This window comes from Pedococcus soli, assembly GCF_054782575.1.
Map to the genome: position 1 here is coordinate 1 of NZ_BAAGSF010000004.1, position 56,067 is coordinate 56,067.

53 protein-coding genes and 4 tRNA genes (1 of these 57 only partly in view) are annotated in these 56,067 nt (G+C 71.8%); 16 read left to right on the forward strand and 41 right to left on the reverse strand.

Annotated features, from left to right (window positions below; genetic code table 11):
• The 12 genes from ACYVKF_RS05985 to ACYVKF_RS06040 form a co-directional block, all read right to left on the reverse strand.
• A partial coding sequence (locus ACYVKF_RS05985; protein ID WP_460965554.1) for an MlaD family protein occupies positions 1 to 479 on the reverse strand: 479 nt, incomplete at its 3' end.
• A gap of 3 nt (positions 480 to 482) precedes the next feature.
• Complete coding sequence (locus tag ACYVKF_RS05990; RefSeq protein WP_056915483.1) at positions 483 to 1,310, reverse strand: MlaE family ABC transporter permease; 828 nt, start codon at positions 1,308 to 1,310, stop codon at positions 483 to 485.
• Between the two features lie 13 nt (positions 1,311 to 1,323).
• Complete coding sequence (locus ACYVKF_RS05995; protein ID WP_056915484.1) at positions 1,324 to 2,094, reverse strand: MlaE family ABC transporter permease; 771 nt, start codon at positions 2,092 to 2,094, stop codon at positions 1,324 to 1,326.
• Entirely contained in the window at positions 2,094 to 3,143 is a 1,050-nt protein-coding gene (locus ACYVKF_RS06000) for an ABC transporter ATP-binding protein (protein WP_056915485.1), read from the reverse strand. The genes ACYVKF_RS05995 and ACYVKF_RS06000 overlap by 1 nt, the downstream gene beginning before the upstream one ends.
• A 249-nt stretch (positions 3,144 to 3,392) precedes the next feature.
• Positions 3,393 to 3,779 carry a 50S ribosomal protein L7/L12 gene (gene rplL / locus ACYVKF_RS06005; protein ID WP_056915486.1) on the reverse strand — a complete coding sequence of 129 codons (387 nt, stop codon included), beginning with the start codon at positions 3,777 to 3,779 and terminating at the stop codon, positions 3,393 to 3,395.
• 89 nt (positions 3,780 to 3,868) lie between these two features.
• The gene (gene rplJ, locus ACYVKF_RS06010) at positions 3,869 to 4,501 is read right to left on the reverse strand and encodes a 50S ribosomal protein L10 (protein WP_056920466.1); all 633 of its coding nucleotides are present in this window, start codon (positions 4,499 to 4,501) and stop codon (positions 3,869 to 3,871) included.
• A gap of 321 nt (positions 4,502 to 4,822) precedes the next feature.
• Positions 4,823 to 5,587: a hypothetical protein gene (locus tag ACYVKF_RS06015; RefSeq protein WP_460965558.1), complete on the reverse strand. Its 765-nt coding sequence runs from the start codon at positions 5,585 to 5,587 to the stop codon at positions 4,823 to 4,825.
• Between the two features lie 141 nt (positions 5,588 to 5,728).
• Positions 5,729 to 6,448, reverse strand: coding sequence for a 50S ribosomal protein L1 (rplA, locus tag ACYVKF_RS06020; protein ID WP_056915490.1), 720 nt, complete (start codon positions 6,446 to 6,448; stop codon positions 5,729 to 5,731).
• Between the two features lie 124 nt (positions 6,449 to 6,572).
• On the reverse strand, positions 6,573 to 7,010 hold the full coding sequence (rplK, locus tag ACYVKF_RS06025) for a 50S ribosomal protein L11 (protein WP_056915491.1): 438 nt from the start codon (positions 7,008 to 7,010) through the stop codon (positions 6,573 to 6,575).
• A 92-nt stretch (positions 7,011 to 7,102) separates the two neighbouring features.
• Positions 7,103 to 7,942, reverse strand: coding sequence for a transcription termination/antitermination protein NusG (nusG, locus tag ACYVKF_RS06030; RefSeq protein WP_460965561.1), 840 nt, complete (start codon positions 7,940 to 7,942; stop codon positions 7,103 to 7,105).
• A gap of 66 nt (positions 7,943 to 8,008) precedes the next feature.
• Positions 8,009 to 8,269: a preprotein translocase subunit SecE gene (gene secE / locus ACYVKF_RS06035; protein WP_162246885.1), complete on the reverse strand. Its 261-nt coding sequence runs from the start codon at positions 8,267 to 8,269 to the stop codon at positions 8,009 to 8,011.
• Between the two features lie 67 nt (positions 8,270 to 8,336).
• Positions 8,337 to 8,409: transfer RNA gene (locus tag ACYVKF_RS06040), tRNA-Trp, on the reverse strand.
• Between the two features lie 298 nt (positions 8,410 to 8,707).
• On the opposite strand from ACYVKF_RS06040, the gene ACYVKF_RS06045 reads away from it, so the two are divergent.
• The 3 genes from ACYVKF_RS06045 (at position 8,708) to ACYVKF_RS06055 (ending at position 11,726) form a co-directional block, all read left to right on the forward strand.
• Positions 8,708 to 10,018 carry an aminotransferase class I/II-fold pyridoxal phosphate-dependent enzyme gene (locus ACYVKF_RS06045; protein WP_460965563.1) on the forward strand — a complete coding sequence of 437 codons (1,311 nt, stop codon included), beginning with the start codon at positions 8,708 to 8,710 and terminating at the stop codon, positions 10,016 to 10,018.
• 99 nt (positions 10,019 to 10,117) lie between these two features.
• On the forward strand, positions 10,118 to 10,615 hold the full coding sequence (locus ACYVKF_RS06050) for a DUF5709 domain-containing protein (RefSeq protein WP_460965565.1): 498 nt from the start codon (positions 10,118 to 10,120) through the stop codon (positions 10,613 to 10,615).
• Between the two features lie 82 nt (positions 10,616 to 10,697).
• A complete protein-coding gene (locus ACYVKF_RS06055) occupies positions 10,698 to 11,726 on the forward strand; it encodes an adenosine deaminase (RefSeq protein ID WP_460965567.1) in 1,029 nt (342 codons plus the stop codon).
• Between the two features lie 70 nt (positions 11,727 to 11,796).
• On the opposite strand, the gene ACYVKF_RS06060 is transcribed toward ACYVKF_RS06055, so the two are convergent.
• The 17 genes from ACYVKF_RS06060 to ACYVKF_RS06140 all read right to left on the reverse strand — a co-directional run bounded on the left by ACYVKF_RS06060 (position 11,797) and on the right by ACYVKF_RS06140 (position 30,336).
• A complete protein-coding gene (locus tag ACYVKF_RS06060) occupies positions 11,797 to 12,873 on the reverse strand; it encodes a UDP-N-acetylmuramate dehydrogenase (protein ID WP_460965569.1) in 1,077 nt (358 codons plus the stop codon).
• A gap of 10 nt (positions 12,874 to 12,883) precedes the next feature.
• Positions 12,884 to 13,306, reverse strand: a complete 423-nt coding sequence (locus tag ACYVKF_RS06065) for a MaoC family dehydratase (protein WP_056920471.1) — start codon at positions 13,304 to 13,306, stop codon at positions 12,884 to 12,886.
• A 2-nt stretch (positions 13,307 to 13,308) separates the two neighbouring features.
• Positions 13,309 to 13,755, reverse strand: coding sequence for an FAS1-like dehydratase domain-containing protein (locus ACYVKF_RS06070; RefSeq protein ID WP_056915499.1), 447 nt, complete (start codon positions 13,753 to 13,755; stop codon positions 13,309 to 13,311).
• Between the two features lie 100 nt (positions 13,756 to 13,855).
• On the reverse strand, positions 13,856 to 14,026 hold the full coding sequence (gene rpmG / locus ACYVKF_RS06075; protein WP_056915500.1) for a 50S ribosomal protein L33: 171 nt from the start codon (positions 14,024 to 14,026) through the stop codon (positions 13,856 to 13,858).
• A gap of 121 nt (positions 14,027 to 14,147) precedes the next feature.
• A tRNA-Met gene (locus tag ACYVKF_RS06080) sits at positions 14,148 to 14,221 on the reverse strand.
• A gap of 33 nt (positions 14,222 to 14,254) precedes the next feature.
• A tRNA-Thr gene (locus ACYVKF_RS06085) sits at positions 14,255 to 14,327 on the reverse strand.
• Between the two features lie 113 nt (positions 14,328 to 14,440).
• Complete coding sequence (locus ACYVKF_RS06090) at positions 14,441 to 15,646, reverse strand: acyl-CoA dehydrogenase family protein (protein ID WP_056915501.1); 1,206 nt, start codon at positions 15,644 to 15,646, stop codon at positions 14,441 to 14,443.
• Between the two features lie 24 nt (positions 15,647 to 15,670).
• Positions 15,671 to 16,129, reverse strand: a complete 459-nt coding sequence (gene aroQ, locus ACYVKF_RS06095; protein WP_056915502.1) for a type II 3-dehydroquinate dehydratase — start codon at positions 16,127 to 16,129, stop codon at positions 15,671 to 15,673.
• A gap of 108 nt (positions 16,130 to 16,237) precedes the next feature.
• Positions 16,238 to 16,957 carry an SRPBCC family protein gene (locus ACYVKF_RS06100; RefSeq protein WP_460965572.1) on the reverse strand — a complete coding sequence of 240 codons (720 nt, stop codon included), beginning with the start codon at positions 16,955 to 16,957 and terminating at the stop codon, positions 16,238 to 16,240.
• A gap of 4 nt (positions 16,958 to 16,961) precedes the next feature.
• Positions 16,962 to 17,816 carry an FAD binding domain-containing protein gene (locus ACYVKF_RS06105; protein WP_056920474.1) on the reverse strand — a complete coding sequence of 285 codons (855 nt, stop codon included), beginning with the start codon at positions 17,814 to 17,816 and terminating at the stop codon, positions 16,962 to 16,964.
• On the reverse strand, positions 17,813 to 20,305 hold the full coding sequence (locus ACYVKF_RS06110) for a xanthine dehydrogenase family protein molybdopterin-binding subunit (RefSeq protein WP_056915505.1): 2,493 nt from the start codon (positions 20,303 to 20,305) through the stop codon (positions 17,813 to 17,815). Before ACYVKF_RS06110 ends, ACYVKF_RS06105 begins: the two co-directional genes overlap by 4 nt.
• Positions 20,302 to 20,784, reverse strand: coding sequence for a (2Fe-2S)-binding protein (locus ACYVKF_RS06115; protein WP_056915506.1), 483 nt, complete (start codon positions 20,782 to 20,784; stop codon positions 20,302 to 20,304). The genes ACYVKF_RS06110 and ACYVKF_RS06115 overlap by 4 nt, the downstream gene beginning before the upstream one ends.
• Before the next feature lie 88 nt (positions 20,785 to 20,872).
• On the reverse strand, positions 20,873 to 22,075 hold the full coding sequence (locus tag ACYVKF_RS06120; protein WP_056915507.1) for an XdhC family protein: 1,203 nt from the start codon (positions 22,073 to 22,075) through the stop codon (positions 20,873 to 20,875).
• Positions 22,068 to 23,189: a vWA domain-containing protein gene (locus ACYVKF_RS06125; RefSeq protein ID WP_460965575.1), complete on the reverse strand. Its 1,122-nt coding sequence runs from the start codon at positions 23,187 to 23,189 to the stop codon at positions 22,068 to 22,070. Before ACYVKF_RS06125 ends, ACYVKF_RS06120 begins: the two co-directional genes overlap by 8 nt.
• Positions 23,186 to 24,079, reverse strand: a complete 894-nt coding sequence (locus ACYVKF_RS06130; protein WP_460965577.1) for an AAA family ATPase — start codon at positions 24,077 to 24,079, stop codon at positions 23,186 to 23,188. Before ACYVKF_RS06130 ends, ACYVKF_RS06125 begins: the two co-directional genes overlap by 4 nt.
• A 132-nt stretch (positions 24,080 to 24,211) precedes the next feature.
• Entirely contained in the window at positions 24,212 to 24,820 is a 609-nt protein-coding gene (locus ACYVKF_RS06135) for a nucleotidyltransferase family protein (RefSeq protein ID WP_460965579.1), read from the reverse strand.
• A gap of 2 nt (positions 24,821 to 24,822) precedes the next feature.
• Positions 24,823 to 30,336 carry an ATP-binding protein gene (locus ACYVKF_RS06140; protein ID WP_460965581.1) on the reverse strand — a complete coding sequence of 1,838 codons (5,514 nt, stop codon included), beginning with the start codon at positions 30,334 to 30,336 and terminating at the stop codon, positions 24,823 to 24,825.
• A gap of 211 nt (positions 30,337 to 30,547) precedes the next feature.
• On the opposite strand from ACYVKF_RS06140, the gene ACYVKF_RS06145 reads away from it, so the two are divergent.
• From ACYVKF_RS06145 to ACYVKF_RS06190, 10 genes are all read left to right on the forward strand, one after another.
• Positions 30,548 to 31,960 carry a cryptochrome/photolyase family protein gene (locus tag ACYVKF_RS06145; protein WP_460965583.1) on the forward strand — a complete coding sequence of 471 codons (1,413 nt, stop codon included), beginning with the start codon at positions 30,548 to 30,550 and terminating at the stop codon, positions 31,958 to 31,960.
• Positions 31,957 to 32,679: a CPBP family intramembrane glutamic endopeptidase gene (locus ACYVKF_RS06150; RefSeq protein WP_056915512.1), complete on the forward strand. Its 723-nt coding sequence runs from the start codon at positions 31,957 to 31,959 to the stop codon at positions 32,677 to 32,679. Before ACYVKF_RS06145 ends, ACYVKF_RS06150 begins: the two co-directional genes overlap by 4 nt.
• A 3-nt stretch (positions 32,680 to 32,682) precedes the next feature.
• On the forward strand, positions 32,683 to 34,104 hold the full coding sequence (locus tag ACYVKF_RS06155) for a tryptophan-rich sensory protein (protein ID WP_460965585.1): 1,422 nt from the start codon (positions 32,683 to 32,685) through the stop codon (positions 34,102 to 34,104).
• Between the two features lie 218 nt (positions 34,105 to 34,322).
• Positions 34,323 to 35,285: a 1,2-phenylacetyl-CoA epoxidase subunit PaaA gene (gene paaA, locus ACYVKF_RS06160; RefSeq protein WP_460965587.1), complete on the forward strand. Its 963-nt coding sequence runs from the start codon at positions 34,323 to 34,325 to the stop codon at positions 35,283 to 35,285.
• Positions 35,282 to 35,575: a 1,2-phenylacetyl-CoA epoxidase subunit PaaB gene (gene paaB, locus ACYVKF_RS06165; protein ID WP_056915515.1), complete on the forward strand. Its 294-nt coding sequence runs from the start codon at positions 35,282 to 35,284 to the stop codon at positions 35,573 to 35,575. The genes paaA and paaB overlap by 4 nt, the downstream gene beginning before the upstream one ends.
• Positions 35,576 to 35,582: 7 nt before the next feature.
• Entirely contained in the window at positions 35,583 to 36,566 is a 984-nt protein-coding gene (paaC, locus tag ACYVKF_RS06170) for a 1,2-phenylacetyl-CoA epoxidase subunit PaaC (RefSeq protein WP_082580626.1), read from the forward strand.
• Entirely contained in the window at positions 36,563 to 37,066 is a 504-nt protein-coding gene (paaD, locus tag ACYVKF_RS06175) for a 1,2-phenylacetyl-CoA epoxidase subunit PaaD (RefSeq protein WP_369796264.1), read from the forward strand. Before paaC ends, paaD begins: the two co-directional genes overlap by 4 nt.
• 1 nt (position 37,067) lies before the next feature.
• Positions 37,068 to 38,168, forward strand: coding sequence for a 1,2-phenylacetyl-CoA epoxidase subunit PaaE (gene paaE / locus ACYVKF_RS06180; protein WP_460965590.1), 1,101 nt, complete (start codon positions 37,068 to 37,070; stop codon positions 38,166 to 38,168).
• Positions 38,169 to 38,234: 66 nt separating this feature from the next.
• Positions 38,235 to 39,413 carry a thiolase family protein gene (locus ACYVKF_RS06185; protein ID WP_460965592.1) on the forward strand — a complete coding sequence of 393 codons (1,179 nt, stop codon included), beginning with the start codon at positions 38,235 to 38,237 and terminating at the stop codon, positions 39,411 to 39,413.
• A 1-nt stretch (position 39,414) separates the two neighbouring features.
• The gene (locus ACYVKF_RS06190; protein WP_460965594.1) at positions 39,415 to 40,269 is read left to right on the forward strand and encodes a 3-hydroxyacyl-CoA dehydrogenase family protein; all 855 of its coding nucleotides are present in this window, start codon (positions 39,415 to 39,417) and stop codon (positions 40,267 to 40,269) included.
• Between the two features lie 141 nt (positions 40,270 to 40,410).
• Here the strand turns inward: ACYVKF_RS06190 and ACYVKF_RS06195 are convergent, their stop codons facing one another.
• Positions 40,411 to 41,034: a TetR/AcrR family transcriptional regulator gene (locus tag ACYVKF_RS06195; protein ID WP_460965596.1), complete on the reverse strand. Its 624-nt coding sequence runs from the start codon at positions 41,032 to 41,034 to the stop codon at positions 40,411 to 40,413.
• 52 nt (positions 41,035 to 41,086) lie between these two features.
• On the reverse strand, positions 41,087 to 42,337 hold the full coding sequence (locus ACYVKF_RS06200) for a D-arabinono-1,4-lactone oxidase (RefSeq protein ID WP_460965598.1): 1,251 nt from the start codon (positions 42,335 to 42,337) through the stop codon (positions 41,087 to 41,089).
• Positions 42,338 to 42,400: 63 nt separating this feature from the next.
• Here ACYVKF_RS06200 and ACYVKF_RS06205 point away from each other — a divergent pair, with 63 nt between their 5' ends.
• Positions 42,401 to 42,865 carry an SRPBCC family protein gene (locus ACYVKF_RS06205; protein ID WP_460965600.1) on the forward strand — a complete coding sequence of 155 codons (465 nt, stop codon included), beginning with the start codon at positions 42,401 to 42,403 and terminating at the stop codon, positions 42,863 to 42,865.
• A gap of 202 nt (positions 42,866 to 43,067) precedes the next feature.
• On the opposite strand, the gene ACYVKF_RS06210 is transcribed toward ACYVKF_RS06205, so the two are convergent.
• The 3 genes from ACYVKF_RS06210 to ACYVKF_RS06220 form a co-directional block, all read right to left on the reverse strand.
• On the reverse strand, positions 43,068 to 44,129 hold the full coding sequence (locus tag ACYVKF_RS06210; RefSeq protein WP_460965602.1) for an NAD(P)H-binding protein: 1,062 nt from the start codon (positions 44,127 to 44,129) through the stop codon (positions 43,068 to 43,070).
• 92 nt (positions 44,130 to 44,221) lie between these two features.
• Positions 44,222 to 45,310 carry a glycosyltransferase gene (locus ACYVKF_RS06215; RefSeq protein ID WP_460965604.1) on the reverse strand — a complete coding sequence of 363 codons (1,089 nt, stop codon included), beginning with the start codon at positions 45,308 to 45,310 and terminating at the stop codon, positions 44,222 to 44,224.
• Positions 45,311 to 45,594: 284 nt separating this feature from the next.
• Positions 45,595 to 46,179, reverse strand: coding sequence for a TetR/AcrR family transcriptional regulator (locus ACYVKF_RS06220; protein ID WP_460965606.1), 585 nt, complete (start codon positions 46,177 to 46,179; stop codon positions 45,595 to 45,597).
• 116 nt (positions 46,180 to 46,295) lie between these two features.
• Between ACYVKF_RS06220 and ACYVKF_RS06225 the strand changes: the two genes are divergently transcribed.
• Entirely contained in the window at positions 46,296 to 47,795 is a 1,500-nt protein-coding gene (locus ACYVKF_RS06225; RefSeq protein ID WP_056920486.1) for an MFS transporter, read from the forward strand.
• 123 nt (positions 47,796 to 47,918) lie between these two features.
• Here ACYVKF_RS06225 and ACYVKF_RS06230 read toward each other — a convergent pair.
• Positions 47,919 to 47,999 (reverse strand) — tRNA-Tyr (locus ACYVKF_RS06230).
• 91 nt (positions 48,000 to 48,090) lie between these two features.
• On the opposite strand from ACYVKF_RS06230, the gene ACYVKF_RS06235 reads away from it, so the two are divergent.
• A complete protein-coding gene (locus tag ACYVKF_RS06235) occupies positions 48,091 to 48,591 on the forward strand; it encodes a YajQ family cyclic di-GMP-binding protein (protein WP_056915524.1) in 501 nt (166 codons plus the stop codon).
• Positions 48,592 to 48,692: 101 nt separating this feature from the next.
• Here ACYVKF_RS06235 and ACYVKF_RS06240 read toward each other — a convergent pair whose 3' ends face one another.
• From ACYVKF_RS06240 to ACYVKF_RS06265, 6 genes are all read right to left on the reverse strand, one after another.
• A complete protein-coding gene (locus ACYVKF_RS06240) occupies positions 48,693 to 49,643 on the reverse strand; it encodes a serine/threonine-protein kinase (RefSeq protein ID WP_235529343.1) in 951 nt (316 codons plus the stop codon).
• Positions 49,644 to 49,827: 184 nt separating this feature from the next.
• Positions 49,828 to 52,302, reverse strand: a complete 2,475-nt coding sequence (gene pepN, locus ACYVKF_RS06245) for an aminopeptidase N (protein ID WP_460965609.1) — start codon at positions 52,300 to 52,302, stop codon at positions 49,828 to 49,830.
• 94 nt (positions 52,303 to 52,396) lie between these two features.
• Positions 52,397 to 52,600, reverse strand: coding sequence for a cold-shock protein (locus ACYVKF_RS06250; protein ID WP_056915526.1), 204 nt, complete (start codon positions 52,598 to 52,600; stop codon positions 52,397 to 52,399).
• Between the two features lie 246 nt (positions 52,601 to 52,846).
• Positions 52,847 to 53,722 (reverse strand): zinc metalloprotease HtpX, encoded by an 876-nt coding sequence (gene htpX, locus ACYVKF_RS06255; protein ID WP_056920488.1) that lies wholly within the window; start codon positions 53,720 to 53,722, stop codon positions 52,847 to 52,849.
• A gap of 39 nt (positions 53,723 to 53,761) precedes the next feature.
• On the reverse strand, positions 53,762 to 55,330 hold the full coding sequence (locus ACYVKF_RS06260) for a proton-conducting transporter transmembrane domain-containing protein (RefSeq protein ID WP_460965612.1): 1,569 nt from the start codon (positions 55,328 to 55,330) through the stop codon (positions 53,762 to 53,764).
• Positions 55,327 to 56,067, reverse strand: the 3' portion of a protein-coding gene (locus ACYVKF_RS06265; RefSeq protein ID WP_460965614.1) for a complex I subunit 4 family protein. It continues 732 nt past the right edge of the window; the window shows 741 of its 1,473 coding nt (coding positions 733-1,473); its start codon lies beyond the right edge, outside the window — the gene reads right to left on this strand; its stop codon occupies positions 55,327 to 55,329. The genes ACYVKF_RS06260 and ACYVKF_RS06265 overlap by 4 nt, the downstream gene beginning before the upstream one ends.

The following is a 56,067-nucleotide window of genomic DNA, read 5'->3' on the forward strand; positions in this document are numbered from 1 at the left end:
GCCCGCAACAACGGCAACAGGTCCGCGAACACCTTCTCCAGCTCGATCGCCACGCTCGACCGGTCCTGGCCGATGGTGTCGCCGTCGGCGATCGCGCGGCCCTTGCCGCCGGCGTCCGGCGACACGAGGTCGACGTACCGCTCACCGAACAGGGTCTTGGGCAGCAGGCGCGCCGAGACGTTCGCCGGGATCAACGTGGCCATCTCCGGCTTGAGGGCCAGCTCGAGGCTCGCGCCGTTGCCGGTGGTCCGGATCGAGCGCACCTCCCCGACGATGAGGCCGCGCAGCTTGACGTCGGAGGCGGCCTGCAGCTGCGAGCCGATCCGGTCGGTGAGCAGGGTGACGGTGACGACCGGCGTGAACCGCTTCTGGAAGGAGGCGATGCTCAGCCCCACGAGCAGGGCGACGACGGCGATGAACCCCACGCCGTAGGCGCGGTTGCCGAGCCGGGACATGACACCGGAGGAGGTGGTGGCCATGCGCTAACCCGCGATCCGTACGGTCGTGGTGGCGCCCCACACCGCCAGCGAGAAGAAGAAGTCGACGATGTTGATGGCCACGATCGAGGTGCGCACGGCCTTGCCCACGGCGACGCCCACACCGGCCGGACCACCAGAGGCGTTGTAGCCGTAGTAGCAGTGGATCAGGATGATGACGACGGCGAAGACCATGACCTTGAGGAAGGAGAAGAGCACGTCGATCGGCGGCAGGAACAGGTGGAAGTAGTGGTCGTAGGTGCCCTTGGACTGCCCGAAGTACTCGGTGACGATGAACCGGGTCGCGCCGTACGAGGACAACAGGCCCAGGACGTACAGCGGCACCACGGCGACGAAGCCGGCGATCATGCGGGTCGTCACGAGGAACGGCAGCGACGGCACCCCCATCACCTCGAGCGCGTCGACCTCCTCGGAGATCCGCATCGCGCCGAGCTGGGCCGTGAAGCCGCAGCCGACCGTCGCGGCGAGCGCCAGGCCGGCGACGAGCGGGGCGATCTCACGGGTGTTGAGGTAGGCCGAGACGAAGCCGGTGAAGGCGCCGGTCCCGAGCTGGTTGAGCGAGGAGTAGCCCTGCAGGCCGACCTGGCTGCCGGTGAAGAACGCGAGGAAGGCGATGACGCCGACGGTGCCGCCGATGACGGATAGCGCACCCGAGCCGAGGGAGACCTCGGCGAGGAGACGCAGGACCTCCTTCTTGTACCGGCGGATCGTGCGCGGGCTCCAGGCCAGCGAGCGGACGTAGAACCGCATCTGCTCGCCGAGGCTGTCGAGCGCCTGGCCGGGTCGACCGGCGAGCTCCTGGACCTTGCTCATCCCTGCACCTCCTTCAGATCTTCTGGGGGACGACTTGGAAGTAGATGGCGCTGGCCACGAAGTTCACGACGAACAGGAACATGAAGGTGATGACGACGCTCTGGTTCACCGCGTCGCCGACCCCCTTCGGTCCGCCGCCGGCCGTCAGGCCCTTGTACGACGCGACGACCGCGGCGATGAACCCGAAGATCAGGGCCTTGATCTCGCTGGTCCACAGGTCGGCGAGCTGCGCCAGGGCGGTGAACGACGCGATGTAGGCACCGGGGGTGCCGCCCTGGATGATGACGTTGAAGAAGTAGCCGCCCGCCACGCCGACGACCGAGACCAGGCCGTTCAGCAGGACCGCGACGAGCATCGCCGCGAGCACCCGGGGCACGACGAGGCGCTGGATCGGGCTGATGCCCAGCACCTCCATGGCGTCGATCTCCTCGCGGATCTTGCGGGAGCCGAGGTCGGCGCAGATCGCCGACCCCCCGGCGCCCGCGATGAGCAGCGCCGTGACGATGGGTGAGGCCTCACGGATCACGGCGAGGACCGAGGCCGCACCGGTGAAGGACTGGGCGCCGAGCTGCCGGGTCAGGGTGCCGAGCTGGAGGGCGATGACCGCGCCGAACGGGATCGAGACCAGCGCCGTCGGGACGATCGTCACCGAGGCGATGAACCAGCACTGCTGGATGAACTCCTTGGTCTGGAACGGTCGCTTCGGCAGGGACCGCACGACGTCGAGCACGAGGGCGAAGAGCGACCCGCTCTGCCGCAGCGCCCCGGTCACCGGGTTACCCATCAGACCGACTCCTCCGCGGGGGCGGGAGCGGGGGTCTCGGCCGGGGTCTCCGCCGGGGTCTCGGCCGCCGGTGCGGCGACCGAGCTCGTGCCCGAACGGACGCCGGGGACGCCGGCGTTGCCGGACTCGAACGACCCGGGCGGCGGGGTGATGCCGTTGTCGCGGCACCACTGCCCGGCCGGACGCTCGGCGTGGCGGGTGGTGCCGTTGCTCGTGCGCAGCTGCAACGGGATGGGCGGCAGCGGCGGCAGCTCCTGGCCGACCTCGGAGGCGAGCTCCTCGGCGTCCTTCTCCTCGGACATGCCGATCGGGCCGATGGTCTGCGCGTTGAGGAACTGGCGCACCACCGGCTCCTCGGAGCTCAGCAGCATCTCGCGCGGCCCGAACATGGCGAGGTGCTTGTGGTAGAGCAGGCCGATGTTGTCGGGGACGGTGCGCGCGGTGTTGATGTCGTGGGTGACGATGAGGAACGTCGCGTCGATCTGGGCGTTCAGGTCGATGAAGAGCTGGTTGATGTACGACGTGCGCACCGGGTCCAGGCCGGAGTCGGGCTCGTCGATGAGCAGGATCTCGGGATCGAGGACCAGCGCGCGGGCGAGGCCGGCGCGCTTGCGCATGCCGCCGGAGATCTCCCCCGGCAGCTTGGTCTCGGCGCCGGTGAGGCCGACGAGGTCCATCTTCTCCATGACGATGGTGCGCACCTCGGACTCGCTCTTGCGGGTGTGCTCGCGCAGCGGGAAGGCGACGTTGTCATAGAGGTTCATCGACCCGAACAGGGCGCCGTCCTGGAACAGGACGCCGAAGAGCTTCCGGATCTCGTAGAGGTCGTGCTCGCGCAGCCGGGTCAGGTCGCTGCCGGCGATCATGATCGACCCGGCATCCGGCTTGAGCAGCCCCACCAGGGTCTTGAGGAACACCGACTTGCCCGTGCCCGAGGGGCCGAGCATCACCGAGATCTCACCGGCCGGGAGGGTCAGCGTGACGTCGTTCCAGATCACCTGGGACCCGAAACGCTTGGTCAGGCCCTCGACCTTGATCTCAACGCCCACTGCTCACCTCGTCGTGGTTGGGGTACACCGCCGGGTGGCCACGATCGGCCGACCCGGTACGCATGGCTCAACGAGGCCGGGGCCTCGAAGTTACGCCCCGGTACGGACCCGGGAGCGGCCAGAGGCTACCCCACCACGGCGTCCCCGGAACCGCATTCCCGGGGACGCCGAAAGGCGGGCCCGACCGGAGTCGGACCCGCCTTCGGCGGTCGTGCTGTGCTTCCTCGCCGAGGCGGAGGAAGCGTCAGATCACTTGACGGAGACGGTGGCCCCGGCGCCCTCGAGGGCGTCCTTGGCCTTGTCCGCGGCAGCCTTGTCGACCTTCTCGAGAACGGGCTTGGGGGCGCCGTCCACGAGGTCCTTGGCCTCCTTCAGGCCGAGGGAGGTCAGCGCGCGGACCTCCTTGATGACCTGGATCTTCTTGTCGCCAGCGGCCTCGAGGATGACGTCGAACTCGTCCTGCTCCTCGGCAGCAGCGGTGTCGCCGCCAGCCGGGGCGCCGGCCGCAGCAACGGCCACGGGGGCAGCAGCGGTGACGTTGAAGGTGTCCTCGAACTGCTTCACGAACTCGGAGAGCTCGATGAGGGTCATTTCCTTGAAGGCCTCAAGGAGCTCGTCGGTGGAGAGCTTCGCCATGATGGGCGTCCTTTCGTGTGTTTCGGTATGCCGTGAGTGGCGGTTTGGTGTGTGAGCCGGACTCTGACCGGGGTCACCCCCGGACGGGGTCAGCTCGCGTCGCCACCCTCGGCGACGTCTGCAGCTGCCTCGGCCTCGGGGGCGTCGGCGGGGGTCTCCTCGGCCTCGGCCTCGGCAGCGGGAGCAGCGGCGTCAGCCACCGGTCCCTCGGCCTCGACCTTGGCACGCAGCGCGTCGACGACCCGAGCGGTCTGTGACAGCGGTGCAGCGAAGAGGTAGACAGCCTGGCTGAGCGACGCCTGGAGGGCACCGGCCAGCTTGGCCAGGAGAACCTCGCGGGACTCGAGGTCCGCGAGCTTCGTGATCTCCTCGGGGGTGAGGGCCTTGCCGTCGAGGACGCCGCCCTTGATCACGAGGAGGGGGTTCGCCTTGGCGAAGTCACGCAGGCCCTTTGCGGCCTCGACCGGGTCACCGTCAACGAAGGCGATGGCGGACGGGCCGACGAGCTGACCGTCGAATGCCGTGACTCCGGCATCCTTGGCAGCAAGTTCGGTGAGCGTGTTCTTCACGACGGCGAAGGTGGCGTTTCCGCGCAGCGAGTTGCGCAGGTCGGTGATCTGCTTCACCGAGAGCCCGCGGTACTCGGTCAGCACGGCCGCGCCGGAGGTGCGGAACTTGTCCGACAGCTCGGCGATGGCGGCAGCCTTGTCAGCCTTGGCCATGGGGCCTCCCTTCCGTGTGTTCGACCGTTCGGAGATGAGGGCCCGGCATGAGAAGAGCCCCGTGCACAGGCACGGGGCTCGCACGCTGACAGGCTCGAGGAGCCGGTCCTGCGGGTGAATCGTGGCCTGCGCTGGATGCCCACCTCGGTGGGACCTTCGGTCACGTGCTGCCTCTTGCGGTGGCACGCGACAACCAAGCGGTCTGTGGTCAGGGACCAGAGTAGGCGCTGCCCACCCCGGGGACCAAATCGCGCCACCGCCCCCGAGGGGAGACGGTGGCGCGACAGCGGTCGGGTGGTCACCCGACCCGGTGGGGAGGTGTCAGCTGGTCGGCAGCTGGAAGGTGCCCACCTGGTCGGCCGGGGGCACCGTGATCGTGACCGGCTTGCCCCAGTCCGAGAAGACGATGTTGATGGTCTGACCCTGGGAGTCGACGGTCATCTTGGTCGGGCGGTCCTGGCTGTCGAGGGTGTAGCGCGCCTTGACCGGTGCCACCGAGGGCGAGGCCGTGGCGGTGCTGCCGCCCAGGAGGGCCGTCGGGTCGATGGTGACGTCGTAGACCTTCTCGTCGGCCGAGCTGCTCACGACCGTGGCCTTGCTGCCCTTGAGGGCCGTCGCCAGCTGGCGCGGGTCACCCATGTCACCGGTGAGGCCGGCGAACATCTTGCTCATCGGGTCGGTGCCCTTGGGGTCGATCTTCACCCACGGCTTCGACGAGCCGGGCAGGCCCTTCATGTAGATGATGCCGCCGGTGGAGACGATCTGCAGGGTCTGGCCCTGGATCCCCATCTCCATCGACTGCTCCATCTTTCCGTCCTTCATGGTGAACGAACCCTTGGCGCTCCCCTGCGTGCCGAGGTCCATGGTCACCGTGCCGGAGCCGGCCTTGAGCATCGCGTCGGTCATGCGCGTCGCCAGGGCTGCACCGTCCACGGACTCGCCCGCCTTGGCGGCAGAGGCGGAGGAGCTGGCGCTGCTCGACGACGACGTGCTGGACGAGCCGGGCGAGTTGGAGTCGGAGCTGCCGCAGGCGCTCAGGCCCAGTGCCGCCGTCAGGGCGACGGCGGCGATCGAGGTGGTCTTCATGCGGGTCCCCCAGAAGATGTGGTGCGGATGTGCGACGCGCGCACTGACCTGTCCACCATAACCGCCCTGCTGCGTGCCGCCCTCATGGGCAGAGCCCGCCACCCCTCGCGGGGTGACGGGCTCTGCACGGTGCGGCGGGACTCAGGCGTTGGCCTCGTCCTCGACCAGCAGGTTGCGCGTGCGGTTGTAGTCCAGCGGGATGCCGGGGCCCATCGTCGTGGTCATGGTCGCCTTGAGGATGTAGCGGCCCTTGGACGCCGACGGCTTCAGACGCAGGATCTCCTCCAGCGCGGCACCGTAGTTCTCCACGAGCGACGTCTCGTCGAAGGAGGCCTTGCCGATGATGAAGTGGAGGTTCGCGTGCTTGTCGACGCGGAACTCGATCTTGCCGCCCTTGATGTCGGTGACGGCCTTGGCGGTGTCCATGGTGACGGTGCCGGTCTTCGGGTTGGGCATGAGACCACGCGGGCCCAGGACCTTTCCGAGGCGACCGACCTTGCCCATCATGTCCGGGGTGGCGACGACGGAGTCGAAGTCGAGCCAGCCGCCGGCCACCTTCTCGAGGAGCTCGTCGGAACCGACGAAGTCGGCGCCGGCCTCACGGGCGGCCTCGGCCTTGTCGCCGTTGGCGAACACCAGGACGCGGGCGGTCTTGCCCGTGCCGTGGGGGAGGTTCACGGTGCCGCGGACCATCTGGTCGGCCTTGCGCGGGTCGACGCCGAGGCGCATGGCGACCTCGACGGTCTCGTCGTACTTGGCCTTGGCGGCGGTCTTGGCGAGGCGGACGGCCTCGAGGGGGGCGTAGACCTTGGTGACGTCGATCTTCTCCGCGGCCTCGCGGTAAGCCTTGCTGCGCTTCATTTCTGCTCCTGTGTCGAACGGTTCAGGTGGTGCGGTGGAGTTGTGGTCGGTACGGACCAGCGCGGTCCTGCCACGGGTCTTCGGTGTGCCGCCTGCAGCGGCACACCGAAGGAGAACGGGGGTGTTACGAGAGGCTGGTCTCGACGCCCATCGAGCGCGCGGTGCCGGCGATGATCTTCATGGCCTGCTCGACGTCGTTGGCGTTGAGGTCTTCCATCTTCATCGTGGCGATCTCGCGGACCTGGTCGGCCGACAGCTTGGCGACCTTGGTCTTGTGCGGCTCACCCGAGCCCTTGGGGACGCCGGCAGCCTTCTTGATCAGCTCGGCGGCCGGAGGGGTCTTGGTGATGAAGGTGAAGGAACGGTCTTCGTAGACCGTGATCTCCACGGGGATGACGTTGCCGCGCTGGGACTCCGTCGCAGCGTTGTACGCCTTGACGAACTCCATGATGTTGACGCCGTGCTGACCGAGGGCCGGGCCGACGGGGGGTGCGGGCGTCGCGGCGCCGGCCTGGATCTGCAGCTTGATGAAGCCGGAGATCTTCTTCTTCTTGGGAGGCATGTGCTGGTGTTCCTTCTGTGGTGGTTGGGCCTACGCCGTGGGCGATGACCCGGTTGCAGTACCCCCGAGGACCGGGGGCAGGAGCCGAACCCTCAGATCTTGGCGACCTGGTTGAACGACAGCTCGACCGGGGTCTCCCGGCCGAAGATCGAGACCAGCACCTTGAGCTTCTGGGTGTCGGCGTTGATCTCGGAGATCGTGGCGGGAAGGGTCTCGAAGGGCCCCTCCATGACGGTGACGGACTCGCCGACCTCGAAGTCGACGACAGCGACCTCGCGGGGCTTGCCCCCACCCGCACCGCCGGCAGCGGCCGCAGCCTGCTGCTCGAGGTCGGCCGGGGCGAGCATCGTGTAGACCTCGTCGAGGCTGAGCGGCACCGGCTGGTGGGCGTTGCCGACGAAGCCGGTCACACCGGGCGTGTGGCGCACGGCGCCCCACGACTCGTCGGTGAGGTCCATGCGGACCAGCACGTACCCGGGCATCCGGACGCGCTTGACCAGCTTCTTCTGGCCGTTCTTGATCTCGGTGACCTCTTCCATCGGGACCTGGGCCTCGAAGATGAAGTCCTCCATGTTGAGGGAGGTCGTGCGGTTCTCGAGGTTCGCCTTGACGCGGTTCTCGTAACCCGCGTAGGAGTGCACGACGTACCAGTCGCCGAACTTGCTGGCGAGGGTGTCCTTGAACTCCTTGACCGGGTCGGCCGGCGGCGCGTCGACGTCGACCTCGTCGGTCGCCTCGTCGCCCACCTCGTCGGACACCTCGGTGTCGGTGCTGTCGTCGCTGTCGCTGAAGGCGGCCTCGGGGGTGGCTTCGGTGTCCACGGAGTCGTCGACAGGGTCCGTCCCGGGCTGCTCGAGCTCGGCGGCGTCGGTGCTCGCGGTGACCTCGTCGGTCTGCGGCTCCGCGTTGTCGGTGGTCCACTGGTCGGACACGCTGATGACCTACTTCCTTCTGGTGTTCACCGGGAGGAACCCCGGGTCAGTGCGGCACTGCGGCGACTAGCCGCCGAAGACCCACAGGACGAGCTTGGTGAAGCCGAAGTCCACGGAGGAGACGAGCGCCATCACGAACACGACGAACACGATCACGACGATCGTGTAGTTGACCAGCTCGCTGCGCGTCGGCCGGACGACCTTGCGCAGCTCGTCGAGGATCTGGCTGACGAAGAGCGAGATGGAGCGGAAGAGCCGGGAAACCGGGTTGCCGCCCTTTCCGCCCTTGCGGCTGGTGCGACCAGAGCCGCGGGTCTCCGCGCTCACGTCCGTCACGATGCCTCTTCTCGCTGATGTCTGCCGTGCTGCCGGGTCGGCCGCAGGTCCTGCAACGCAGGGCAGGAGGGACTCGAACCCCCAACCGCCGGTTTTGGAGACCGGTGCTCTACCAATTGAGCCACTGCCCTACGGAACGACCCACGGGGAGCGGGAGGTTCCGGTGGTCGTCACCGCCCACGCCGAACCTGCCCGAGGGCACGTCGGAAGCATGGTCGAAGTCAACCGAGGAGCAAGCATACGTGAGCCGTGACCCGGAATGCGAACTCGCTCCCGACCACCAGCCCGATCACCCCGCCGACCACGCCCGACCACGCTCGACCACGTCCCCGACGGGTGGGTCCCCGGCGGTGACGCGGCCCGGGTGGCGGCTGTGCGCCATACGGACGCCGCCTGCGCGGCATCACGCACCTCTGGGAGCATGGCAGCGTGACCGAGCAGACCGCCACCAGCCGCCCCACCCCCCTCGCCGAGCGCTCCGCCGCCGACCTCGCGTCGTTCGCGCGGGAGCAGCAGGAGGCGTATGCCGCGCTCAAGGAGCGAGGCCTCAAGCTCGACCTCACGCGCGGCAAGCCGGCCAGCGAGCAGCTCGACCTCTCCAACGCCCTGCTCACCCTGCCCGAGGGGTTCACCGACGCGAGCGGCACCGACACCCGCAACTACGGCGGCCTCGACGGGATCAAGGAGCTGCGCGAGATGTTCGCCGAGCTGCTGTGGGTCCGGCCCGAGCAGGTCGTGGCGGGCGGCAACTCCAGCCTGACGATGATGAAGGACACCCTCGTCGACCTGTTGCTGCACGGTGGCGTGGACTCGCCGCGACCGTGGGGCCAGGAGGACAAGGTCACCTTCATCTGCCCCGTCCCCGGGTACGACCGGCACTTCACCCTCCTCCAGTCGTTCGGCATCGAGATGGTGACCGTCCCGATGCATGACGACGGCCCGGACGCCGAGGCGGTCGCAGCCCTGGTGGCGGACGACCCGAGCATCAAGGGCATGTGGATCGTGCCGACCTACGCGAACCCGTCGGGCTCGGTCGTCACCCAGGAGGTGGCCGCGCGGCTCGCCTCGATGCAGACCGCTGCGCCGGACTTCAAGATCTTCTGGGACAACGCCTATGCGCTGCACCACCTCACCGCCGACGAAGCCAAGAGCGCCGACGTCCTCAGCCTCGCCGCCGCAGCCGGTCACCCGCACCGGCCGATCATGTTCGCCTCGACGTCCAAGATCACCTGGGCCGGTGCCGGGGTCGCGTTCCTGGCGGCGTCCGTCGAGAACGTGAAGTGGTACCTGGGCCACCTCGGCAAGGGGTCGATCGGCCCCGACAAGGTCAACCAGCTCCGCCACGCGCAGTTCTTCGGCTCGGCCCAGGGCGTGCGCGACCACATGGTCAAGCACCGGGAGATCATCGCGCCGAAGTTCGCCGAGGTGGAGCGCATCCTCACCGAGCGCCTCGACGGCCTGCAGGTCGCGACGTGGACGCGCCCGACCGGTGGGTACTTCGTCAGCCTCGACGTGCTCGACGGCACCGCCTCACGCGTGGTCCAGCTGGCCAAGGAGGCCGGCATCGCCCTGACGCCCGCGGGTTCCTCCTTCCCCCTCGGTGACGACCCCCGCGACCGCAACATCCGCCTCGCCCCGACCTTCCCGCCACTGGGCCAGGTCACCGAGGCGATGGAGGCCGTCGCCACGTGCGTCCTGCTCGCGGCCGCCGAGCAGGCGACCGCGGCGCACCCCGCCTGAGTCGGCGCACCGCCACACCGGCGGGCCGGCTCGGGCCGCAGGACGCCGAACGGGACCCTTGGCCTTGCGGCACCCCCTCCGCTGCCGCAGGGTGGTGACATGAGCGATCAGCCCGGCACCGAAAGCATCGAGGACGACCTCGGCAGCTACAGCGTGGACGACTCCGTCGACGCAGGCAGCGGCCAGGAGGGCCTCCTGGACTCCAGCGAGGGCGACAACGAACCCTGGTCCCCGCCCGACCAGCAGCCCCGCAACACCGAGTGGGGCACGACGGCCACCGAGCAGGGCCTCGAGGAGAGCATCGACCAGCGGATCATGCAGGAGGTGCCCGACCCCGACTCGGCCTACGGCGCCCCCGACAACGAGTCCGGGCTCGACGAGGAGCCGCGCGTCGGCGGTGACGACCCCGACAGCATCGACGCCGACCAGGACTTCCTGGGGGACGCCGAGGTGGGCGACGGCCCGGTGGGGACGCTGACCGACCCCGACGAGGGCGCCCGCGAGGACGTCGACGCCGAGCTGCTCGGGGACGAGAGCGGCGGCTCGGGCGACCTGAGCCCCGAGGAGCAGGCCATACACGTCGTCGACGGCGACTGACCAGGCCCAGCCACCGACGAGAGGCGTCGACCCCCGTGGGTCGGCGCCTCTCGTCGTCCCGGGCGGTGCCAGACTGCACGCCATGCCCCGCCCGGTCGAGTCCCTCCCGAAGGCGCACCTGCACCTGCACTTCACCGGTTCGATGCGCGTCGAGACGGTCCGCGACCTCGCCGTCAAGCACCGGCTGCACCTCCCCGACGCCCTGACGAGCGGGTGGCCGCCACAGCTGAGCGCGCGCGACGAGCGTGGCTGGTTCCGGTTCCAGCGCCTGTACGACGCGGCGCGCGCCTGCGTGCGCGACGAGTCCGACCTGCGGCGGATCGTCCGTGAGGCGGCCCGGGACGACGCGGCGGAGGGTTCACGCTGGCTGGAGATCCAGGTGGACCCGACGTCCTACGCACCCTTCGTCGGGGGGATCACCCCGGCCCTGGAGATCGTCCTCGACGAGGCCGCAGCGGCGTCGCGCGAGGAGGACACCGGGGTCGCGGTCGTCGTCGCGGCCAGCCGGATCCGGCACCCGCTCGACGCTCGCACGCTCGCCCGGCTGGCGACGCAGTACGCCGGTGACGGCCCGGGCACCGTGGTGGGGTTCGGGTTGAGCAACGACGAGCGCCGCGGGGTCACGGCCGAGTTCGCCCCGGCCTTCGCCCTCGCGCGCCGTGCCGGCCTGGCGCTCGTGCCGCACGCCGGCGAGCTCCTCGGACCGGCGGCCGTCGAGGCCACCCTCGACGCGATCGAGCCGGACCGGCTGGGCCACGGCGTGCGCTGCGTCGAGGAGCCCCGGGTGCTCGAGCGCGTCGCCGAGTCGGGGGTCGCCCTCGAGGTGTGCCCCCGCAGCAACGTGGCGCTGGGCGTCTACTCCTCCCCCGAGGAGGTGCCGCTGCGCGCGATCGTCGAGCACGGCATACCGGTCGCACTCGGGGCCGACGACCCGCTGCTGTTCGGGTCGCGGCTGGCCGCGCAGTACCAGACGGCCCGGGAGGTGCTGGGGTTCTCCGACGAGGAGCTGGCCGAGCTGGCCCGGGGCTCGCTGCGGGCCAGCCGTGCGCCCGCCGCGGTGAGGGACGCGGCCCTGGCCGACGTCGACGCCTGGCTGGCCGCTCCGGCCTGACACCGGACCGGGTCGGCCGCCAGGGGCGGCCGAGGTCGGCCGAGGTCGGCCGAGGTCGGCCGAGGTCGGCCTAGAGGCCGTGTCCGACGAGGACGGGCTCGTTGACCAGCACCACGCCGAAGGCCTCGTGGACGCCGTCACGCACCGCGCGGGCGAGGGCGGCGACCTGTGCGGCCGTGGCGCCGCCGCGGTTGGTCAGCGCCAGCGTGTGCTTGCCGGAGATCGCTGCCGAGCTGCCGGGCAGGCTGAACCCCTTGCCGAACCCGGCCTGCTCGATCAGCCACGCTGCGCTGGTCTTGATGTTGCCGTCGGGGTCGGCGAACCGCGGCGGTGTCGGCCCGTCGACGCCGAGGCGGGCGGCGGCGCGGGACTCGAGGTCGGCGAAGTGGGGACCCGACAGGATCGGGTTCGTGAAGAAGGACCCGCAGGACCAGGTGTCGTGGTCGTCGGCGTCCAGCACCATGCCGCGTCGGCGACGCTGGTGCAGCACCGCCTCACGGGCGTCGGCGAGCGGCACCCTGTCGCCGACGGCGACCTCGAGCTGGCGGGCCAGGTCGGCGTACCCGACGGGCTGGCTCAGCTCGCTCGGGACGAGCTGGAAGAGCACGTCGAGGACGACGAAGCGGCTCGTGGCCTTGAAGATCGAGTGCCGGTAGGTGAAGGCGCAGTCGAGCGAGGCGAAGGTACGGACCCGCTGCTCGTGCCGGTCCCAGACGCGCACCGAGGCGATCGTCTGGGCGACCTCCTGGCCGTAGGCGCCCACGTTCTGCACCGGCGTCGCCCCCGTGCCACCGGGGATGCCCGAGAGCGCCTCGATGCCGGACCACCCCTCGACGACCGCACGGGCGACGAGGTCGTCCCACGGCACACCGGCCGCGACCCGCACCATCACCCCGCCGCACAGGTCCGCCGACTCGACGTCGATGCCGTCGGAGGCGACCTTGACGACGGTGCCGGGGAAACCCGCGTCGGTGACGACGACGTTGCTGCCCCCGGAGATGACCAGCAGGGGCTCGTCGGCGTCGTCGACCTCCCGGACGGCGTCGACCACCTCGTCGGTGGTCGTCGCCGTCACCAGGCGAGCCGCCGGGCCCCCGACGCGCATCGTCGTCAGGTCGGCCAGGGGGACGTCGTGCTCTTCGCTCATGCCGGGGCGATCAGTCGAGCAGGACGACGGCCAGGCAGCGTCCGAGGACCTTGTCCCCACCGCTCGTCACGGTCAGCTCGACGGTCGCGCGGCGGGTGGCCTCATCGACGGACTTGACCACGCCCGCGACCTCGACGGCGCCGCCGCCCTGGGGCACGACGACCGGCTTGGTGAAGCGGGTGCCGAACTCGACGACGCGTCCGCCGTCGCCGGCCCACTCCTCGACGACCGAGCCCGCGGCACCCATCGTCCACATGCCGTGGGCGATGACGTCGGGCAGGCCGACGGAGGTGGCGAACTCCTCGTCCTGGTGAATGGGGTTCTGGTCGCCGGAGGCGTTCGCGTAGGCCACGAGGCTGTCGCGACCCACGGGGATGGTGCGGGCCTCGATGGTGTCGCCGACAGAGGTGTCGGCCAGGGTGCGCACGCCCATGCTCACTCCCCTCCCCGGATGACGATGGTGGACGTCGACGTGCACAGTGCCGCGCCGTCGGTGGTCGTGAGCTCGGTGCGGGTGGTGACCATCGAGTGGCCGCCCGCCGCGCGGACCGAGTCGACGGTGAGGGTGCCGAGCACCTCGTCACCGGCGGTGATGGGGCGGTGGTGCACGAACCGCTGCTCGCCGTGGACGACGCGGCTGTAGTCGATCCCGGCCTCCGGGTCCTGGACGAACACGGCGTCGCACTGCTGCGCGATGGTCACGGCGAAGGTCGGCGGGGCGATGACGTCGGCGTACCCGGCGGCCCGCGCGGCCTCGCTCGAGGTGTGCACGGGGTCGGTCGAACCCACCGCGGAGGCGAAGGCCGCGAGGCCCTCTGCCGTCACGGCATACGGGCCACTGGGCGGGTAGGTGCGCCCCACGAAGTCTGCGTTCACGGCCATGGCACCCACCCTATGGTGCGGCGCGGGGTGCCGGTCGGACGGGGACACGACAAAGCCGCCCGGGGACTGTAGTCCGGGGCGGCTGTCGAAACGCGTCAGGTCAGCGGGTCTCGCGGTGGACCGTGTGCTTCTTGTCGCGGGGGCAGAACTTCTTCATCTCGAGACGGTCGGGGTTGTTCCGACGGTTCTTCTTGGTGATGTAGTTGCGCTCCTTGCAATCCACGCACGCCAAGGTGATCTTGGGGCGGACGTCTGCGCTCTTGCTAGCCACGGGGCAACCTGCTCTCGGAACTGACGGTGGTGAAGTCTGGACGCCGCGCGCGACATCCAACGACATCGGGCAGCGACACATCAGGCTACGCGAATTCAGGCTGATCCTGAAATCGCGGTTGTAGCGGGAGCGGGGCTCGATCCCGCGACCTCACGATTATGAGTCGTGCGCTCTAACCAGCTGAGCTACCCCGCCATGGGGTGCAGCACCTCGCGATGCCTCTCCCAGAGCCCCCTGTCGGAATCGAACCGACGACCTTTTCCTTACCATGGAAACGCTCTGCCGACTGAGCTAAGGGGGCCTGCACACCGGGGCTCTGGGAGCCGCGCGGAAGTGCGACGGTGAGACTACACGCTCCGGTGCCCGGACCGAAAATCGAGGGTCCGGAGGGCGTATGGCGTGTGGTTCGGGCCCCTACCGGAAGGCCTGTTCGCCCGTCATCGCCTGCCCCACCACGAGGGTGTGCATCTCCACCGTGCCCTCGTAGGTGAGCACCGACTCGAGGTTGTTCATGTGCCGGATCACGGGGTACTCGAGGCTGATCCCGTTGGCCCCGAGGATGGTTCGCGAGGTGCGGCAGATGTCGAGCGCCTCGCGGATGTTGTTGAGCTTGCCGAGGCTGACCTGCTCCGGACGCAGGGTGCCCGCGTCCTTGCGCCGACCGAGGTGCAGCGCGAGGAGCTGGCCCTTGACAAGCTCGAGCGCCATGTCGGCGAGCTTCTGCTGGGTGAGCTGGAACGCGGCGAGGGGCCGCCCGAACTGCTCGCGCTCCATCGAGTAGCGCCGGGCGGTGTCGAGGCTGGACCTGGCCGCCCCGAGGGAGCCCCACACGATGCCGTAGCGCGCCTCGGAGAGGCACGACAGCGGGCCCTTGAGCCCACGGGCCTCGGGGAAGACCGCGTCCGCGGGGAGCCGGACCCCGTCGAGGACCAGCTCGCTGGTGACCGACGCCCGCAGGCTCATCTTGTGCTTGATCTGCGGCGCCGAGAAGCCGGGGCTGTCGGTGGGGACGACGAAGCCCCGGATGGTGCTGGCGCCGTCGCCCTGCTCGTCGACCTGCGCCCACACGACGGCGACGTCGGCGACCGAGCCGTTGGTGATCCACATCTTGGAGCCGTCGAGCACCCAGTCGTCGCCGTCGCGGCGGGCGCGCGTGCGCATCGACGCGGGGTCGCTGCCGTGGTCGGGTTCGGTGAGGCCGAAGCAGCCGATCGCCTCGCCCGTCGCCATGGCGGGCAGCCACTGCTGCTTCTGCTCCTCGCTCCCCCACCGGTGGATGGCGAACATCGCCAGGGAGCCCTGCACGGAGACCAGGCTGCGGACACCGGAGTCGGTCGCCTCGAGCTCGAGGCAGGCCAGCCCGTAGTCGACGGCGCTCATGCCGGCGCAGCCGTACCCCTCGAGGTGCATGCCCAGCAGCCCGAGGGCCCCGAGCTCCTTGGTCAGGCCGCGGAGGTCGTCGACCTCACCCCGCTCGAACCAGTCCGCGACGTACGGCTCGACGCGCTGGTCGAGGAAGGTGCGGACCGTGCTGCGCACGGCCTTCTCCTCGTCGCTGAGCAGGTCGTCGATCCCGGCGAGGTCCATCGGGTCGAGCGGGCGGCGGGTCGAGGAGGCCATGGCCCCATCCTGCCCCTCCGAGCCTCAGTCGCGCGCCTGCACGAGCTCGGCGATCCGCGTGACGGCGAACGCGTAGCCGCTCGGGCCGCACCCCACGATGACGCCGGACGCGATGGCCGACAGGTACGAGTGGTGCCTGAACTCCTCGCGCGCGTGCACGTTCGACAGGTGCACCTCGATGACCGGTCCGCTCACCGTCGCGAGCGCGTCGCGCAGCGCGATAGAGGTGTGCGTCAGCGCGCCGGCGTTGACCACGAACCCGGCGGCGCTCGCCCGCGTCTCCTGGATCGCGTCGACGAGCACGCCCTCGTGGTTGCTCTGCCGGAAGTCCACGGCGAGACCGGCCGCCCCCGCGACCTCACGGCACAGGGCCTCGATGTCGGCCAGGGTGTCGTGGCCGTAGACCTCGGGCTCACGTTCGCCGAGCAGGTTGAGGTTCGGTCCGTTGAGGACGACGACGGTGGGCTCGTTCGTGCCGGTCATACCGCTCATGCGGCCCAGCGTAGGTGAGCAGGCGCCATACCCACGGGGGCCACGCGCAGGGGCCCCACCCGAGCGGGTGGAGCCCCTGCGGTCGTGCGTATGGCGCGGTCAGCCCTTGCGGCGCCGCCGCAGGACCAGCCCGATCCCGGCCAGCAGGGCGACGAGTCCGGCCGCGATCTGCTTCGCGTAGGACTTGAGCACCACGGGGAGCACGGCCGTGCCCAGGTCGAGCGCCTCCGCCTCCCGCGCCGGCGTGGGGGTCCGGGCGGCTGCTGCGGCCGTCGGCACCGGCGTCGGGCTCCCGGCGCCGGGAGCCGCGGTCGCCACCCCACCGTCGGCCGGCGCCGCAGCACCCGCGGACGGGCCCACCTCGGGCTCGGCCGGCGCGCCGACCTTGCCCTCGATGCACGCGACGAACTGGCCGAGCAGCTTGTCGGACACGTCCTGCATGACCCCACGGCCGAACTGCGCCGGCTTCCCGGTGACGTTGAGGTCGGTCTGGACGTCGGCCCTGGTGTTGCCGTCGCCTGCGTCGGTCAGCTGGATCGTCACGGTCGCACCGGCGGTGCCGTTGCCCCGCTTGTCCTTGCCCTTGGCCTCGATGACGGCGCGGTGGGCCGCGTCGTCACGCTCGATGAACGAGCCGGAACCGGAGTAGACCAGTGCGATCGGTCCGAGCTTGACCTTGACCGTGCCGGAGAACCCGGCGTCGGTCACCTCGGTGACGGTGGCGCCCGGGAAGCAGCTCCCGACCTCCTGCAGGTCCATGAACGTGGACCACGTCTCGTCGACCGACGCGGGCACCGTGAAGGTGTGGCTCAGCTCCACGGGCTCACCCGCCTGCCGCGGCGAGGACCGCGCGCCGGGTGAGGACGGTGGCCAGGTGCTTGCGGTAGTCCGCGTCGCCGTTGAGGTCCGACGGCGGGTTGGTGCCGTCGGCGGCTGCCGCGCAGGCCTCCCGGACCGCGTCGTCGGTCGCCGCCCTGCCGACCAGGGCCTGCTCCACCGCGGTCGCCCGCAGCGGGGTCGAGCCCATGTTCGTCAGCCCGATCCTGGCCTCGGCGATGGTGCCGCCCTCGACGCGGACGGTCGCCGCGACGGCGACGATCGACCACTGGTGGGCGACCCGGACGAACTTCTCGTACCGGCTCCCCCAGCCCGTGTGCTTCGGGATGCGGATCGAGGTGAGCAGCTCGCCCTCGCCGACGGCCGTCTCGAAGAGGTCGACGAAGAAGTCGGCGGCCGCGACCGTGCGGTCACCACCGGGTCCGGTGATGACGAACTCGGTGTCGAGCGCGAGCGCGGGTGCGCCCACGTCGCCCGCGGGGTCGGCGTGGACCAGGGCCCCGCCCACCGTGCCGCGGTGCCGGATCTGGGGATCGGCCACCTCGGTGATGGCATCGGTGAGCACCCCCGCGTGCTGGCGGACGAGGTCGCTCGCCAGCACGTCGGCATACGTGGTCATCGCACCGATCACGACGTGGTCGCCCTCGTCGCGGATGCCTCGCAGCTCCTCGATCCGACCGAGGTCGATGATCTTCTCGGGGGCGTTGAGCCGCATCCGCAGGATGGGGAGCAGGCTCTGCCCACCGCCCATCACCTTGGCGTCGTCACCCGCCTCGGCGAGCGCGCTGAGCGCGTCCGCCACGGACGTGGGCGCGAGGTAGTCGAACTGTGCGGGGATCACTGGCCCGCTCCTTCCGCGGAGGCGCTGCTACTGGGGTCCGGCGGGGCCTGGTTGGGAGCACCCTCGTCGAAGTGCGGCTGGGCACTCCCCGTCGTCGGGTCGGCCTGGGTGCTGCCGGCGGACTGGATCGCCCGCCAGACCCGCTCGGGGGTGCACGGCATCTGGATGTCGTTGATCCCCAACGGGCGGACGGCGTCGACGATGGAGTTGACGACCGCCGGCGTGGACGCGATGCACCCCGCCTCGCCGACGCCCTTGGCGCCGAGGTCGTTCGACGTGGACGGCGAGACCGTGTTGTCGGTGACGAACGAGATCGTGTCGGCCGACGTGGGCAGCGTGTAGTCGACGAACGAGCCGGACACGAGCGTGCCCTGGTCGTCGTAGACCGCCTCCTCCCACAGCGCCTGGGCGATGCCCTGGACGATGCCACCGTGCATCTGCCCCTCGACGATGAGGGGGTTGATGATGTTGCCGATGTCGTCCACGCAGACGTAGCTGCGGATCTTCACCGCGCCCGTCTCCGTGTCGACCTCGGTGGCGCACAGGTGCGTGCCGTGGGGGAAGGAGAAGTTCGACGGGTCGAACGTCGCCTCGGCGTCGAGCGTGGGCTCGGTGCCCTCGGGGAGGTCGTGGCCGGTGAACGCGGCCCACACCACCTCGGCCATCGCCTTGCCGTTGTCGGTGCCCTTGACCTTGAAGGTGCCGGCGCTGAACTCGATGTCGTCGACCGACGCCTCGAGCATGTGCGCGGCGATCGGCTTGGCCTTCTCGATCACCCGGTCGGCCGCCATGACGAGCGCCTGGCCCCCGACGACGAGCGAGCGGGAGCCGTACGTGTCCAGACCACGCGGCGCCACCTGGGTGTCACCGTGCAGCACCTCGATGTCGTCGAACGGGATCCCGAGCCGGTCGGCGACGATCTGGCTCCACGCCGTCTCGTGGCCCTGGCCGTGGGCGCTGGACCCGGTGACGACCTCGACCTTGCCGGTGGGCAGCATCCTGACCTCGGCGTGCTCCCAGCCACCTGCGGCGTAGGAGAGGCTGCCGAGCACGCGGGAGGGGGCGAGGCCGCACATCTCGGTGAAGGTCGAGATGCCGATGCCGAGCTGCACCCGGTCCTTGCTGTCACGACGCTGCTGCTGCTCGCGCCGCAGGCCGTCGTAGTCGAACAGCTCCTTCGCGCGGGCCGTGGCCGCCTCGTAGTTGCCGGAGTCGTACTCGAGGCCGCACACCGAGGTGAACGGGAACTCCTCGTGCTTGATCCAGTTCTTCTCGCGGATCTCCATCGGGTCGACCCCGACCTCGGCCGCCAGCTCGTCCATCAGCCGCTCGATGGCGAACGTCGCCTCGGGCCGGCCTGCGCCGCGGTAGGCGTCGGTCCACGTCTTGTTGGTGAAGACGTTGGTGCAGTTGAACTGGTAGGCGGGGAACTTGTAGATCGCGTTGAACATGAACGCACCCAGGATCGGCACACCGCTGGTGACGAGGCCGAGGTAGGCACCCATGTCGGCGAGCAGGTCGACCTTGAGTCCGGTGACCGTGCCGTCCTTGGTGGCCGCCAGGGTGAGGCGCTGCCACTGGTCGCGGCCGTGGTGGGCCGACAGGAGCGACTCGCTGCGGGTCTCGGTGTACTTGCACGGCTTGCCGGTCTTGCGCGCCGCGAGGGTCACGATGACCTCCTCCGGCGTGTACTGCAGCTTGCCGCCGAAGCCCCCACCCACGTCGGGCGCGATGACCCGGACCTTGCTCTCGGGGATGCCGAGCGTCGCGGCGGTGAAGATGCGGACGAAGTGCGGCACCTGCGTCGAGGACCAGATCGTCAGCTGCTCACCCGTGGGGTCGCAGACGAACGACCGCGGCTCCATGAACGCCGGGATGAGGCGCTGCTGGCGGTACTCGCGCTCGATGAGGATTCCACCGTCGCGGGCCGTGGCGATCGCGTCGTCCACAGCCGTGCCCGTGCCGGCGTCGGCCGAGTCGAACTGCCAGAACGCGCTCTTGTTGGTGCCCAGGTCGGGGTGGGCGAGGACCGCGTCCTCGGCCGACTCCTTGAGGTCGAGCGCAGCCGGCAGCTCGTCGTAGTCGACGTCGACGAGCTCGGCGGCGTCGCGGGCTGCCCGGGCCGAGCGCGCCACGATGACGGCGACGATCTCGCCGGCGAACGCCACCCGGTCGACGGCGATGGACGGGTGCGGCGGCGCCTTCTGGTCGGCCGTGATCGGCCAGGCGTTGGGCAGCGAGCCCTGGATGTCCTTGACGTCCTCACCCGTGAGCACGAGCGAGACGCCCGGTGCCGCCTTCGCGGCAGAGGTGTCGATCGCGGTGATCTTCGCGTGCGCGAACGGGCTGCGCACCATGGCGAGGTGCTGCATCCCGGGGAGCTGGATGTTGTCGGTCCACTTGGTGCGTCCCGTGATGAGGCGCTGGTCCTCCTTGCGCTTGCGCGCGGACCCGATCTCGGTCTTCGGGCGGTCGTCGACAGCGGTCATGACTGGGCACCTTCCTTGGCGCCGGAGCCCGCGGCCTCCTGCACCGCCTTGACGATGTTGTGGTAGCCGGTGCAGCGACAGAGGTTGCCCTCGAGCCCGACGCGGATCTGCTCCTCGGAGGGGTCGGGGTTCTCGTTGAGGACGTCGATGGCCTGCATGATCATGCCGGGGGTGCAGTAGCCGCACTGGAGGGCGTGACAGTTGTGGAACGCCTTCTGCATCGGGTGCAGCTCGCCGTCCTGCGCCAGCCCCTCGATGGTCGTGACCTCGTGCCCGTCGGCCTGGACCGCCAGCACGTTGCAGGACTTCACACTGCGCCCGTCGAGGTGCACGGTGCACGCCCCGCAGTTGCTCGTGTCGCAGCCGATGACGGTGCCGGTCTTGCCCAGGCTCTCCCTCAGGTAGTGGACCAGCAACGTGCGCGGCTCCACCTCGTCCTCGTAGCCGACTCCGTCGACCGTGACGTTGATGCGGGTCATCCAACACTCCTTTGTGTTCGAGCTGCACCTGCCGGTGCCTCTTCGGATCCTTGCTGCATTGCCCTGCTCTGACAACCGTCCAACCCGGCTACGTCCCGGCCCCACCCCCTGCGTGGGTGGGGGTGGCCCCAGCGGCCTCGTGCGGCTCGTGCGGGCCCGCTCCGTGGTGGTGGATCGGGCCGTCCCGGTGGGCCAGGCGGTCGCCGCGGCCACCCCACTGGAGGGCGACGATCTCGGCCGCGATGCTCACCGCCGTCTCCTCCGGCGTGCGGGCGCCGAGGTCCAGCCCGATGGGGCTGGAGAGGCGCTCCAGCTCGGCCTCGCTGAGTCCGGCCTCGCGCAGCCGCGCCATCCGGTCCTCGTGCGTGCGGCGCGAGCCCATGGCCCCGATGAACGCCGCCTCCGGGAGGCGCAGCGCGATCTCGAGGACGGGGACGTCGAACTTCGGGTCGTGGGTCAGCACGCAGATGACGGTCCGCGCGTCGAGGCGGCCGGCATCGCGCTCCGCCTCGAGGTAGCGGTGCGGCCACTGGACGACGACCTCGTCGGCAGAGGGGAAGCGGCTGTTCGTGGCGAAGACCGGTCGGGCGTCGACGACCGTCACCTCGTAGCCGAGGAAGTGGCCGACGTGGGCGACGGCCGCGGCGAAGTCGATGGCACCGAAGACGAGCATGCGCGGGCGCGGCGCGAAGGACGACACGAAGACGCGCAGCCCCTCACCGCGGCGCTCGCCGTCGGGCCCGTACGTCAGCGTCTCGGTACGGCCCGCGGCGAGCAGTCCGCGGACGTCGTCGGTGACGGCGTCGTCCGCACGGGCCGAGCCCAGCGAGCCGGAGTCACCGGCGGCGGACCCCTCCGGGCGGACGACGAGGCGACGACCCAGCCAGGCCGGGTCGGGGTGCTCGATGACCGTGGCGACCGCGACCGGGCGCCCCGCCTCCACGTCGTCGGCGACCTCGCCGAGCTCGGGGAAGGACTCGCGGCTCACCGGCTCGACGAAGACGTCGAGGATCCCGCCGCACGTCAGCCCGACGGAGTAGGCGTCGTCGTCGCTGACGCCGTAGCGCTGCAGCACCGGCGTCCCGTCGGCGACGACGGTCGAGGCGAGCTCGTAGACCGCGCCCTCGACGCAGCCGCCGGAGACCGACCCCACCGCTTCACCGCCGGGTCCGACGAGCATCGACGCCCCCGCAGGACGGGGGGCCGACCGCCAGGTCGCCACGACCGTGGAGACACCGATCGTCGCACCCGCACGCCACCACCGGAGCAGCTCGGGCATCACCTCACGCACGGGCCACCACCTCCACCAGCTCCTCGAACGCCGCCATGGAGTGCCCGGCGACGAAGTCGTCGATGTGGGGCAGGGCCGCGACGATGCCCTGCTGCACCGGTTCGTACCCCGTCTTGCCCCGGTGCGGGTTCACCCAGACGACACGGTGCGCGAGCGCCCGCAGCCGGCGCATCTGCTCGCCGAGCGCCTCGGGCGCCTCACGCTCCCAGCCGTCGCTGAAGACCACGACGACGGCGCCGCGGGCCATGCCCCGACGGCCCCAGCGGTCGAGGAAGACCTTGATGCCCTGGGCCAGCCGGGTTCCGCCGGACCAGTCGGGGACGGCGTTGCCACAGGCCACGAGGGCGCGTTCGGGGTCGCGCTGGCGCAGCGGCCGGGTGACGTGGGTCAGCCGGGTGCCGAGCGTGAACACCTCGACGGGCAGACCCGTGGCGGCGTAGGTGTGGGACAGGCGCAGCAGCGCGTCGGCGTAGGGGCTCATCGAGCCGGAGACGTCGACGAGCAGCACGACCCGTCGCGGCCGGGTGCCGCGCCGTCGCCAGGCGATCGGCCCGGGCTCGCCCATCCGTCGCAGCTGGTCGCGCAGGGTGCGCCGGGCATCGACCACCCCTCGGGCCGCGGGCGTCGGCCGGTGCGCCCGGCGGCGCGGGGCGCGCGGCCGCAGTGCGGCGAACAGGGCCGCGAGGCGGGCGCGTTCGGCGCTGCCGAGCGTCGCGATGTCGCGGTGCCGCAGCACCTCGGTCGCGCTCGCCTGCGCGTGAACGGCGTCCTCCTCCTGCTCCTGGGTCTCCCCCGAGCCCTGGTCTCCCTCGAGCGGCGCCATGGTGAGGGTCGGCGAGGTCTCCTGCCGGGGCCGGGTGCCGGCTCGTTCGAGACCGAACCACGCGGCATACACCTGGTCGTAGCGCTCGAGGTCGGCCGGTGACGAGCAGAGCGTCGCCTGCCCGGCCCAGTAGACCCCTGAGGGGTCCATGAGCCCGACCGCGGCCACCGCCTCGAGGTAGGTGCGTTCGCGGTCGGCGGTCACGGCCACGCCCGAGGCCCGCAGGGCGCGCGCGAACCCGAGCAGGACGGCATCGGGGGCGTGCAGCGTGGCGGCCTCGGGAACGCTCATGACGTGAGGATCCGGTCGAGGGCGGCACGGACCCGCTCGGAGTCCTCGCGGTACTTCACGGCGACGCCCAGCGTGGCCGAGGCCGTCTCGAGGTCGAGGCTGGTGCTGCCGAGCTCGTGCAGGGCCCGGGCCCAGTCGAGCGTCTCGGCGACCCCTGGCGGCTTGATCAGGTCGTGGTCCTGGCGCAGCGTCTGGACCGCTGAGACCACTTGTGCCGCAAGGGTTTCGGAGACCTCGGGTGCCCGGCTCCGGACGATCTCGAGCTCCCGGGCCAGACCGGGGTGGTCGATCCAGTGGTAGAGGCACCGACGCTTGAGGGCGTCGTGCAGCTCGCGGGTCCGGTTGGACGTCAGGATGACGACCGGGGGCGTGGCGGCGGTCACCGTCCCGAGCTCGGGGATCGTCACCTGCCAGGTCGAGAGCACCTCGAGCAGGAACGCCTCGAACTCGTCGTCGGCCCGGTCGATCTCGTCCACGAGGAGCACGGCCGGCGACTCACGCAGGGCCCGGAGCACCGGCCGCGCGAGCAGGAACCGCTGGTCGAACAGCTGGTCCTCGACCTGCGCGACGTCGCGCGCCTGGTCGGCGGCGACGGCCTCGACGGCCCGCAGGTGCAGGATCTGGCGCGGGAAGTCCCAGTCGTACAGGGCCTGGGTCGCGTCGATCCCCTCGTAGCACTGCAGCCGGATCAGCGGCAGGTCGAGCGTCTCGGCGAGGGCCTCCGCGAGCGCGGTCTTGCCGGTGCCGGGCTCCCCCTCGAGCAGCAGTGGACGCTGCAGGCGCAGGGCGAGCCACGCAACCGTGGCGAGAGAGGCGTCAGCGAGGTACCCGGTCCCACCGAGGCCACCTGTCAGCTCCCCGGCCGACGCAAAGGCCTCCCGTGGCTCCATGTGCCGATCATCACCCACGTGGGCCCGATCCGAAAGGGGAACGCAGATGTGTGAACGACGAGAGGGGCATTCGCCGCGGTCAGCGGTGTGCGAGCCGGACGCACCATCCGCGGGCTGGACATCGGCGCGGTCTCAGACGAGGTCGGCCGGGGTGTCCGCGTCGCGACCCGTGGCGAGGTCACCGCACTCGACGACGAGGTGCGGGTGGCGGGCGAGGTGGTCGCGCGCCCCCTTGTCGCCGGTGGCCGAGGTGAGGACCTCGTCCCAGTGGTCCCTCCCCAGGAGGACTGGGTGCCCGGGCACCCCCGCGTATGCCGCCCGCGCCAGGACCGCGGGCCCCTCACCCGCCGTCTCGGCCAGGAGCCGCACCACCACGGGCGGGCCGACGTCGGGGAGGTCGACGAGCAGGACGAGCGCTGCCTCGGCGTCGGTGTCCAGGCAGGCCCGGAGGCCGGCACGCAGCGAGGCGCTCTGGCCGTCGGCCCAGTCGGTGGCCTCGACGACGACGTCCGCCGGTGCGGTCCCGGCCGTCGCGAGCGGCCGAGCCTCCTCCACGCCCGCGCCGAGGACGACGACCACCGGTCCGCACCCGGACTCCCTGAGCACCCGCAGCCCACGCTCGAGGAAGGTGCCACCCCCGGGATCGGCGACCAGCGCCTTGGGTCGGCCCATCCGCCGCCCTCCCCCGGCCGCGAGGAGCAGCCCCGCCACCTGGCGCGGCTGCTCCCGGGGGACGGTCACCGTCAGCCCTTGAGCCCAGCCTCGATCGCGGCGATGATCCGCGGCCGCAGCTCCTGGGCCGAGATGACGGCGTCGACCGAGCCGACGCTCACGGCGCGGTGGATGCTGTGCACCTTGTCGAACTCCGAGGCCACCTCGCCCAGCTTCTCCGAGCGGACCGCGCTGCGGACCTCGGCGAGCTCGGTCGCCAGCTCGGCCCGGCGGGCCTGGTCGGCCTCGCCCATCGCGGCCTCGAGGTCGCGCACCCGCGGGTTCGATGCCGTACGGGCGTCGACGTCACGGGAGAACACGACGGCTGCCGCCGGCGCACCACCCAGGACGGAGGCGAACGACCCCTCGACGGCGAGCACCGTCATCCGGGGGTTGAGCACCTTCGAGAACACGACGAACGCACCACCGTGGTAGCGCGAGACCACGGTGAAGACGATCGGGCCGTCGAAGTTGACGATGGCGCGGCCGATCTCGGCGCCGTACTCGAGCTGCAGGCTGCGCATCGACTCGGGTGACCCGTCGAAGCCGGACAGGTTGGCCAGGACGACCACCGGGCGGTTGCCGCTGGCGGCGTTGATCGCCCTCGCGACCTTCTTGGACGAACGGGGGAAGAGCGTGCCGGCGGTGTAGGTGTCGGGACCGTCGGTGGGCGGGAACCCGCGGCGGGCCACGGTCTTGGACTCGATCCCCAGCAGGCACACGGGGATCCCACCGAGGTGGGCGTCCTGCACCACCGCGGTCTCGGCGTCGGCCATGCCGGCCCAGCGCTCGAGCGTCTCGTGGTCCTGGTCGGCGACGGCGGCCATGAGGGTCCGGATGTCGAACGGCTTCTTGCGGTCCGGGTTCGTCGCCGAGGAGAAGATGTCGCCGACCGTCGTGAAGCCCGAGTCCGCGAGGGTGTGCGGGAACGTCGTGACGTCGCGGTCGACGGGGTCCGTGGTCTTCGCCCGGCGCGGACCGTCCTCGCCCGGGTGGACGTAGGTGTGGTCGTAGTGGGCCATGAGGACGTCACGGGCACCCGCGAGGTCGGGGGCCCAGTACTGCGCCTGGCCGTTGGGGCCCATGACGCGGTCGTAGCCGCCGATGCCGAAGTTGTCCTCGGCCGAGACGCCGCCGGAGAAGTCCAGCGACTGCTTGCCGGTGAGGACCATCGCGCTGTCCGGCGTCATGACGAGGATGCCCTTGGTGTGCATGAGCATCGTCGCCTCGGCGTTCCAGTAGGGCTGGGCGCCGACGTTGATCCCGGCGACGACGATGTTGATCTCGCCGCCGTCCTGGGTGAACTCGACGATCCGCTTGAGGGCGCGGGCCACCCAGTCCATGTTCTCGGTGCCGGAGTCCATCGAGATGCGGGCACCGGCGGACAGGGCGAACCACTCGACCGGCACCCCCATCTCCTGCGCGAGGTCGAGGGCCGCGATGACCCGCATGCACTCGGCCTCGGCCACGGCGCCGAGCGCCTTGAGCGGGTCTCCGCAGAGCAGCACGCGGGTGATGCCCTCGGGGTAGCGCTCCGTGGGCGTGGTGATGACGCCGGCGATGATGCCGGCCTTGTTGAGGCCGTAGGGGCGGTCGACCGGGACGAGGCTGCCGCGGTCGTCGAGGTCGTACTCCGTGGCGGTCCCACCGTGTCCGGCGATCATCGCCTGCAGCTCGTAGGGGTAGACGACCCCACGGCGGCGGGCGCGGACCACCTTCTGCGCGTAGTCGTCGAGCGGCTTGAGCCGCTCGGTCGGCGGCTCCTCGACGGAGGTGACGACCCCGGACCCCGGCTGGTAGTGGAACCGCGCGGCGAGCGGGGCGCTGGCACCGTCCGGGGTGGCGATGCGGCCCTGGACGAGGACCTCCTCGATCCCGGCGCCGGCGGTCAGCGGCGAGATCTTGGCCTGGAGCGCGGTGAGCTGGTCGAGGTCGGCCTCGATGGGCGGCCAGATGTGCACCCAGACGTGGTTCATGTCGAGGCGGGCCCCGGCTGAGCCGCTCGCGGCGCGCGCCCGGCGGATCGCCTCGAGGCAGTTGGCGATGGCCCGCTCGGCGTGCGGCAGGGCGGTGACCCGGCCGCGCTCGTCGCGGACGACGGCGAGCTGGCGGACCTGGGCCAGCGCGACGAGGCGCTGGTCGGACTCGTTGCCCGGCGCGACGCACCGGTAGAGCAGGACGTCGTCGGGGGCGTCGAGCCGGGTGATGTCGAAGTCGCGCAGCCGCCACAGGTTGAGGCGGCGACCCACCATCGGGTGCACCCCGCGGACGAGGCGGTCCTCGACCATCGCGTCGGCCTCGGGCCGAAACGTGAAGTAGCTGACGGGACGACCGGAGCCGGGGCAGACGGCGACCGCGACCCGGCGCACCTGCTGGGCGAACGGCATGGCGGCCAGCGCGGCACCGAGCCGGGCGGAGGACTCCTCCGGGGAGGACGGCTCGTCGGGCCACGACAGGTAGAGGTCGACCACGGCCTCGTCACCGTCCCCGCGCTGGGCCAGCTGCTCGACGACACCGGCGACGAGGGTGGAGTCCGGCACGAGCTCGTCGACCCGGCCCACCGACGTCACGAGGTGCGTGGGGCGGCCGTCGAGGGAGTAGTCGGCGACGGCGAACGGCCGCGAGTCGACCTGCAGCTCACGCAGCCCGGTGAGGTCGTGCTCGCGGTAGTGGCGCTTGATGAGGACGGCGAGCATCGGCTCGCGGGTGGGGACCCCGTCCTCGAGGCGCTCGGCGAGGAACTGCACGATCTGCTCCGGGATCGCCGCGAGCGCGTCGATGCGAGCCGCCCGCTCGTCCCCACCGGGGACGCCCTCGAGGGCGGCGAGCTCGTCGCGGACGCCGCCGAGGACGGTGGCGCGGTCGGCGTCGACCAGGGGCTGGTCGAACCACCGGAACCGCACGCTCCGGGCGAGGTCACCGATCACCGGGTAGCGCAGCTGGGTGGCGACGACGAGCCGGTCGAGGACGTCGCGGGCGCTGGCGTCCAGCGGCGGCTCGGGTCGCGGCTCGACGATCCAGTGCTGGAGCAGCGCGGTAGCCAGGGCCACCTCGGGGGCCGAGCGCTGCTGGGCCAGGAACACCCGGAACACCGCCTCCTCGAGCTGGGGCGTGCGGTCCAAGCTGTCGAGCCCGTAGTGCCGCAGCACCTGCGAGAGCTTGCTGCGGAACTGCTCGGGCAGCGCTCCACGCTCGACGTCGAGGCTCTGCAGGTAGGTGTGGAAGTGCTCCCGCGGGCTGTGCACGCGGTTCTCGACGTGGTCCTCCTCGCCCGCCGGCCGGTTGCGGCTCAGCTCGGCGAAGTCGGCGAACACCTCGAGCACGGCGACCTCGTCGCCGATCTGGGGGTGCCCCGACGCCACGAGCTCGTCGCGGGCCTCGAGGTAGGACCGCAGGGTGCTCCCGCCGTCACGCGGGTCGACGTCGTAGCCGAGCAGCATGGCGCACAGCGAGGCCCGCGAACGCTCGATGACCTCCTGCGCCCCCGCACCGCTGTGGTCGAGCTCGGGCAGGTCGAGGTCGACGACGTTCTCGGGGGCCGCCTCGGCGACGTCGTCCGGGTCACCGAGCGGCTCCAGGCGCACCATCGGCGCGCCCGTCTCGACCTGGCTGCCGGTGGAGACGAGCAGCTCCTTGACGCGGGCCGCGAACGGCGCCGGGAGCACGGTCTCCATCTTCATCGACTCGAGCACGAGGACCGGGGCTCCCGCCGCGACCTCGCTGCCGACGGGGGCCGGGGTCGCGACCACGAGCGCGGGTGCCGGCGAACGCAGGACGCCGCCCTCGTCACGGCTCACGCGGTGGGTCACGCCGTCGACCTCGACGAGCTGGACCGGTCCGTGCGTGGCCGTGATGAGGCGGTGGGTCCGACCGCCGGTGGTGAGCCGGCTGGTGTACTCGTCGAGGCGGTCGAGCTCGGCGTCCACGGTCTGCTCGGTGACACCGTTGGCCACCGTGGCACGGAACAGGTGCGGCCCGATGCGCCAGACCGTGACCTTGTATGCCGTGCCGCGCAGCTTCAGGTCGATGGCCCGGCCCGTGCGGTGCTGGACCTGGGGGCGTCCCCCTCGCGAGGTCTCCAGCAGGCGGGTGCGCTCGACACCCTCCTCGTCCTCGTAGGCCTCGATGCCGGCCGCCACCAGGGCGATGCCGGAGTGCCGGTGCGAGACGAGGCGGCCCTCGCCGCGGACGCGGTCGATCCAGCCGGTGTCGGCGCTGCCGTCGATGACCTCGGGCTGGTCGAGCAGGTCGAGGATGAAGCTCTTGTTGGTGGAGCCGCCCTCGATGACCACGGTGGTCTCGGACATGGCGCGACGCAGCCGCGCGAGCGCCTCGTCCCGGTCGCTGCCGACGGCGATGATCTTGGCGATCATCGAGTCGAAGTCGGCCGGGATCGAGTCGCCCTCGCCGACACCGGTGTCGACCCGGATGCCGGGGCCCGACGGCAGGTTCAGCAGCGCGATGCGGCCCGGGGAGGGCGCGAAGTCACGGTCGGGGTCCTCGGCGTTGAGCCTGGCCTCGACGGCGTGGCCCTCCTCGACCGGGCGCTCCCCCTCGGTCCGGCCACCGCCGGCGACGTGGATCTGCAGCTTGACGAGGTCGGTGCCGGTCGTCGACTCGGTGATGGGGTGCTCGACCTGGAGCCGGGTGTTCACCTCGAGGAAGGCGAAGAACTTGTCGCCCGGGTGGTAGAGGAACTCCACGGTGCCGGCGCCGGCATACCCGACGGCGATCGCGAGCCGCTCGGCACTGGCCTTGACCTCGGCGACCTGCTCGGGACCGAGCACGGGCGAGGCGGACTCCTCGATGACCTTCTGGTTGCGGCGCTGGACCGAGCAGTCGCGGACGCCGATGGCCCACGCCGTGCCCTGGCCGTCGGCGATGACCTGGACCTCGACGTGCCGGGCACCGGTGACCAGGCGCTCCAGGAAGACGACACCGGAGCCGAACGCACGCTGCGCCTCGTCCCGGGTCCGCTCGTAGGCGTCGGTGAGGTCGGCGTCGGAGGCGACCATGCGGATGCCCCGGCCACCACCACCCGCGGTGGCCTTGAGCATGAGGGGGTAGCCGATCCTCGCCGCCGCCGCCTTGGCGTCCTCGAGGGTGTCGACGCCGCCGCCGCTCCAGGGGGCGACGGGCACACCGACCTCCTCGGCGATGAGCTTGGAGCCGATCTTGTCGCCGAGCTTGCGCATCGCCTCCGGGCTCGGTCCGATGAAGGTCACGCCGATGCGGGCGCACAGCTCGGCGAAGTTCGGGTCCTCGGCCACGAAGCCCCAGCCGACCCAGGCGGCGTCGGCGCCGGTCTCGCGCAGCGCCTTCTCCAGCACCGCGTAGTCGAGGTAGGGCCGGTTGGCCGCCGGGCCGAGGTTGTAGGCGACATCGGACTCGCGCACGAACATCGCGCGCTTCTCCCCCTCGGTGTGGAGGGCGACGGTCTCGATGCGGTGCCCGTCGGCCCCCGCCTGCGCGTTGAGGTCGCGCACGGCGTGGATGAGCCGCATCGCGGCCTCTCCCCGGTTGACGATGGCGATGCGCGAGAACATCGAGTGGGCCTCCCAGCACGGACGGACGACGGCTGGCGGCGCAGACCGCACGCCGCCGAGCCCCGAGCCTGCCACCGATCGTCGGTGACTCGCGAGTAATGCCCGGTCCGACCTGCGCGCGTCGACCTGCGCGGGTCCGGTCGACGGGAGGTCCGACCGGTGGCGGCCCTCGCCGCGGCATGCCCGTGCGACCCGACCTAGGGTTGAGGACATGTCCCGCGCAGCCGCTGTCCTCTGGCTCCGCCGCGACCTGCGCCGGGGCGACCTCCCTGCCCTGGGAGCCGCGGCCGCTGCCGCCGACGGTGCCTCCGTGCTCGTGCTGTTCGTCCTGGACCCCAAGCTCTGGGAGGGCGCCGGACCGGTGCGTCGGGCCTGGCTCGCCGCGACGCTCGAGGCAGCCCGTGAGGCCTACGACGGCCGCCTGTGCCTACGGGTCGGCGACCCCGCGGAGGTCGTGCCGGCTGTCGTCGAGGAGGTGGGCGCGCGGTCGGTCCACGTCTCCCGGGAGACGACCCCTGCGGGCGTCCGTCGCGACCGGGCGGTCTCCGCGTCCCTCGCCGCCTCAGGCGTCGACTGGGTCGAGACCGGCACCCCGTATGCCGTGGGGCCGGGTTCGATCGTCAACGGCAGCGGCGACCCGTACAAGGTCTTCACCCCGTTCAGCCGCGCCTGGCGCGACAAGGGCTGGCCCGCGCCGGCGACCGAGCCGACCGGGCTCACCCTCGCCCGGGTCGCCTCCGACGACGACGGCTGGAGGACCATCCGGTCCGCTGCGTCGGCAGACGGGCTGCCCGACCTGCCGGCCGCCGGCGAGGGAGCCGCCCTCGCGCGGTGGCGCGAGTTCCTCGACGACGCGCTCACGGCATACAAGGACGACCGCGACCGGGCCGACCGGCCCGGGACCTCGCGGCTGTCCCCCTACCTCAAGATCGGGGCCGTGCACCCGCGCACCCTGCTCGCCGAGCTCGAGGGCCGGACCGGGCAGGGGGCGCAGACGTTCGCGACGGAGCTGTGCTGGCGCGAGTTCTACGCCGACGTCCTCTGGCACCACCCGAGGTCGGCGTGGCACGACCTGCGACCGGCGCTGTCGGGGATGACCTACGAGGACAACCAGGACCTGGTCGCGGCGTGGAAGGAGGGCCGCACCGGCTACCCCGTCGTCGATGCCGCGATGCGCCAGCTGCTCACCGAGGGCTGGATGCACAACCGGATGCGGATGGTCACGGCGAGCTTCCTCACCAAGGACCTGCACGTCTGGTGGCCGGTCGGCGCACGGCACTTCCTCGACCACCTGCTCGACGGCGACATCGCCTCGAACAACCACGGCTGGCAGTGGGTCGCGGGCACCGGCACCGACGCGTCCCCGTACTTCCGCGTCTTCAACCCGATCACCCAGGGGCAGCGGTTCGACCCGCAGGGTGACTACGTCCGCCGGTACGTCCCCGAGCTCGCGCACGTCCCCGGCAAGGCGGTGCACGAGCCGTGGAAGCACGACGAGGGATACGCCCACGGGTACCCGGAGCCGGTCGTCGACCACGCCGAGGAGCGACGTGAGGCGCTGCGGCGGTACGAGGCGGCGCGGGGTGCGCAGTCCTCGGGGTCCGGCGGGCGGGGCTCGGCGTGATCAACCCCGCGAGCGAGGTGCGCTCGTTCGTCAGGGCGGCCCTGGTCACCCCGGTGCCCCGCGACCACACCGAGTCCGACGCAGCCTTCCGCCGCCGACGCGTCGTGGCCGTGGTCACGCTGCTCGTCGGCACGGCGGTCCTCACCCTCGCCCTGCGGATCGCGCCCGGCGACCCGGCGTTCTACGCGGCCACCGTCGGGCTCGCGCTGGTCTGGACCGTCGGGGCCTTCGCGTCCGGGCCCCTGCACCTGGGGCGGGCACGCACGCGCTCCGGTGGTGACGCCCGGCCGATCGTCCAGTCGCTCGCCCTCGGCGCCCTGCTCCTGGCGGTCTTCCTGCTCGGTGGGCTCGTCATCGCCCGGATCCCGCTGCTCCGCGACCCGGTGACCAACCTGCTCGACCACGCCCGCCTCGGCTCGCTGCCCGTCGTCGCGCTCATCACCGCCGTCAACGGCGTCTCCGAGGAGCTCTACTTCCGCGGCGCCCTCTACTCGGCCATCGGCCGCCGCCACGCGGTGCTCGTCACCACCGTGGTCTACGCCCTGACCACCGTGGGATCCGGCATCCCGCTGCTCGTCCTCGCTGCCGCCCTGCTCGGACTGCTGACCGGCCTGCAGCGCCGCGTCACCGGCGGCATCCTCGGCCCGGTCATCACGCACCTCACGTGGTCGCTCGGGATGCTCTTCCTCCTGCCCACCGTCCTCTCGTCCGGAAGCTGACCCATGTCCCCCACGTCCTCGTCCTCCACCCGCCGGGTGCTGGTCACCGGTGCCACCGGCTACGTCGGGGGCGCACTCGTCCCGGTCCTGCTCGACCGCGGCTGGACGGTGCGTGTCCTCACCCGCAGCCGCCGCGGCCTCGAGGGCCACGACTGGGCCGAACGCGTGGAGGTCGTCGAGGGGAACGCCAGCTCCCCCGAGGACTGCCGCCGCGCGCTCGAGGACGTCGAGGTCGCCTACTACCTGCTGCACTCGATGGACGGCAAGGGCGACTTCATGCAGCGCGACCGGGAGATGGCCCACACCTTCTCCAGCGCCGCGAAGGACCGTGGCGTGGGCCGGATCGTCTACCTCAGCGGCCTGCACCCCGAGGGGCGGCTCTCGGACCACCTCGCGTCGCGGGTCGAGGTCGGCGACATCTTCCTGGAGGGGCCGGTCCCCGCGACCGTGCTCCAGGCCGGGATCGTCCTCGGCGACGGCTCGGCGTCGTTCGACATGCTGCGCCACCTCACCGAGCGCCTCCCGGCGGTCGTCGCGCCGCGGTGGCTGCGCAACCGGATCCAGCCGGTGGCGGTCGACGACGTCATGCACTACCTCGCCGGCTCCGCGGACATGGGTCCGGAGGTCAACCGGACGTTCGACATCGGTGGCCCCGAGGTCCTCACCTACGCCGAGATGATGCAGCGCTACGCCGAGATCGTCGGGCTGGGTCGCCGCTTCATCACGACGGTCCCGGTCCTCACGCCCAAGCTCGCGGGGCTGTGGATCGACATCGTCACCCCGATCTCCCGCGGCATCGGCCGCCCCCTCATCGGCAGCCTCGTCCACGAGGCGGTCTGCGACGAGCAGGACATCCTCGACGTCACCGGCCCGCCGCCCGGGGGTCGCACCGGGTTCGACGACGCGATCCGGGCGGCCAACCGCGGCATCGACCCCTTCCGCTGGCGCCGCACCCTGGCGCGCACCAGCGCGATGGTCGGAGCGGCAGCCGTCACCGGCTCCCTGCTCACCGACCCCACGTCGCGCTGGTACCGCAGGCTCGACAAGCCCTCGTGGGAGCCCCCGCCCGCGGCCTTCCCAGTCGTCTGGACCGGCCTGTACGCCGACGTCGCCCTCGTCAGCGCGGTCTCCTCCTCCTGGCTCGCCGAGGCGGGCCGGGAGAAGGAGGCCCAGGAGCTCGAGCAGGCCCTCGCGCTCAACATGGCCCTCAACACCGCCTGGACCGGACTGTTCTTCCGCGCGAAGCGGCCCTGGCTCGCGACCGCCGAGTGCGCGGTGCTCACCGCCTCCTCCGCCGATCTCGCCCGGCGGGCCGGTGCCGCGGGTCGTGGCAAGGCCGTGGCCATCGGGGCGTATGCCGCGTGGTGCGGCTTCGCGACCGTGCTGTCGGGCACGATCGCCCACCGCAACCGCCGTCGCCGCTGAGCTCGCTGAGCCGGAACTGTCGGTATCGCGCGGACATGACGACAGTTCGCGCTCACTGAGCGAGCCGGTGCAGGGCTGGTGCGGGGCTGGTGCAGGGCTGGGAGCTGGCTGCGCGGCGGCATACGGTGGTTGCCCGGGCGGTGGGCATCTGCGAAACTGTTACCGACCGTTCGGTCAGTAATTGACTGCCCCGGCGCCCCCGACCTCGTGGAGGACCCATGACCGACACCGCCACCGACCCGCTCCAGGCCGGTTTCGACACGACCATCGGGCACGGCGACCGGATCGAGCCGCGCGACTGGATGCCGGACGGGTACCGCAGGACGCTGGTGCGCCAGATCGCCCAGCACGCGCACTCCGAGATCATCGGCATGCAGCCCGAGGGTGCCTGGATCGGCCGCGCCCCGTCGTTGCGGCGCAAGGCGATCCTGCTCGCCAAGGTGCAGGACGAGGCCGGTCACGGGCTCTACCTCTACTCCGCCTGCGAGACCCTCGGGGTCAGCCGCGGCGAGCTCACCGAGAAGCTCATCTCGGGGGCGCAGAAGTACTCCTCGATCTTCAACTACCCGACGCTGTCCTACGCCGACGTGGGCACCATCGGCTGGCTCGTCGACGGGGCCGCGATCTGCAACCAGGTGCCGCTCTGCCGGACCTCGTTCGGTCCCTACGGCCGCGCCATGATCCGCATCTGCAAGGAGGAGTCCTTCCACCAGCGGCAGGGCTACGAGCTGCTCATGACGATGATGCGGGGCACCGAGGAGCAGCGGGCCATGGTGCAGGAGTCGGTCAACCGGTTCTGGTGGCCGGCACTGATGATGTTCGGGCCGCCCGACGACGAGTCGCCGAACTCGGCGCAGTCGATGGCGTGGGGCATCAAGCGCAACAGCAACGACGACCTGCGCCAGCGGTTCGTCGACATGTCGGTGCCGCAGGCCCAGGCGCTCGGGGTGACCTTCCCCGACCCGGAGCTGCGCTGGAACGCCGAGCGCGGGCACCACGACTTCGGCCAGCCCGACTGGGACGAGTTCATGCAGGTGGTCAAGGGCAACGGCCCGTGCAACACCCAGCGGATCGCCCACCGCCGCAAGGCCCACGAGGAGGGTGCGTGGGTGCGCGAGGCTGCGACGGCGTATGCCGCCCAGCAGGCTGCCGCGGCGCACGGCCAGGAGGGTCCGGCATGAGCGAGGTCAGGGCGGAGTGGCCGCTCTACGAGGTGTTCGTGCGCGGCAAGCGCGGGCTCAACCACGTCCACGTGGGCTCGCTGCACGCGGCCGACGACGACATGGCGCTGCGGCACGCACGCGACGTCTACACGCGACGCAACGAGGGCGTGAGCATCTGGGTGGTGCAGTCCAAGGACATCGCCGCGTCGAGCCCGGACGAGAAGGACCCGATGTTCGCCCCGAGCAACGACAAGGTCTACCGGCACCCGACGTTCTACGAGATCCCCGACAACGTCCCCCACATGTGAGGCAGTGATGACCGACCACGTCGAGCCCGCCTCGCACCCCGCCGCTGACTCCGCCTCGCACCCGGCACCGGACCCCTCCGACGCCCACGGGTCCGTCTACGACGGCCTGCTCGGTGGCGACCCCTCGCACTGGGCCTTCGGCACCGACTTCGAGGACCCGCTCGCGGGAGTCGACACGACCGTGCCGGACGGCGTCGACGCCGGTGACCTCGGCACCTACTGCCTGATGCTCGCCGACGACGCCCTCGTCGCGTCGCAACGGCTCTCGCAGTGGACCAGCCGTGCGCCCGACCTCGAGGAGGACATCGCGCTGGCCAACATCGCGCTCGACCTCCTCGGCCAGGCGCGGCTGCTGCTGGCCCGCGCTGCCGCCGCCGACCCGTCGCTCGTGCCCGCGCTGCCGTCGGGTTCGCCGGTGCCGCCCGAGGACGCCCTGGCGTTCTTCCGCGAGGCGGGTCAGTTCCGGAACGTGCGGCTCGTCGAGACCGACAACGGCGACTTCGCGGTGACCGTCGTCAAGCTGCTCGTCTTCGCGACGGCCCGGCTGGCGCTGCTCGAGCGGCTGTCCGCGAGCCGCGACCACGTGCTGGCCGCCGTGGCGGCCAAGGGGGTCAAGGAGCTCACCTACACCCGCGACTACGCGGGGCGCTGGTTCCTCACGCTGGCCCAGGGCACCGACGAGTCGCGCCGCCGCCTCGACGCGGCCCTGGCGGCCGTGTGGCCGTTCCAGGCCGAGCTGTTCGCGACCCACGAGGTCGAGGCCCGCGTGGCGGCTGCCGGCGTCGGGGTCGACCCCGCGACGACCGCCGACGACGTGGCCGTGGTGCTGGCCCAGGTCTTCGCCGTCAGCGGTGTCGACCAGCCGACCCAGGGAGCGCTGGCCGCAGTCCAGGGCAGGCAGGGCCGCGACGGACTCCACACCGAGGCGCTCAGCCTCCTGCTCGCCGAGATGCAGGTGGTCGCCCGCGCCCACCCGATGGGCCAGTGGTGACCACCCTCAAGGAGAGGGCGGTCGCCGTCGCCCGCACCGTCACCGACCCCGAGATGCCGATGCTCACGCTGGAGGACCTCGGCGTCCTGCGCGAGGTCGAGGTCGACGAGGACGGCCACGTCGTCGTGGCGATCACCCCGACCTACACCGGGTGCCCTGCCATGGCCGCCATGCGTGACGACCTCGTCCGGTCGCTGCAGGACGCCGGTATGCCGGGCGCGCGGGTCCGCGTGTCCCTCACCCCCGCGTGGTCGAGCGACTGGATCACCGAGCGCGGCCGCCAGGCGCTGCGAGACCACGGCCTGTCCGCACCCGGACGGGCCCCGGCCCGTGGCGGCCCCGTGACCTTGTCCCTCATGCCGACGCGACGTGAGATCGCTTGTCCCCGTTGTGGATCCGCGCAGACCGAGCTCACGTCGGAGTTCGGACCCACCGCCTGCAAGGCGCTCTACCGCTGCACCGGCTGCCTCGAGCCGTTCGAGCACGTCAAGGAGATCTGAGTTGACCTCGGCCGCCCCCTCGTTGCTGCTGAAGAAGCCCCGACGCCCCGCCCCCACGTTCCACACCCTCACCGTGCACGCCGTCGAGCCGTTGACCGACGACGCCGCCGCCGTGAGCTTCGAGGTGCCGGACGAGCTCACCGAGTCGTACGCGTTCGACGCCGGCCAGTCGCTGACGCTGCGCAGGTACGTCGACGGGGTCGAGCAGCGCCGCACCTACTCCATCTGCGCCACCGTGGGCGACCGGCCGCGCATCGGGGTCCGCGAGATCCCTGACGGCCTGTTCTCCCAGTGGCTCCTGCACGAGCTGCGGCCCGGCGACGAGGTCGAGGTGCAGACGCCCCACGGCACCTTCCGCGCCGACCCTGCCGAGGGCGGCCGCCACCTGTGCATCGCGGCGGGGTCGGGAATCACGCCGATGCTGTCCATCGCGAGCACGGTCCTGGCCAACCCCGAGGCCGAGGTCACCCTCCTCTACGGCAACCGCACCACCGGGTCGGTGATGTTCGCCGAGGAGCTCGCCGACCTCAAGAACCGCCACGGCTCGCGCTTCCAGCTCGTGCACGTGCTGTCCCGCGAGCCACGCGACGTCGAGCTCTTCTCGGGCCGCCTCGACGCCGACCGGCTGCGTCGACTCTTCGACGTCCTCGTGCCGGTCCACGACGTCGACCACGTCTGGCTCTGCGGCCCGCTCGCGATGATCGAGTCGGCCCGCGAGGTGCTCGCCGAGCTCGACGTCCCCGCCGACAAGGTGCACTTCGAGCTGTTCTACGTCGACGAGCCGCCGCCCGAGCTGCACCGGGCCGACGCCGTCGTCGAGGGCGAGACCAGCGACGTCACCGTCGTCCTCGACGGGTTGAGCTCGACCACACCGATGCCGCGGGGGCAGTCGATCCTCGACTCCGCCCAGGCCACCCGCACCGACCTGCCGTTCGCCTGCAAGGGCGGCGTCTGCGGCACCTGCCGCGCCCTGGTCCGGGACGGCGAGGTCGACATGCGCCGCAACTACGCCCTCGAGCAGCGCGAGGTCGAGCAGGGCTTCGTGCTCACCTGCCAGAGCCACCCCGTCAGCGACACCGTCACCGTCGACTTCGACGCCTGACCCGGACCGGCCCGGGCACCTCCCGGCCCCGCGCCATACCGACGAACACCCTGAAGGAGCACCACCGTGACCGAGGCCTTCCTCCTCGACGGAGCCCGGACCCCGATCGGCCGGTATGCCGGCGGGCTCGCCACCGTGCGCCCCGACGACCTCGCGGCGCTCGTCGTCCGTGAGGCGGTCGAGCGTGCGGGCGTCGACCCCGAGCTGGTCGACGAGGTCGTCCTCGGTGCGGCGAACCAGGCCGGCGAGGACAACCGGAACGTCGCGCGCATGGCCACCCTGCTCGCCGGGCTGCCGCAGTCGGTGCCGGGGTTCACGGTCAACAGGCTCTGCGCCTCGGGGCTGACCGCGGTCGCCACCGCGCGGCAGATGGTGGCGTCCGGCGACGCCGACCTCGTCGTGGCCGGTGGGGTCGAGTCGATGACGCGCGCGCCGTGGGTGATGGAGAAGCCGTCCAAGGCGTTCGCTCGCCCGGGGGCGACCTTCGACACCTCGATCGGGTGGCGGTTCACCAACCCGAGGTTCGACGCGGACACGACGCTGTCGATGCCGCAGACCGCCGAGCGGGTGGCCGAGCGCTGGGGGCTGACGCGTGAGGAGCTCGACGAGTTCGCGCTGCGGTCGCACCAGCGGGCGGTCGCGGCGATCGAGGCGGGGAGGTTCGCCGACGAGATCGTGGCGGTGCCCGTGGGCGACGGCGAGTTCTCCGTCGACGAGGGACCACGGGCCGACACCTCGCTCGAACGGCTCGCGAGGCTCCGCCCGGTCAACCACCCCGACGGCCTCGTGACCGCCGGCAACTCCAGCTCCCTCAACGACGGGGCGGCTGCGGTCGTCGTGGCCAGCGAGGCGTTCATCACCCGCCACGGACTCGAGCCGCGCGCAAGGCTGGTGGCCTCGGCCAGCGCCGGGGTCGCGCCGGAGGTCATGGGCATCGGCCCGGTGCCGGCCACCCAGAAGGCCCTCGACCGCGCCGGCTGGGCCATCGGGGACCTTGACGCCGTCGAGCTCAACGAGGCCTTCGCCTCGCAGTCCCTTGCCTGCATCCGCGACCTGGGCCTCGACGAGGACATCGTCAACGCGGACGGCGGCGCGATCGCGCTCGGCCACCCGCTCGGGGCCTCCGGGACGAGGATCCTGCTGACCCTCGTCGGCCGGCTGGAGCGGGCGCAGGCCCGTCGCGGGCTCGCCACGCTGTGCGTCGGGGTCGGCCAAGGTGCCGCCCTGCTGGTGGAGAGGGTCTGACATGAGCTCGGAGTCGATGCTGCCCGCGGTCGTCGGTGTCTACGGCGGAGGGCGGATGGGGGCGGGGATCGCCCATGCGTTCCTCGTGTCCGGTGCGCAGGTCGTCGTCGTCGAGGGCGACGAATTCCTCGCCGACGCTGCACGGGGGCGGGTCACCACGAGCATCGGCAAGGCCGCCGAGCGCGGTCTGCTGACCGGCACGGTCGACGAGGCCCTGGCCGGCCTCACCGTCACCACGACCACGTCCGACCTGGCCGGCTGCTCCTTGGTCGTCGAAGCCGTCCCCGAGGACACGGCCCTCAAGCTCGAGGTCCTGCGGCGGGCCGAGGACTCGGCACCCGACGCCGTCCTGGCCACCAACACCAGCTCGCTGTCGGTCAGCGCCCTCGCCGCCGGACTCCGCGCGCCCGAACGCTTCATCGGACTGCACTTCTTCAACCCCGTCCCGGCGAGCGACCTCGTCGAGGTCGTCGTCGGCGAGCAGACGGCCCCGGCCCTGGTCGACCGGGCCCGGGGCTGGGTGACCGCGCTGGGCAAGACCGGCATCACCGTGCAGGACTCCCCCGGGTTCGCCAGCAGCCGCCTCGGGGTCGCCATCGCGCTCGAGGCGATGCGGATGGTGCAGGAGGGCGTCGCGTCCGCGCAGGACATCGACACGGCCATGACCCTGGGCTACCGCCACCCGGTCGGCCCGTTGCGGACGACGGACATCGTCGGCCTCGACGTACGGCTCGCGATCGCCGAGCACCTCACGCGAGAGCTGGGCCCGAGGTTCGAGCCGCCGCAGGTGCTGCGCGACAAGGTCGCGGCCGGCGAGCTCGGCCGCAAGACCGGGCGCGGCTTCTACGACTGGTGACCCGCCGTGGGGTGGCGACCTGCCCCTTCCGGGACCTCTGAGGCGGCAGATCACCCACCGTGGGCGGGGATGTGGCCGCCCCGATGCCCCGGCTGCCCGGCTGCCTACAGGCTCGGCGGCAGCCCCGGCTGCCCCGGCTGCCTACAGGCTCGGCGGGCGCAGGGCGAGGCCGTCGAACGCCAGCGTCGTGATGGCGTCGGACAGCTGCTCGGCGTCGACGGCTCCGCCGGGGCGGTGCCACTCCACGAGCGAGTTCACCATGCCGAACAGCAGCCGGCTCACCAGCGCCGGCGGGACGTCCGAGCGCAGAGAGCCCTCCTCGACGGCCTCGCGCACCAGCCCGGCGAACCGTGCATCGAGGTCCCGCCGGCGCCGCAGCGCCGCCAGCTCCACCTCGCTGTTGCCCCGCACCCGCAGCAGCAGGGTCACCGCAGGCTGGTGGTCCACGAGGACCGCGACGCTGAGCCGCACGGCCCGACGCAACCGGTCGTATGCCGTGGCACCGGCGACCTCGCGACTCGCCTCGTCGAGGACCTCGGTGAGGCCGTCCAGCGCCTCGTCGAGCGCCTGCGAGAGCAGGTGCGTCTTGCTCGGCACGTGGTGGTAGATCGCGGACTTGCTGAACCCGAGCTCGCGGGCGAGGTCACCCATGCTCGTGCCGTCGTAGCCCTGCTCGTTGAACAGCTCGATCGCCCGGCGCAGGACGGTCTCCTGGTCGTACCCGGGTCGTCCACGCCGGGGTGCTCCAGCCGCCGCGTCACTCACGCGGCCACACTCTCACAGGGCCCGGCGGTCCACGGTCAGGCGGAGACAGGACTCACCCCAGCACGCGGTCGACGAACGCCCCACCGAACTTGCGCTCCGGGTCGAGCGAGTCCCGCAACCGCTGGAAGTCGTCCCACCGCGGGTACATCGGTGCGAGGTCGGCCGCGGCGGCCACGAAGCACTTGCCCCAGTGCGGCCGTCCCCCGAGCGGCAGGAGGACGGCCTCGATGTCCGGCAGGACGCCATACACACCCGCCTCGTCGAGCTCCCAGGTGAAGTGGAACCCGACCACGTCCTCGTCGTGGGAACCGCTGAGCCACAACGGATCTGACGCCACCGTGCGGATCTCGGCGTTCTGCAGGACCGGGCCGAAAACCGGCTGGAGCCGCCGCAGGCCCTCCATCGCGGTGAGGGCGTTGCGGCGCGGCACGAGGTACTCGCTCTGCAGCTCGGCTCCGCGGCTCGGCGTGAACTCGAGCCGGAAGTGCGGCAGCCGCTCGAGCCACGGGCCGGGCGTCCCGGTCTGGTCGGTCACCGACTCGGTCGGCGCGCCGTCGAGCATGTGCATGACCCGCGTCGCGCGAGGCGACCCGAAGAAGTCGGTGGGCGAGTCGGCGCCGCGGCTCTTGCACCAGACCTGGCGCACCGCCGTGTCGTCGAACCGGGTGAACAGGCTGACGCTGTCGGCCGCGCCGGTGATCGCGTCGAGGTCCGCCTCCACCACCGACCACGGCACCCCGGTGAAGACGTCCTGCCGGACCAGGTAGGTCGGCTCGACGTCGAGCGTGACGCGGGTGACGACGCCGAGGGCACCGAGCGCGACGACGCTCCCGTCGAACCCCCCGTCCCCGCGGGACACGCGCAGCAGCGCACCGTCGGCGGTCACCAGCTCCAGCCCGGCCACGGCCGCGGACAACGAACCCGTCCGGTCCCCCGACCCGTGCGTGCCCGTCGCGACCGCGCCGGCGACGCTGATGTGCGGCAGCGACGCGAGGGAGGCGAGCGCCCACCCCTGCCGCTCGAGCTCGGCCGCGACCACCCCGTACGACGCGCCGCCGGGGACCGTGGCCGTCCCCGCCTCCGCGTCGACCACCACGGCCCCGGGGGCCGCCGGGTCCACGAGCTCGGACGTGCAGACGAGCACTCCCTCGGTGTCGGCGAGGGCCGTGAACGAGTGCCGCGACCCCAGCGCGCGCACCCGACCAGCTCCGGCCACGAGCTCCTGGAGCTCGGGCACCGAGCGCGGGCGCTCGACGCGCTCCGCGCGGTAGGTGACGTTGCCGGACCAGTTGCGCTCGACCATGGCCCCAGTCTGCCGTTCGGGCCCCGGACGCGGCGGGGGCGCCCATGCACCAGACTCGGGACCATGACGGTCTTCTCGGCTTCCAAGCGCTCCACGGCCGTGGTGCCGTTCTCCCGGGAGGCCGTGTGGTCGGTGCTCAGCGACGCGGGACAGGTCGCGAAGCTCACTCCGATGGTGCGTTCCATCGAGGACCACGGCGGCACCTGGCTGTGGAAGCTGGCCCCCATCGAGGTCCTCGGCAAGAACATCGGCCTGGCCTTCACCGAGCAGATGGACCTGCAGCCCACCGAGCGGATCGAGTTCACCCACACCCCGAGGGGCGAGGAACGCGCCGGGGTCGAGGGCACCTACACGTTGACCGAGAAGGGTGAGGGCACCCTGCTGGCGATCGACCTCGGGGTGCACGTCGACCTGCCGTTCCCGAGGATCGCCAAGCCCGCGGTGCAGACCACCATGCAGGGGGTCATCGCGGCGATGGGGGCCGGGTTCGCCCACAACCTCGATCGCCACCTCAAGTCCCGCCGCTGACGCGTCGACGGGGCCCGCACGACCGACCCGACCTGACGCCCCGACCTGACGCCTCGACCCGACCCGCCGGGCACAACGGCGGTTGCGAGGCAAGGCTCGGGGAAGTAACTCCCGTCTTGCCTCGCCACCAGCGGTTTGCCGTGTCGCTGGCGAGGGCGCGAGGGTGCGGCGAGTGCAAGAGGCGGTATGGCGGTGTGGCCGGTCAGCGCGAGGGGGGCGGACCGAGCAGCAGCCCGCGCCACCCGCCGCGGGCATGGTGCACCGGTAGGCCGTCGCGGCGCGACACCTGTCCGCCGGCCCACTCGGCATCGGAGTGCAGGGGGCCGAGGACGTCGCGGTCGACGTCGGGCACCACGTCCGCGGGGACGAGCAGGGCCCGTTCGAGGGCCGTGTCGACCCCGGTGAGCCGGTGGCCGGGCGGCAGCAGCTCGCGGCGGAAGTCGTCCTCCCGGCAGACCATGTCGTGGTGCAGGCTCTCGACGAGGGTCTGCACCGTCGAGGCCGGCGCCGCCGTGAGCACCGGCGCCAGCCGTGACACCAGGGCCGTCGGCAGCATCGGCACGGTCACCTGGACCCGCGTGAGTCCGGCGAGCCGGGCGTAGCGTCGCAGCAACCCGGCATACGCCAGGGGCTCTCCGCTGCCCACGTCGTAGGCGCGACTGGTCGCGGGGGCACCGAGGGCGCCCACGAGGGCGGCCACCACGTCGGTCACGGCCACGGGCTCGACCCGGCTGCTGCGCATCCACGTCGGGAGCACCTGGAGGGGAAGCCGTTCGCTGATCTGGCGCATCACCTCGAAGGAGGTGGACCCGCTCCCGACGACCATGGCCGCCCGCAGCGCCAGCGTCGGCACCCCCGAGTCGGTGAGGACCTCCTCGACCTCGAGGCGCGAGCGGAGGTGCGGCGACAGGTCCTCGTCCGGGAGGTCGGGCACGAGGCCACCGAGGTAGACGATTCGACCGACCCCGGCGCGGACCGCGGCATGGGCGGCGTTGTAGGCACCCTCGCGGTCGGTGGTCGCGAAGTCGTCGCCGCCGAGGCCGTGGATCAGGTAGAACAGCGCGTCCGCCCCGGCCACCGCCGCCCGGGCGGAGGCCCGGTCGAGCACGTCCATCTGCACGACGGTGACCCGGTCGGCCCACCAGAATCGCTCGGCGGACGCGATCCGGGTGAACGTCGCCGTGACCTCGTGGCCCGCCTCGAGGAGGGCCGGGACGAGGCGGCTGCCGATGTACCCGCCCGCACCGGTGACGACGACGCGCACGAACACCTCCCGACCGGTCGGCGCCGACCGCGCCGTACTGCTGCGAACCTACCCGCGGCCGCCGGACGGCGCCCACGCGGGCAGCGACCGTCTCAGGCCGTGCCGCCGTCCACGCCGAGCCGCTTCGCCTGCTGGAACGTCGAGATCATCGCGATGGTCGACTCTGCACCCTGGTCCGCGTGGCCGACGCGTCCGGCGAGCGCACCGCACCCACCGCCGCTGTCGCGGTCGTGCAGGACGGTCCCGGCGTCGTTCGCGCCCTCGAACCATGCCGAGCAGCGGCCGACCGCGGCACTCCACCGGGGGTCGGCCGTGACGTCGAAGGCCCGCGCACACGCGTCGGCCAGGGCCGCCACGTCCACCGGCTGCTGGTCGAAGGGCGTCCGGGCCTCACCGAGCCCCCACCCGCTGGGGGGGCAGACCGACACGAGGCCGTCGGTGGTCTCGGTCTCGACCAGCCAGCTCAGCATCGCCAGCCCCTCGGTGAGCCACTTCCAGACGCCCAGCAGCGAACCCGCCGCCAGCAGGGTCTCGGCCAGGGCGGCATTGGCGTAGCTCAGTCGCGGCTCGGGCCAGTGCCATCCCTCGGCCGGTGTCGGTCGACGGCCGAGCAGCGGGTCGGGCGGGGCGATCAGGGTGGCGGCGTCGGACAGCAGCTCCCGCGCGACCACGTCCCGTGGCCGCACGGCGAGAACCTCCGCGGCACCCAGGCCGGCGAACGCCATCGAGCGCGTCGAGGGCGACCGCAGGGCGGCGCCCTTGGTGAACGCATCGAGGGCCCGCCAGTCGGACAGCTCGGGCGCGCGAGCGACCCCCGTGCCGAGCGCCCAGAGGGCGCGCCCCCACCCGTCATCGACCGCCGCGGCGTCCGACCAGGAGCCGTCCACGGCCCGGCGGTTGCGGAAGGCGCCGTCGTCGGCCTGGGCGTCGAGGACGTAGGAGAGGTAGGTCGTCGCGAGCTCGGTGAGCGCGGCGGAGCCCTCCGGCTCCCTGGCCGTCACGACGAACGCCCGTGCCACGTCGTCCACGCAGTACCCGCCCTCGCGGACGGGGACCGTCAGGACGGCTCCCTCGAAGACGCCGATGTCGTCGGTGAGGTGGGCCAGGTGCTGGAAGGAGACCCCTCCCGGCGCAGTGTCGGCCGGGGAGGACGGGCTGAGGACCCGGTGGGACACGGACATGGGCGAACCTTCCTGGTTACCCCCGCGTCGCGAGCCGACGTGGAGCACCACCACCCATGAGGGGCGGCGACGTGCACGCACGGTGCGTTGTGGCCCTCGCGGAGTCGACACGCTCGGGCCTGTCGGACGACTTCGTCACGACGCGTCTCGTTTCCTGGGGAGACGCCGAGACCTTGACGGTAACACCCGGGGCAAGCCCCTCCCCCAGGGAAACCGCGTGCAGCCCCCCGCCGCGCCGGTCAGGTCCGCAGCCGCACGCCCCAGGCCGCGCCCCGTCGCACCGGTCAGGCCGCGCGGATACCGCCCAGGACGATGCTCACGACGCGCTCCTGCTGCGCCGGGTCGAGCTCGCCCATCATCGTGCAGCCCCCCACGAGGCGCAGCAGGTCGGACGGTTCGACGTCCGTGCGCGCGACGCCGGCGTCCTGGGCGTTGCGGAGCACGGCCCCCGCCGCGTCGTTGACGGCCTGGCGGGAGTGGGTGAGCAGCTCCGAGTCGCGGCCGACCGCGTCGACGAGCTCCTGGAACAGCGCCCGCTTGGTCGCCACGTAGTCCAGCAGCGCCCAGACCCACTTCTCCAGCGCGGGCCACGGCTCCTCACCCTCGATGAGCAGCTCGGCGCGGTCGCCGAGCGCGTCGACGTCCTCGCGGTAGACCGCCTCGAGCAGGGAGAGCCGGGTCGGGAAGCGCCGGTAGAGCGTGCCGATGCCGACCCCGGCCCGGCGGGCGATCTCCTCGAGCGAGGCGTCCGCGCCGGACTCGCGCAGGACCTCGCGAGCGGCCAGCAGGAGTCGCTCGAGGTTGCGCTGGGCATCGGCACGCATCGGCCGCTCCGCGGCGAGCTGACCGGCAGCGGGGGTCGGGACCACCTGACACGCACCTCCATCACGGGAATGACTTGCAAAGCGGAGGCAGCCTCCGTATCGTCGTATCCGGAGGGACCTTCCACTTCTCCGACCATCGTACCTGAAGGAGCACGACCATCGTGTCTGCCCAGACTGTTGCCGCTCCCGCGGCCACCCCCGCGTCGCCCACGGCGCGCGGCCCCCGTCGGCGCGTCTCCCCGACCGTCGTCCTCGGCGTCATCCTCACCGCCCAGCTCATGGTCGTGCTCGACGCCACCATCGTGAACGTCGCCCTGCCCCGGATGCAGACGGCGCTCGACTTCACCCCCACCGGCCTGTCCTGGGTCCTGTCCGCCTACACCCTCGCCTTCGGGGGGCTCCTGCTCTTCGGTGCGCGGGCCGGCGACCTGTTCGGTCGGCGCCGGGTCTTCCTCACCGGTATGGCGCTGTTCGCCGCCGCGTCGTTCGCCGGCGGCTTCGCCACCACCGCCACCTGGCTCGTCGCCTCCCGGGCGGCCCAGGGCGTCGGGGCGGCCCTGGCCGCACCGGCGGTCCTCGCCCTGCTCATGTCGACCTTCCCCGAGGCCCGCGAGCGCACCCGCGCCCTCGGCCTGTTCACCGGCGTCTCCATCGGCGGTGCCGCCATCGGGCTCATCGCAGGGGGCCTGCTCGTGCAGTGGTTCTCGTGGCGCTGGGTGATGTTCGTCAACGTGCCGATCGGCCTGGCCGTGATCGCCGCCGCCCTCCTCGTCGTCCCGGAGACCCCGAGGTCGACCGGGCGGATCGACGTCGCCGGTGCCCTCAGCTCGACCCTCGGCATGACCGCCCTGGTGTACGCGTTCGTCCGTGCGGCCGAGGCCGGGTGGAGCGACACCGAGACGATCGCCTCGTTCGTGGCGGCAGCGGCGCTGCTCGTCCTGTTCGTCCTCGTCGAACGTCGCGCAGCACACCCCATCGTGCCGCTCGAGCTGTTCGCCAACCGCACTCGTGCCGGCTCGTACGCCGGACGCCTGCTCCTCGTCGCCGGGATCATGGGGACGTTCTTCTTCACGACCCTCTTCCTCCAGGACGTGCTCCACTACAGCCCGCTGCAGACCGGCCTGGGGTTCCTGCCGCTGACCGCTGCCCTGTTCCTCGCCTCCCAGCTGAGCGCTCGACGGTTCGTCGAGCAGTTCGGGCCGCGGCGCGTCATGGTGGTGGGGACGCTGCTCTCGACCACCGCGCTGGCCCTGCTCAGCCGGATGTCGGAGACCAGCAGCTACTGGTCGATCCTCGTGCCCCTCGTCCTGCTCGGGCTCGGCAACGGCACCGCGTTCGTGCCGCTCACCGGCGCCTCGCTGCACGAGGTGGAGCCGCAGCACGCCGGAGCGGCCTCGGGCCTGGTCAACGTCACCCAGCAGGTCGGCGGGTCGCTCGGCCTGGCCCTGCTCGTGACCGTGTTCGGCACCGCCAGCCGGCACGCCGCGGCCGCTCCGAGCCATGGTCGCTCGGTGGTGGAGCAGTCCCAGCACGTCTTCGTCGCCGGGGCGTCCACCGCCCTGACCGTCGCCGCCGGGCTGCTGCTCCTGACCGTGGTGGTCGTGTCCCAGCTCCACCGCACCCCCCGCGCCGCCCGGGCCGAGGTCGCCCCCGCCGTGTGAGGACCCGACCGTCGCAGCCGACCACGGGCGCGCGTCGCGCCGACCATCGGCGCGCGGCGCGAAGGTGGACGACGAAGGGCCTCCGTCAGCGATTGCTGTCGGAGGCCCTTCGTTCGCACTGGGTGGCAGGTGAAGGATTCGAACCTTCGAAGCTTTCGCGATGGATTTACAGTCCACTCCCATTGGCCGCTCGGGCAACCTGCCTTGGTGCGCGTGGAAGAATAGCAAGGACAACCGCGATTGCTGAAACCGGCACCAGCTGCCCGTCAGCGGTGCCCAGGAAGGACACGCCCTCATGGCCGACAGCTCGTTCGACATCGTCAGCAAGATCGACCACCAGGAGGTCGCCAACGCCCTCAACAGCGCCTCCCGTGAGGTGGCCACGCGCTACGACTTCAAGAACGTCGGCGCCTCCATCGAGGCCAGCGGCGAGGACAAGGTCGTCATCAAGGCCAACACCGAGGAGCGTGCCAACGCCGTCCTCGACGTCTTCCAGACCTGGCTCGTGAAGCGCAAGGTCTCGCTCAAGCACCTCGACGTCCCCGAGCGCGGACCGCAGCTCTCCGGCAAGGAGTACCGCCTCGAGCTCGGCCTCCAGGAGGGCATCTCCCAGGAGAACGCGAAGAAGATCGGCAAGATCATCCGCGACGAGGGGCCCAAGACGGTCAAGAGCCAGATCCAGGGCGACGAGCTGCGCGTCACCAGCAAGTCCCGTGACGACCTGCAGGCCGTCCAGGCGCTGCTCAAGGGCAAGGACGACCTGGACTTCGCGATCCAGTTCACCAACTACCGCTGACCCACGCGGCCGGACAGGTGTGCCGCCGTGCCCGAGTCGGGCACGGCGGCACACGTCTGTCTGGGGCACCCTCGCACCGGAGGGGGCGCACGGAGGTCGAGTCAGGCCTCCAGGGCCATGGTGGGGCCACCGAGGTCGGGGAACCGCAGCACCGAGCCGTCCGAGTCGGTGTCCGGAGAGTCGTCGTTCCAGCCGTCGAGGGCGATCGCGAGACCGAGCGCCAGCCCCGCCATCTCGTGGTCGCCGATGCCGACGCGGCTGGCCACCTCGCGGGCGTTGGACGGACGGTCGCCCGGGTCCTTGGACAGGCAGTCGTTGACCAGGTCGGCGAGGTCCTTGGGCACGTCGTCGGGCAGCGGCGGGGGCGGCTCGTTGACGTGGCTGAGGGCCGTCGCGACCGGGGTTCCGCGGTCGAAGGGGCGCTGGCCCGTGAGCATCTCGTGCGCCACGACCCCGAGGGCGTAGAGGTCACTGGCTCCGGTGGCGGCCTCGCCGAGCGCCTGCTCGGGGCTGATGTAGTGCGGCGTCCCGAGCATCTCGCCGGCGCGGGTGTGACCGGCCGCGTCCAGCGCCCGGGCGATCCCGAAGTCGGTGAGCTTCACCAGCCCGTCGGGACGGACGAGGATGTTCGCGGGCTTGACGTCGCGGTGGACGACGCGCGCCTCGTGGGCCACGCCCAGCGCGAGGGCTGCCTGCCCGAGCAGGGAGCGCACCTCGGGCGGGGGCAGGGCGCCACGGCGGCGCAGCAGGAGCGAGAGCGGCTCGCCCTTGACCAGCTCCATCACGAGGAAGGCCAGGCCGTCGTCCTCGCCGTAGTCGAAGAGGGTCGCGATGTTGGTGTGCAGCAGGGCCGCCGAGTGGACGGCCTCGTCGCGGAAGCGCTTGGCGAACAGCTCCTCGTGACCGGTGTCGGGCCGCATGACCTTGATGGCCACCGCCCGCTGGAGCACCTGGTCCGCGCCGGCCCAGACATCGGCCATGCCGCCGGAGGCGATACGGGCCCCCAGGAGGTACCGGTCGCCGAGGACGAACCCCTCAGACAACCTGTTCACGCTGCGAGCTCCACGAGGAGACCTCCGTCGACCGAGGTGTACGTCGATTGACATCTCAAGAACCTCGCGACGTCAATGGTAGGCCCCATCCGGACAAACCGCGCGCCAAGGGAACGGGCCCGGCGACCCGCCTGACCTGCGACGACGCCGTCCATGGCACCGTCCGTCCCACCCGCCACACGGGCTACCCGAAGGTGGCGCGCGAGCGCAGCGCCTCCCCCAGCTCGGACCGCGCGTCGACGATGCCCCGGCGCACCGCCGGCGTCAGGTCGGTGCGCTGCAGTGCCGCCCTGGCCATGTCATCCGTCGCCTCCTCGACGACCCGCGACGGGAAGCCGAGCTGGGCCACCCGTGCCAGCGCGTCGTCGCCGACCCAGGCGCTCATGGCCGGGACGTCGCTGAAGTAGCGCGCGGCATACGGGCGGAGCACGTCGAGCTCCCCGGAGGACCAGAAGCCCTGGGCGAGCGCGTTGAGCTCGTAGTTGGAGCGCTCACGGTTCGTCGTGATCTCACCCCAGGCCCACGCCTTGGCCTCGGCGTCGGGCATCGATGCACCGGCCATGAGCGCGCTGAGCCGTCCCTGCAGCGTGTCGTCACGCTCGCGGGTGGCCTCGATGAGCTCTCGACCGGCGAGTCCGTGGGAGGCGAGGTTGCGGACCACGATCCACCCGAAGTCCGAGTCGCCCTCGAGCCCGACGGGGCGGCGTTCGCCGGCCGCCCACGCCCGCAGGAGCTCCTCGTCGGCGGAGGTGCGCGCGACGGCGCGGGCCGCCACGAGGGCCCGGGTCGACCCGGGCTCCGCCGCTGCGAGGACCGATGCTGCTGCCGCAACGACCACCTGCTCGGCTTCACCCTGCTCCTCGTGCGGCAGGAACGTCGGGATGATCCGGCCGAGCAGGCTGCCCGCCGAGCGGTTGAGGATCGAGGCGTTGTCCTCGTGCGGCCACGCCGCACCCACCGTGCGCACCATGACCCGGGGGTCGACGGTGCCGAGGCAGACGCCGTCGATGAGGGACACCCACACGACCGCGCGCGCCTGCGGGTCGGGCACGAGCGCGAGCTGCTCGGGCACCGCGGCGATCGAGTCGGGGTCGAGGGTGACGGTGGCCCAGGTGAGGTCTCCCGCGTTCGGCACCACGAGGTCGGCGGCGGGCGCCGCCGCCAGCTCGGGGACGACGGTCCGGTCGCCCGAGGTCGTCACCGGGACGCGGAAGGTCTCGGCACCGGCCGAGAAGCCGGCCACGTCGAAGGTGTGCGGCCGGTCGGCCGGGAACGCTTCCGGGACGGTGCGGTCCACGGCACCGGCAGCGCGGTCCAGCGAGATGACGTCGACCCCCGCGGTGAGCAGCCAGGCCTGCGTCCACGCGCCGAGGTCCTTGCCGCTCGCGCGCTCCATGAACCCCATGAAGTCGGCCAGCGTGCCGTTGCCGAACGAGTGCTCGCGCAGGTAGGCGGAGACGCCGGCGATGAAGGCGTCGTCACCGATGTGGGCGATGAGCTGGCGCAGCGTCGCGGCACCCTTGGCGTAGGAGATCCCGTCGAAGTCCTGCAGGGCCGACTGCGCGTCGAGCGCGGCCGAGCCGGCGACGGGGTGGGTCGAGGGGGTGCGCTCCGCGGCATACCCCCAGGCCTTGCGGGCCATGGTGGAGTCCACCCACGCCTCGGTCCCGAACTCGGTCGCCGCGTCCAGCGTGCGGTGCGACATGTACTCGGCGAAGGACTCGTTGAGCCACAGGTCGTCCCACCACTGCATCGTCACGAGGTCGCCGAACCACATGTGCGCCATCTCGTGGGCGATCGTGTTGGAGCGCGTGAGGATCTCGTCCCGGGCCGCCGCCCCACGGAAGACGTAGACGTCGCGGAAGGTCACGCAACCGGGGTTCTCCATCGCGCCCGCGTTGAACTCGGGCACGAAGACCTGGTGGTACTCCCCGAACGGGTACCGGATGCCGAAGAGCTGGTGGTAGTAGTCGAAGCTCGCCCTCGTGACCTCGAGCATCTGGGGCGCCCCCCGCTCGAGGGCCTCCCTGAGGGACGCACGGGCGTGGATGCCCAGCGGTATGCCGTCGTGCTCGTCGAGCACGGACGCGTAGGGACCGGCGCAGACCGTGACGAAGTACGTGGCCAGCGGCTTGGTCTCGGCGAGCTCCCACCGACCGGGGGCCACCTTCGTGGCGGCACCGTTGCCGAGGACGGTCCACGCCTCCGGGGCGGCGACGGTCACGGCATACGGGGCCTTGAGGTCGGGCTGGTCGAAGCAGGCGAACACGCGCGGGCCGGCGTCGAGGAACAGGTGGCCGTAGACGTAGTGCTCACCGTCGGCAGGGTCGACGGCGCGGTGCAGTCCCTGCCCGTCCCGGCTGTAGGACATCTGGGCCTCGACCTCGAGCACGTTGTCGGCGGCGAGGCCGCTCAGGGTGACGCGGCCGTCAATGAGGGTCGTGACGTCCACAGGCTCGCCGTTGAGGACCATCGAGCGCAGCTCGGCAGGCTTGACGTCGACGAAGGTCGACGCGCCCGGGTCGTTGCACGAGAACGTGATCCGCGTCGACGAGCCGAACCGCTCCTCCCCTTGGTCGAGGTCGAGGTCCACCTCCATCCGCGTCACCTGCAGCAGGGCTGAACGTTCGCGGGCTTCGGACCTGGTGAGGGACGGCATGGGAGCGATTCAACCAGCACCGGCCCCCGGACAGACCGAAGCCCCCGACCAGAGCTGGTCGGGGGCTTCGGTGGAGTTCACCGGTTGCGGTGGCTCAGATGACGCGGACCTTCTCGGCCTGCGGGCCCTTCGGGCCCTGCGTGATGTCGAACTCCACGCGCTGTGCCTCGTCGAGCGAGCGGTAGCCGCTGGACTCGATCGCGCTGTAGTGCACGAAGACGTCGGGGCCGCCGCCGTCCTGCTCCACGAAGCCGAAGCCCTTCTCAGCGTTGAACCACTTGACAGTTCCCTGTGCCATGGGATTTCTCGTTCCTGTTGGCCGAGGTGGGTCGCGGACGCGACTCACCAGCTGCGCACACCACCACGACACGGAACAAGCCGCTGAAGAAAAAAGGCCCGCACACTGGCGGGCCCACTCAGACGAGGAACTGCAACTGCAACTGCGCCAACCATACCGTGCCGGAGCCGTTTGCCGAAACCACCCCCGGCGGGCCTGTCGCAGGACCCGTCGGACGCACCCTCGGAGTGCGTCCGACGGGCGCCCTCAGCTCTGGCGGAAGCCGTAGGCCTGCTGCTCGAGGCGGGCGATCCGCTCCGCCATCGGCGGGTGCGTCGAGAAGAACCGCGACACGTCCTGAGGCCGGAACGGGTTGGCGATCATCATGTGGCTGGAGTTCTGGATCGCCGGGGTCGGCTGCAGGGGGGCGCGGGCGACGCCGGTCTCGAGCTTGCGCAGGGCCGACGCGAGGGCGAGCGGGTCGCCGGTCAGCTTCGCGCCGTCCTCGTCCGCGTCGTACTCGCGGGTGCGGCTGATCGCCATCTGGATCATCATCGCGGCGAAGGGTGCCAGCAGCGCCATGGCCAGAAGGGCAAAGGGGTTCGGGCGGTCCTCGTCGTTGCCGCCACCGCCGAACATGCTCGTGAACATGAGCATCTGGGCCACGGACGTGATGACACCGGCGATCGCGGCAGCGACCGAGCCGGTGAGGATGTCGCGGTTGTACACGTGCATCAGCTCATGGCCGAGCACGCCGCGCAGCTCGCGCTCGTCGAGCAGGCCGAGGATGCCCTCGGTGCAGCAGACGGCGGCGTTCTCGGGGTTGCGTCCGGTGGCGAAGGCGTTGGGCGCCGAGGTCGGGCTGACGTAGAGGCGGGGCATCGGCTTGCCGGCGGCGGTCGACAGCTCCCGGACGATCCGGTACATCGCGGGCGCCTGGGCCTCGCTGACCGGGTAGGCGTGCATGGCCCTGATGGCGAGCTTGTCGGAGTTCCAGTAGCCGTAGGCCGTCATCCCGACACCGAGGAGGGCGAACAGCCAGATGTACCGGCCGCTGCCGATGACGGAGCCCATGGCCAGCAGCACGGCGAAGATCCCGCCGAACAGGGCCGCGGTCTTGAGTCCGTTGAAGTGGTTGTGCATGTCAGCCTCAACGCTCCCTCAGGTTCGGGCGTTCCCTGGTCAGCCCAGCAGGCCGAGCACCAGCTGGGGCAGCACGCTCGCGGCGACGAGGACCCCTCCCGACAGGATGAGGGCGGCCAGGGCGGGCCGTGGGACTGGTCCTCCGAGGAGCTCCTCGACGGGACCTTCGTCGCCGTCACCGGCACCCTCCGGGTCCCCAGCACCCCGCCCGACCGGCGCGGGATCGCGCAGCAGCACCGCGAACCACCGCAGGTAGACCGCGATGCCGAGGACGGCGTTGGCGACGGCGACGAGGGCGAGCACCCACTGCCCGTCCCCGACCACGGGACGCAGGGCGACGACCTTGGCCACCAGCCCGAGGACGCCGGGCGGCAGCCCGGCGAGGGAGAGCAGGGCCAGCCCGAGCGCACCGCCCAGGAGGGGTCGTTCCCGCAGCAGTCCCGTGTATGCCGCGAGCGTCCGGCCGCGGGACGGTCCGTCACCGCCGTCGGAGGTCGGGGCCGACCGGGCGACGAGGTGGACCACGACGAACGCCACGAGCGTGGCGACGACGTAGGCGAGGAGGTAGGCGCCGGAGGCCTGGTCGGCCTGCGTCGTCGCGACCGACCACGGCAGCACCACCCAGCCCGCCTGGGCGACGGTCGACCACGCGAGGAGCCGGACCGGGTCGTCCTGGACGAGGGCGACGAGGTTGCCGACGGTCATCGACACCGCGGCCACGATGCCCACGACGACGAGGACCGGGGCTGCCCCGGAGCCGTGGCCCGAGCCCGCCAGTGGACGCAGGACGACGAGCAGGGCCGCCAGCGCGGCGACCTTGGACGTGGCCGCGAGGAACGCAGCGACGGGCTCGGTGCCGCCGGCGTAGGCCTGGGGCGTCCACACGTGGAACGGCACCAGCGAGAGCTTGAAGCCGACCCCTGCCAGCAGGAGCAGCAGCCCGAGGAGCAGCACGGCACGCCGCTGCGGGTCGGCGAGCGCGGTCGCCACTGCCGGTCCGGAGAAGACCGCGGCCCCGGTCGACAGCAGCCACAGGGCGGCACCCAGGACGACGAGGGCGAACGACACCAGCGAGGTCGTCAGCAGGGCCAGGGCGCCCCGTCCCGCGTCCGGGGTCGCCCGCAGCGCGACGAGGGCGATGGCGGGCAGGGTCGCCAGCTCCAGGCAGACCAGCCACGAGCCGAGGTCGTGGGCGGCGGCGACGCCGGTGGCCCCGGCAGTGGCGGCGAGCAGGAGCGCCACGAGGACGGCTGGCCCTCCCCGCAGGAGCTGGTCACGGGTCCCGGACCGCGGCGGCCACACGAGGAGCAGGACGACGAGGGCGGCGAGCAGGGCCCCCACCTGCAGGGCGCCGACGACCGGTCCTGCTTCGTACAGGCAGCCGTCGGGCGCGGGCAGGCACAGCGAGCGCCGTGGCACGTCGGTCGACCCGAGGGCCGCGGGGAGAGCCAGGGCCGCACCGACGAGCAGGGCGAGCACCCCGACGACGGCGTGCAGCCGCGCGACCCTGGGGGCCACGGCGTCGGCGACGAGCACGACGACGGCACCCGCCGCCGGCGCCAGGACCGGACCGAGCACGGGCCAGTCGAGGCTGGCCACGGTGCTCACGGCCCGGCTCCGACCAGCGTGCTCACGGTGTCGTGCGTCAGGGACAGCAACGGACCGGGGACGACACCGAGGACCACCGTGAGCAGGACGAGGACGACGACGACGTCCCACTCGCTGCCGCGGGTGTCCTCGATGGGCGGCGAGGTCCGGTCGCCGGCCCACACGAGTCGCGCCACCCGGAGCGCGTAGGCGGCGGCGAGCACGGTGCCGAGCGCGGCGACCACCGCGACGGCGCGGAAGAGCCCGAGCGACCGGTCGTCGCCCGGTGACCACGCGGCATACACGGACAGGAACTCGCCCCAGAAGCCGGCCAGGCCGGGCAGCCCGAGGGAGGCGGCCAGGCCGAGGATGAGCGCGAAACCGAGGCGAGGCGCGACCTCGCGCACCGCGGCTCGAGCGGTGTCGAGGTCCGCGCTCCCCCAGCGTTCCTTGAGGCCGCCGACGACGACGAACAGCAGGGCTGAGACGACGCCGTGGGCGACGTTGGCGAACAGCGCCGCCTGCAGACCGGTGCGCGTGCCGCTCGCGAGCCCGATGGCGACGAACCCCATGTGTGCCACCGAGGAGTAGGCGACCAGGCGCTTGAGGTCACGCTCGACGAGGCAGGCCAGGCCTCCCCACAGGATGCCGACGGCACCGAGGACGGCGAGGAACGGTGCGACCCGGGCGAACCCGTCGGGCACGGTGGCCAGCGGCAGGCGGACCAGGCCGTAGGTGCCCATCTTGAGCAGGACGGC

What these genes read in the sequence shown, in the direction of transcription:
- ACYVKF_RS06145 (WP_460965583.1), top strand. Translation starts at nt 30,548, where the DNA reads ATGTCCCGCGCAGCCGCTGTCCTCTGGCTCCGCCGCGACCTGCGCCGG.
- ACYVKF_RS06115 (WP_056915506.1), bottom strand. Translation starts at nt 20,784, where the DNA reads ATGACCCGCATCAACGTCACGGTCGACGGAGTCGGCTACGAGGACGAG.
- ACYVKF_RS06065 (WP_056920471.1), bottom strand. Translation starts at nt 13,306, where the DNA reads ATGGGCGTGCGCACCCTGGCCGACACCTCTGTCGGCGACACCATCGAG.
- ACYVKF_RS06155 (WP_460965585.1), top strand. Translation starts at nt 32,683, where the DNA reads ATGTCCCCCACGTCCTCGTCCTCCACCCGCCGGGTGCTGGTCACCGGT.
- aroQ (WP_056915502.1), bottom strand. Translation starts at nt 16,129, where the DNA reads ATGACCGGCACGAACGAGCCCACCGTCGTCGTCCTCAACGGACCGAAC.
- ACYVKF_RS06250 (WP_056915526.1), bottom strand. Translation starts at nt 52,600, where the DNA reads ATGGCACAGGGAACTGTCAAGTGGTTCAACGCTGAGAAGGGCTTCGGC.
- ACYVKF_RS05995 (WP_056915484.1), bottom strand. Translation starts at nt 2,094, where the DNA reads ATGGGTAACCCGGTGACCGGGGCGCTGCGGCAGAGCGGGTCGCTCTTC.
- paaC (WP_082580626.1), top strand. Translation starts at nt 35,583, where the DNA reads ATGACCGACCACGTCGAGCCCGCCTCGCACCCCGCCGCTGACTCCGCC.
- ACYVKF_RS06110 (WP_056915505.1), bottom strand. Translation starts at nt 20,305, where the DNA reads ATGACCGCTGTCGACGACCGCCCGAAGACCGAGATCGGGTCCGCGCGC.
- htpX (WP_056920488.1), bottom strand. Translation starts at nt 53,722, where the DNA reads ATGCACAACCACTTCAACGGACTCAAGACCGCGGCCCTGTTCGGCGGG.
- ACYVKF_RS06235 (WP_056915524.1), top strand. Translation starts at nt 48,091, where the DNA reads ATGGCCGACAGCTCGTTCGACATCGTCAGCAAGATCGACCACCAGGAG.
- ACYVKF_RS06050 (WP_460965565.1), top strand. Translation starts at nt 10,118, where the DNA reads ATGAGCGATCAGCCCGGCACCGAAAGCATCGAGGACGACCTCGGCAGC.
- rplK (WP_056915491.1), bottom strand. Translation starts at nt 7,010, where the DNA reads ATGCCTCCCAAGAAGAAGAAGATCTCCGGCTTCATCAAGCTGCAGATC.
- ACYVKF_RS06190 (WP_460965594.1), top strand. Translation starts at nt 39,415, where the DNA reads ATGAGCTCGGAGTCGATGCTGCCCGCGGTCGTCGGTGTCTACGGCGGA.
- rplJ (WP_056920466.1), bottom strand. Translation starts at nt 4,501, where the DNA reads ATGGCCAAGGCTGACAAGGCTGCCGCCATCGCCGAGCTGTCGGACAAG.
- ACYVKF_RS06140 (WP_460965581.1), bottom strand. Translation starts at nt 30,336, where the DNA reads ATGTTCTCGCGCATCGCCATCGTCAACCGGGGAGAGGCCGCGATGCGG.
- ACYVKF_RS06205 (WP_460965600.1), top strand. Translation starts at nt 42,401, where the DNA reads ATGACGGTCTTCTCGGCTTCCAAGCGCTCCACGGCCGTGGTGCCGTTC.
- ACYVKF_RS06060 (WP_460965569.1), bottom strand. Translation starts at nt 12,873, where the DNA reads ATGAGCGAAGAGCACGACGTCCCCCTGGCCGACCTGACGACGATGCGC.
- ACYVKF_RS06125 (WP_460965575.1), bottom strand. Translation starts at nt 23,189, where the DNA reads ATGAGCGTTCCCGAGGCCGCCACGCTGCACGCCCCCGATGCCGTCCTG.
- paaB (WP_056915515.1), top strand. Translation starts at nt 35,282, where the DNA reads ATGAGCGAGGTCAGGGCGGAGTGGCCGCTCTACGAGGTGTTCGTGCGC.
- ACYVKF_RS06055 (WP_460965567.1), top strand. Translation starts at nt 10,698, where the DNA reads ATGCCCCGCCCGGTCGAGTCCCTCCCGAAGGCGCACCTGCACCTGCAC.
- ACYVKF_RS06070 (WP_056915499.1), bottom strand. Translation starts at nt 13,755, where the DNA reads ATGGCCGTGAACGCAGACTTCGTGGGGCGCACCTACCCGCCCAGTGGC.
- rplL (WP_056915486.1), bottom strand. Translation starts at nt 3,779, where the DNA reads ATGGCGAAGCTCTCCACCGACGAGCTCCTTGAGGCCTTCAAGGAAATG.
- ACYVKF_RS06015 (WP_460965558.1), bottom strand. Translation starts at nt 5,587, where the DNA reads ATGAAGACCACCTCGATCGCCGCCGTCGCCCTGACGGCGGCACTGGGC.
- ACYVKF_RS06215 (WP_460965604.1), bottom strand. Translation starts at nt 45,310, where the DNA reads ATGTCCGTGTCCCACCGGGTCCTCAGCCCGTCCTCCCCGGCCGACACT.
- ACYVKF_RS06200 (WP_460965598.1), bottom strand. Translation starts at nt 42,337, where the DNA reads ATGGTCGAGCGCAACTGGTCCGGCAACGTCACCTACCGCGCGGAGCGC.
- paaA (WP_460965587.1), top strand. Translation starts at nt 34,323, where the DNA reads ATGACCGACACCGCCACCGACCCGCTCCAGGCCGGTTTCGACACGACC.
- ACYVKF_RS06130 (WP_460965577.1), bottom strand. Translation starts at nt 24,079, where the DNA reads ATGGAGCCACGGGAGGCCTTTGCGTCGGCCGGGGAGCTGACAGGTGGC.
- pepN (WP_460965609.1), bottom strand. Translation starts at nt 52,302, where the DNA reads ATGCCGTCCCTCACCAGGTCCGAAGCCCGCGAACGTTCAGCCCTGCTG.
- ACYVKF_RS06090 (WP_056915501.1), bottom strand. Translation starts at nt 15,646, where the DNA reads ATGGCCTCCTCGACCCGCCGCCCGCTCGACCCGATGGACCTCGCCGGG.
- ACYVKF_RS05990 (WP_056915483.1), bottom strand. Translation starts at nt 1,310, where the DNA reads ATGAGCAAGGTCCAGGAGCTCGCCGGTCGACCCGGCCAGGCGCTCGAC.
- rplA (WP_056915490.1), bottom strand. Translation starts at nt 6,448, where the DNA reads ATGAAGCGCAGCAAGGCTTACCGCGAGGCCGCGGAGAAGATCGACGTC.